41 protein-coding genes and 2 tRNA genes (1 of these 43 only partly in view) are annotated in these 43,203 nt (G+C 62.2%); 17 read left to right on the forward strand and 26 right to left on the reverse strand.

Translation table 11 applies throughout. From position 1 onward, the window contains the following. On the reverse strand, nucleotides 1-53 hold the 5' end (the start) of the coding sequence (locus VGD45_RS23340) for a TonB-dependent receptor domain-containing protein (protein ID WP_331157765.1). It extends 3,052 nt beyond the left edge of the window; 53 of the gene's 3,105 nt are visible here — the first part of the coding sequence; it begins with the start codon at nucleotides 51-53; its stop codon lies off the left edge, out of view. A 274-nt stretch (nucleotides 54-327) separates the two neighbouring features. Between VGD45_RS23340 and VGD45_RS23345 the strand changes: the two genes are divergently transcribed. The 10 genes from VGD45_RS23345 (at nucleotide 328) to VGD45_RS23390 (ending at nucleotide 11,129) form a co-directional block, all read left to right on the forward strand. Beyond that, nucleotides 328-969, forward strand: a complete 642-nt coding sequence (locus VGD45_RS23345) for a TetR/AcrR family transcriptional regulator (protein WP_331157766.1) — start codon at nucleotides 328-330, stop codon at nucleotides 967-969. A 5-nt stretch (nucleotides 970-974) separates the two neighbouring features. Continuing rightward, nucleotides 975-2,216, forward strand: a complete 1,242-nt coding sequence (locus tag VGD45_RS23350; RefSeq protein WP_331157767.1) for a glycosyltransferase — start codon at nucleotides 975-977, stop codon at nucleotides 2,214-2,216. 140 nt (nucleotides 2,217-2,356) lie between these two features. Continuing rightward, nucleotides 2,357-2,677, forward strand: coding sequence for a hypothetical protein (locus VGD45_RS23355; RefSeq protein ID WP_331157768.1), 321 nt, complete (start codon nucleotides 2,357-2,359; stop codon nucleotides 2,675-2,677). 140 nt (nucleotides 2,678-2,817) lie between these two features. Further along, complete coding sequence (locus VGD45_RS23360) at nucleotides 2,818-4,752, forward strand: TonB-dependent receptor domain-containing protein (RefSeq protein WP_331157769.1); 1,935 nt, start codon at nucleotides 2,818-2,820, stop codon at nucleotides 4,750-4,752. After that, complete coding sequence (gene cobN / locus VGD45_RS23365; protein ID WP_331157770.1) at nucleotides 4,752-8,666, forward strand: cobaltochelatase subunit CobN; 3,915 nt, start codon at nucleotides 4,752-4,754, stop codon at nucleotides 8,664-8,666. The genes VGD45_RS23360 and cobN overlap by 1 nt, the downstream gene beginning before the upstream one ends. A 16-nt stretch (nucleotides 8,667-8,682) precedes the next feature. Further along, entirely contained in the window at nucleotides 8,683-9,159 is a 477-nt protein-coding gene (locus VGD45_RS23370) for a MotA/TolQ/ExbB proton channel family protein (protein ID WP_331157771.1), read from the forward strand. Continuing rightward, nucleotides 9,159-9,491 (forward strand): DUF2149 domain-containing protein, encoded by a 333-nt coding sequence (locus tag VGD45_RS23375; RefSeq protein WP_331157772.1) that lies wholly within the window; start codon nucleotides 9,159-9,161, stop codon nucleotides 9,489-9,491. The genes VGD45_RS23370 and VGD45_RS23375 overlap by 1 nt, the downstream gene beginning before the upstream one ends. Nucleotides 9,492-9,503: 12 nt before the next feature. Continuing rightward, the gene (locus VGD45_RS23380) at nucleotides 9,504-10,349 is read left to right on the forward strand and encodes an AraC family transcriptional regulator (RefSeq protein ID WP_331157773.1); all 846 of its coding nucleotides are present in this window, start codon (nucleotides 9,504-9,506) and stop codon (nucleotides 10,347-10,349) included. A gap of 28 nt (nucleotides 10,350-10,377) precedes the next feature. Then, nucleotides 10,378-10,737: a VOC family protein gene (locus tag VGD45_RS23385; RefSeq protein ID WP_331157774.1), complete on the forward strand. Its 360-nt coding sequence runs from the start codon at nucleotides 10,378-10,380 to the stop codon at nucleotides 10,735-10,737. A 2-nt stretch (nucleotides 10,738-10,739) separates the two neighbouring features. Further along, nucleotides 10,740-11,129, forward strand: a complete 390-nt coding sequence (locus VGD45_RS23390; protein ID WP_331157775.1) for an SRPBCC family protein — start codon at nucleotides 10,740-10,742, stop codon at nucleotides 11,127-11,129. Between the two features lie 6 nt (nucleotides 11,130-11,135). Here the strand turns inward: VGD45_RS23390 and VGD45_RS23395 are convergent, their stop codons facing one another. Beyond that, entirely contained in the window at nucleotides 11,136-12,146 is a 1,011-nt protein-coding gene (locus tag VGD45_RS23395; RefSeq protein ID WP_331157776.1) for a GlxA family transcriptional regulator, read from the reverse strand. 102 nt (nucleotides 12,147-12,248) lie between these two features. On the opposite strand from VGD45_RS23395, the gene VGD45_RS23400 reads away from it, so the two are divergent. Further along, nucleotides 12,249-12,962 (forward strand): DJ-1/PfpI family protein, encoded by a 714-nt coding sequence (locus VGD45_RS23400; RefSeq protein ID WP_331157777.1) that lies wholly within the window; start codon nucleotides 12,249-12,251, stop codon nucleotides 12,960-12,962. Between the two features lie 8 nt (nucleotides 12,963-12,970). On the opposite strand, the gene VGD45_RS23405 is transcribed toward VGD45_RS23400, so the two are convergent. Next, nucleotides 12,971-14,647 (reverse strand): dipeptidyl-peptidase 3 family protein, encoded by a 1,677-nt coding sequence (locus tag VGD45_RS23405; RefSeq protein WP_331157778.1) that lies wholly within the window; start codon nucleotides 14,645-14,647, stop codon nucleotides 12,971-12,973. Between the two features lie 47 nt (nucleotides 14,648-14,694). On the opposite strand from VGD45_RS23405, the gene VGD45_RS23410 reads away from it, so the two are divergent. From VGD45_RS23410 to VGD45_RS23420, 3 genes are read left to right on the forward strand one after another with little or no spacing between them, the layout of a single operon-like run. Further along, nucleotides 14,695-15,702, forward strand: coding sequence for an SWIM zinc finger family protein (locus VGD45_RS23410; protein WP_331157779.1), 1,008 nt, complete (start codon nucleotides 14,695-14,697; stop codon nucleotides 15,700-15,702). Further along, nucleotides 15,633-17,768, forward strand: a complete 2,136-nt coding sequence (locus tag VGD45_RS23415; RefSeq protein WP_331157780.1) for a DUF5682 family protein — start codon at nucleotides 15,633-15,635, stop codon at nucleotides 17,766-17,768. Before VGD45_RS23410 ends, VGD45_RS23415 begins: the two co-directional genes overlap by 70 nt. Then, nucleotides 17,765-18,892: a VWA domain-containing protein gene (locus tag VGD45_RS23420; RefSeq protein ID WP_331157781.1), complete on the forward strand. Its 1,128-nt coding sequence runs from the start codon at nucleotides 17,765-17,767 to the stop codon at nucleotides 18,890-18,892. The genes VGD45_RS23415 and VGD45_RS23420 overlap by 4 nt, the downstream gene beginning before the upstream one ends. Nucleotides 18,893-18,907: 15 nt before the next feature. On the opposite strand, the gene VGD45_RS23425 is transcribed toward VGD45_RS23420, so the two are convergent. Beyond that, entirely contained in the window at nucleotides 18,908-19,675 is a 768-nt protein-coding gene (locus tag VGD45_RS23425) for an SDR family NAD(P)-dependent oxidoreductase (RefSeq protein WP_331157782.1), read from the reverse strand. A gap of 38 nt (nucleotides 19,676-19,713) precedes the next feature. Continuing rightward, the gene (locus VGD45_RS23430; protein ID WP_331157783.1) at nucleotides 19,714-20,106 is read right to left on the reverse strand and encodes a hypothetical protein; all 393 of its coding nucleotides are present in this window, start codon (nucleotides 20,104-20,106) and stop codon (nucleotides 19,714-19,716) included. Between the two features lie 160 nt (nucleotides 20,107-20,266). On the opposite strand from VGD45_RS23430, the gene VGD45_RS23435 reads away from it, so the two are divergent. Then, nucleotides 20,267-21,118 (forward strand): prohibitin family protein, encoded by an 852-nt coding sequence (locus VGD45_RS23435; RefSeq protein ID WP_331157784.1) that lies wholly within the window; start codon nucleotides 20,267-20,269, stop codon nucleotides 21,116-21,118. A 119-nt stretch (nucleotides 21,119-21,237) separates the two neighbouring features. Next, entirely contained in the window at nucleotides 21,238-21,816 is a 579-nt protein-coding gene (locus tag VGD45_RS23440; RefSeq protein ID WP_331157785.1) for a 2OG-Fe(II) oxygenase, read from the forward strand. 1 nt (nucleotide 21,817) lies between these two features. Here the strand turns inward: VGD45_RS23440 and VGD45_RS23445 are convergent, their stop codons facing one another. Then, the gene (locus VGD45_RS23445) at nucleotides 21,818-22,189 is read right to left on the reverse strand and encodes a VOC family protein (RefSeq protein ID WP_331157786.1); all 372 of its coding nucleotides are present in this window, start codon (nucleotides 22,187-22,189) and stop codon (nucleotides 21,818-21,820) included. 257 nt (nucleotides 22,190-22,446) lie between these two features. Here VGD45_RS23445 and VGD45_RS23450 point away from each other — a divergent pair. Next, nucleotides 22,447-22,523, forward strand: a tRNA-Met gene (locus VGD45_RS23450). A gap of 212 nt (nucleotides 22,524-22,735) precedes the next feature. Here VGD45_RS23450 and nuoN read toward each other — a convergent pair. The 20 genes from nuoN to ftsH all read right to left on the reverse strand — a co-directional run bounded on the left by nuoN (nucleotide 22,736) and on the right by ftsH (nucleotide 43,202). Beyond that, nucleotides 22,736-24,178, reverse strand: a complete 1,443-nt coding sequence (nuoN, locus tag VGD45_RS23455) for an NADH-quinone oxidoreductase subunit NuoN (RefSeq protein WP_331157787.1) — start codon at nucleotides 24,176-24,178, stop codon at nucleotides 22,736-22,738. Between the two features lie 18 nt (nucleotides 24,179-24,196). Next, nucleotides 24,197-25,732: an NADH-quinone oxidoreductase subunit M gene (locus tag VGD45_RS23460; protein WP_331157788.1), complete on the reverse strand. Its 1,536-nt coding sequence runs from the start codon at nucleotides 25,730-25,732 to the stop codon at nucleotides 24,197-24,199. A gap of 18 nt (nucleotides 25,733-25,750) precedes the next feature. Further along, a complete protein-coding gene (gene nuoL, locus VGD45_RS23465; protein ID WP_331157789.1) occupies nucleotides 25,751-27,811 on the reverse strand; it encodes an NADH-quinone oxidoreductase subunit L in 2,061 nt (686 codons plus the stop codon). Nucleotides 27,812-27,829: 18 nt separating this feature from the next. After that, nucleotides 27,830-28,135 (reverse strand): NADH-quinone oxidoreductase subunit NuoK, encoded by a 306-nt coding sequence (gene nuoK / locus VGD45_RS23470; RefSeq protein WP_331157790.1) that lies wholly within the window; start codon nucleotides 28,133-28,135, stop codon nucleotides 27,830-27,832. Next, nucleotides 28,132-28,770, reverse strand: a complete 639-nt coding sequence (locus tag VGD45_RS23475; protein WP_331157791.1) for an NADH-quinone oxidoreductase subunit J — start codon at nucleotides 28,768-28,770, stop codon at nucleotides 28,132-28,134. Before VGD45_RS23475 ends, nuoK begins: the two co-directional genes overlap by 4 nt. Nucleotides 28,771-28,772: 2 nt before the next feature. Next, nucleotides 28,773-29,264, reverse strand: coding sequence for an NADH-quinone oxidoreductase subunit NuoI (gene nuoI, locus VGD45_RS23480; protein WP_331157792.1), 492 nt, complete (start codon nucleotides 29,262-29,264; stop codon nucleotides 28,773-28,775). A 22-nt stretch (nucleotides 29,265-29,286) separates the two neighbouring features. Next, nucleotides 29,287-30,318, reverse strand: coding sequence for an NADH-quinone oxidoreductase subunit NuoH (gene nuoH, locus VGD45_RS23485; protein ID WP_414717602.1), 1,032 nt, complete (start codon nucleotides 30,316-30,318; stop codon nucleotides 29,287-29,289). Between the two features lie 26 nt (nucleotides 30,319-30,344). Then, on the reverse strand, nucleotides 30,345-32,540 hold the full coding sequence (gene nuoG / locus VGD45_RS23490) for an NADH-quinone oxidoreductase subunit NuoG (RefSeq protein WP_331157794.1): 2,196 nt from the start codon (nucleotides 32,538-32,540) through the stop codon (nucleotides 30,345-30,347). A 16-nt stretch (nucleotides 32,541-32,556) separates the two neighbouring features. Then, on the reverse strand, nucleotides 32,557-33,888 hold the full coding sequence (gene nuoF, locus VGD45_RS23495; protein ID WP_331157795.1) for an NADH-quinone oxidoreductase subunit NuoF: 1,332 nt from the start codon (nucleotides 33,886-33,888) through the stop codon (nucleotides 32,557-32,559). A gap of 36 nt (nucleotides 33,889-33,924) precedes the next feature. Continuing rightward, nucleotides 33,925-34,512 carry an NADH-quinone oxidoreductase subunit NuoE gene (gene nuoE / locus VGD45_RS23500; RefSeq protein ID WP_331157796.1) on the reverse strand — a complete coding sequence of 196 codons (588 nt, stop codon included), beginning with the start codon at nucleotides 34,510-34,512 and terminating at the stop codon, nucleotides 33,925-33,927. Further along, on the reverse strand, nucleotides 34,509-35,762 hold the full coding sequence (locus VGD45_RS23505; protein ID WP_331157797.1) for an NADH-quinone oxidoreductase subunit D: 1,254 nt from the start codon (nucleotides 35,760-35,762) through the stop codon (nucleotides 34,509-34,511). The genes nuoE and VGD45_RS23505 overlap by 4 nt, the downstream gene beginning before the upstream one ends. 11 nt (nucleotides 35,763-35,773) lie before the next feature. Next, entirely contained in the window at nucleotides 35,774-36,505 is a 732-nt protein-coding gene (locus tag VGD45_RS23510) for an NADH-quinone oxidoreductase subunit C (RefSeq protein ID WP_331157798.1), read from the reverse strand. 29 nt (nucleotides 36,506-36,534) lie between these two features. Continuing rightward, nucleotides 36,535-37,038 carry a NuoB/complex I 20 kDa subunit family protein gene (locus tag VGD45_RS23515; protein WP_203167283.1) on the reverse strand — a complete coding sequence of 168 codons (504 nt, stop codon included), beginning with the start codon at nucleotides 37,036-37,038 and terminating at the stop codon, nucleotides 36,535-36,537. Next, nucleotides 37,029-37,385 carry an NADH-quinone oxidoreductase subunit A gene (locus VGD45_RS23520; protein ID WP_298723640.1) on the reverse strand — a complete coding sequence of 119 codons (357 nt, stop codon included), beginning with the start codon at nucleotides 37,383-37,385 and terminating at the stop codon, nucleotides 37,029-37,031. Before VGD45_RS23520 ends, VGD45_RS23515 begins: the two co-directional genes overlap by 10 nt. 137 nt (nucleotides 37,386-37,522) lie before the next feature. Beyond that, nucleotides 37,523-37,607, reverse strand: a tRNA-Leu gene (locus tag VGD45_RS23525). Nucleotides 37,608-37,661: 54 nt separating this feature from the next. Then, a complete protein-coding gene (secG, locus tag VGD45_RS23530) occupies nucleotides 37,662-38,081 on the reverse strand; it encodes a preprotein translocase subunit SecG (RefSeq protein ID WP_331157799.1) in 420 nt (139 codons plus the stop codon). Between the two features lie 43 nt (nucleotides 38,082-38,124). Beyond that, on the reverse strand, nucleotides 38,125-38,883 hold the full coding sequence (tpiA, locus tag VGD45_RS23535) for a triose-phosphate isomerase (protein WP_331157800.1): 759 nt from the start codon (nucleotides 38,881-38,883) through the stop codon (nucleotides 38,125-38,127). A gap of 115 nt (nucleotides 38,884-38,998) precedes the next feature. Beyond that, nucleotides 38,999-40,348, reverse strand: a complete 1,350-nt coding sequence (gene glmM, locus VGD45_RS23540; protein WP_331157801.1) for a phosphoglucosamine mutase — start codon at nucleotides 40,346-40,348, stop codon at nucleotides 38,999-39,001. Nucleotides 40,349-40,366: 18 nt separating this feature from the next. Beyond that, nucleotides 40,367-41,236 carry a dihydropteroate synthase gene (folP, locus tag VGD45_RS23545; RefSeq protein WP_349263319.1) on the reverse strand — a complete coding sequence of 290 codons (870 nt, stop codon included), beginning with the start codon at nucleotides 41,234-41,236 and terminating at the stop codon, nucleotides 40,367-40,369. A 73-nt stretch (nucleotides 41,237-41,309) separates the two neighbouring features. Continuing rightward, nucleotides 41,310-43,202, reverse strand: a complete 1,893-nt coding sequence (gene ftsH, locus VGD45_RS23550) for an ATP-dependent zinc metalloprotease FtsH (RefSeq protein WP_331157803.1) — start codon at nucleotides 43,200-43,202, stop codon at nucleotides 41,310-41,312. Nucleotide 43,203 lies beyond the last annotated feature (1 nt).

The raw sequence follows: 43,203 nt of genomic DNA on the forward strand, positions 1-43,203 counted from the left end.
GCGGCCTTGCGCGAACGCGATCCGTGCGTTCTCGCACCATTCGAATCAACCATAGCTGTCTCCAATGCCACTTTAGATTTTGGTGCAGAGGCTCCACCTCGCACGCGTCGAAAATTCTGACAGCGGGCGCGTGCATGGTTGTTTCGTATTGGATGCGGTTGAAGCGTTTCGGCGAATCGATCATGCGCCGTTGACGGTTCATCAAGAGCGCTTTATGCAGACATTTTTTTGCTTTGACGTGCGTCACATTCCACGCAGTGGACCGATTGCCGGTTCAGGTTGAACGTCGTACAATTCTGTACGTCGTTCAATATTCATGTTTCCGTCATGTCAGAGCCGGTTGTTCAGCAGCCTTCGCGCCGCGTGCGCAAGCGCTTGGAAAAGCTCGATCACATCGCGCGCACCGGCTTTGGCCTGTTCGAAGCGCACGGCTACGACGCCGTGACCATGGAGCAGCTCGCCGCCGAAGCCGACGTCGCCAAGGGCACGCTGTATAGCCACTTCCCTGTCAAGGAAGCGGTTCTCGCTCATTGGATTCATATGCAGCTGGAGCACGATCTCGCACGTCTGCTGCCGATGTCTCAGGCAGACAACAATTTCAAGCGCGGTATGCGACGGTTACTTGACGCTTCGGCGACCTGGCATCAGAAACATCGTGAGTATCTGCTGCCCTACCTTCGCTATCGCTTTCTCAGCGTCGGCCAGCCTGAACCCGAAGAGAACGACGCCCGCGCCGACCTGGTGCGCGCCTTCATGTCGTTGATCGAAGCTGCGCAGCGTTCCGGCGAACTGCGCGATTCGCAGCCCGCCGCGCGGCTCGCGTTGTTCTTTCACTTTCTGTATCTGGCCGCGCTCATGCGCTGGCTGATGACGCCCAAGGCCAAGCTGCGCGAAGAATTCGCCGCGGCGCTGGAAGTGTTTCTCAAAGGTTCATCGCGCGGCGGGACGGCTGCGCGCAAGCACAGTTAGGCATCATGAAATTTCTAGTTCTGACTTACGGCACGGATGGCGATACACGGCCTCTTGCGGCCTTGAGCCGCGCTCTGATGAATGCTGGCCATGAAGCACACCTGCTCGCGGATGGGGCTACGCTCGGCACGGCCGCCGCGCTCGGCGTGCCTGCGACGCCGATTGCTGGAGATATTCGCAAGGCGCTGCAACCGGGCTCCGGTTTGTTCGAAAAGAACAGCGTCAACCACACGGCTCGCGAGCTCGCGCGCATCGCGAATGAAAGCGCGGAGCAGTGGCTACGCGCAGCTGTACAAGTCGGTCAGGGATGCGACGCTCTCATCCTTTCTGGGTTAGCGGGCTTTATGGGTTTATCCGCTGCGGAATATCTCGGCGTGAAAGCCATCGGCACCGGATTGTTTCCTCTCACTCCGACCGCCGACTTTGCTTCGCCTTTCCTGCCGCCGGGAAAGATTCCGCGCATGCTGAATCGGCTCAGCCATCATTTCATCAACGGCGTGCTGTGGCGGTCGTTCCGCAAAGCCACAAATGAAGCACGCGCTCGCGTCTGCAGCCTGCCGCCTCGCAAGTCACTTTGGGTCGGTCATCCCATGCTGTACGGCGTCTCCCCTGCTCTGGTGCCTCAGCCTTCGGATTGGCCGTCTAATGCGCTGATCTGCGGACAGTGGCTCGCTCCAGCTCCGCAGTACACGCCACCCGATGCACTCGCTGCATTTCTTTCCGCGGGCGCGCCGCCGATCTATATCGGCTTCGGCAGCATGGGCGGGTTCGATCCCAAACAGTTGCTCCGATCGCTCGTCGACGGCCTGGCTGGCCGCCGCGCTTTGTTTTATCCGGGATGGAGCGGCGTGAATCCCTCTGCCCTTCCTCCGAACATCTTCGTCGTCGGCGAGACGCCGCACGACTGGCTGCTGCCTCGATGCTCTCTAGCCGTCCACCACGGCGGTTCCGGCACCTCGCATTCCGCCGCCCGCGCCGGCATTCCCTCCGTCGTAGTCCCCTTCGCCGGCGATCAACCTTTCTGGGCCGACCGCCTCCACGCCGCCGGCGTCGCCGCTCGGCTGTCTGGCTGGAAAGCTTTGGATGCGGCGTCGTTGGCCGAGAGCATTCGTTATGCGGAGCGCGATGACGTTCGCTCTCGGGCTCGCGCGATGGGAGAGAAGATGCGCAGGGAAGATGGGCTCGCTACGGCGGTCCGGGCGATTGAGGCGTTGGCTGACGGCACAAACCAAGAAGCACGCCGCTAGTGGCGGACGAGGATTGTTTATTCGCTGGACGAGATCTGTTTCAACGGCGCGCCACATAACCTGGCTGGGCTTCACAAGCCCTTTCGCTGGTAATTTTCGGTGTGATATTGTGCGCCGGATATTCGCTGACGACCACGGATATGGGCCGCCCATCCCCCACCACAACCCTGCACCGACTGCAGCGCCGATTCAGCATCGCGCTGTCGGCGGCGTTGTGTTTGTGGATGCTGGCGCTGGCGACGCATTTCCACACCAGCGACTTCGATGGCGATTCGCACCAGGGCACGCATTCGCTTTGCGCATTCTGCGTATCGGTGCCGGGCACCGGCGCCGCCCCCACGGTGGTGGCGTTCCTTGTCACTCCGCAAGTGCAGGCGTTCTCCGCGCCTGTCGCAATCGTTCCCACGACTGCGGCGCCTCCCGCCGCTGCTTATTACAGTCGTGGCCCGCCTCTGATCTGACCCCCGCCTGATTCATTTCTAAACAACTTTCGCGCGACCTGAATTGCGCGAAAGCCCGCGGTCGCGCGTGTGTTTCACGCTCGCAGATCGCTGCGCACTCCCGTGGTGTGCGCGTCATCCTGGTTTGGGGAGAGTGCTCCGTGAGCAATCGATTTTCGGGTCGCGAGCAGCGACTTCTTGCGACGTTTATTTTGGGCTCGAACGCCCTGACCCATAGCGCCCTGGGCGCAGACGGCCCGGAGGAAATTCCGCAGGTCGTGGTGACGGCCACTTTCATCGAGCAGAAGCTCGAAGATGCGCCCGCCTCCATCACCGTCATCGGTCGGGAGGAACTGAACAACCGCCCGGTGCAGGATCTGGCAGATGCTTTGCAGGGCGCAGCCGGTGTGCACGTCGGCGGTGTCGGCCTCGCGCGCCGTGGCATCAGCATTCGAGGCATGTCTAACGAATACACGCTGACCATGATCGATGGACGGCGAGTGAGCCAGACCGCGGGCGTCATCGGTCATTCCGAATCCGACGTGGGCTGGGTGCCGACCGAGGGCATCGAGCGCATCGAAGTAGTTCGCGGGCCGATGTCGTCGCTGTACGGCTCCGACGCGCTCGGCGGCGTCATCAACATCATCACTCGGCCGGCCACGGATGAATGGCGGGCGAGCATGACGAGCCGCGGCGAGTGGCGAGAGGACGGTCGTGGCGGTGAAGTTCTGCAAACAGGACTGTACCTCGCCGGCCCGCTGGTCCAGGACGTGCTCGGCATCTCAACCTACGGCGAGTTTCGGGATCGCGAGCCGACGGCCAGTGCCGCCGATCCGCGGCTATCGGAAATGGAAGGTCGCGAGGTCACCACCGGCAATGTCACTCTCAACTGGACGCCGGATGGCGCGCAACGAATCAGTCTGAACTATGGCCAAGGCAAGGAGGATCGCGAGCGAAATGCGCTCACGGGCCGAAACTACTATGTCACGACCGACCTGATCGATCGCCGCCAGTACGCCTTCAGTCACACCGGCCAATGGCGCTGGGGTGACACCACGTTGCGGGCGTACGGAACGAAGCTGGAGAAAACCAACCGCCGGTCGAGCGGCGCGCCGGTGCGGCCGCAGTTACTCGAAGATCGCACCTACGACGCCCGGACCTCGCTCAACCTTGGCGATGCGAACAGATTGAGTGTCGGCGGCGAGTGGCGCGAGGAGGAATTGTTCGACACATCGATGAATGCCGAAGGTTACGACAGCACCCGGCATCGAGCGGTCTTCCTTCAAGACGAATGGCAACTGCAGCGCTGGTTGTTCGTGCTGGGAACGCGTTACGACGATCATGACATCTTCGGCGGCCAGAACAGTCCGCGCGCTTACGCCGTCTATCATCCCAGCGACAATGTAACGATCAAGGGCGGCGTCGGCCGTGGCTTCAAGGCGCCGAACCTGAAGCTGCTCTCGCCCGAATACTCCGTGACGACCAGTCAGTTCGTCGTGTACGGCAATCCCGATCTCGATCCAGAGTTCAACACCAGCTACGAGCTAGGCGCCAGCTACGACGCCGACCGCTGGTCGTTGCAGGCAACGCTGTTCCAGAACGACGTCGACGATTTGATTCAGAGTTACTGCGCGGCGGACTGCGACGCGCTACGCGTGCTGAATTACGAGAACGTAGAGGAGGCGCGGATTCGGGGCGTCGAAGTTGCGGCCAGCCTCGCGCCGTTGCCGCAGCTGTCGATGGATCTCAACTACACGTTCCTCAATGCCAAGGATTTGACTGCCGATCAGCCGTTGGCGGAAAAGCCCAAGCACGCGATCAATCTCACGCTAAAGTGGTCGCCGACAACCAAGCTCAATGCACAGCTGCGCGGCAACTACTATGGCAAGCAGACCATGTACAGCAGCGAAGTTCGCTACGGCTTGCCCGATTACACGCTGTGGGGCGCCGACCTGAATTATCAGCTGACCTCCCATTTCAAGCTGCATCTCTCCGGCGACAACCTGAGCGATGAGGATCTGGCAGCGCTCTCCAGCCGCTTCAACTACGTCGAAGTCGGACGCTCCTACTCCGCCGGGTTCACGGGGAGCTTTTGATGCTACGGTTATTCGTACTGCTGCTTCTTATCTGCCTCGCTGTCACACAGGCGCACGCAAGTGAGCCTGTGGTGCGCGTGGTCGCAGATGACTCCGTACTGGCCGGACGGCTTGATCGCTTGCAAGCCATCGCGGCCAAAGCCGATGTGAAATTGGAATGGGCGTATCTCGGCAACCTGCCCTCCTCGCCGGATCAATGGATCGCAGCGGCGGACTTGCTGATCGTCGAAGCGCCGCTGCAAAGCGCCCGTCAACTCGTCGAGGAAAAGATCGGCCACGCGCTCCAGCGCAGTCGTGTGCCGCGCCTGGAAGCCACCTCACGACGTGAGTCTCACAGTGGTCTTCCGGCCCAACAAGGCCGGGCGCTGGTCGAGTACTACCGCAATGGCGGTGAAGCCAACCTTCGCAATTTCTTCGCCTACTTTCGCGCCTGGCATACGAAGGCGGACCTCTCGAAGGTGCCCATCCCATTGATCGTTCCGCCGAGTGGCTACTACCACCCGGATGCGCCGAAGTTGTTCATACGCTTGGAGGACTACGAACGGTGGGGCGAGAAGCGTTGGAAGTCTCGCGCGCCGCGCATTGCTCTCGCCATTCACGCGTCGGCGTTCGGCACTTTGCAGACCCAGGTGATAGACGCTGTCATCCGCCGCAGCGAAGCGCTGGGACAGATGCCTCTTGCCTTTTGGTTCGATAGCGAAGACCCCCAGGCGTTGAAGAAGACTGTGCAGCCCGCGCAAGCGGACGTGCTCATCAATATGCAGCACATGGGCAATGGTCGTGCCCGCATGAGCGAGTTCGAACAGCTCGACATTCCAGTGTTACAGACGCTGAACTATCGCGACGGTGACGTCGAACACTGGCAACAAGCGAACAGCGGCGCCCCCGCCCGACTCGTCGCGCCGTTCATCGCTGTGTACGAGATCTGGGGCATGAGCGATCCGCTCGTGATCTCGGCCGTGAAGGATGGCGAAGCCGTGCCGATGAGTGATCAAGTGGACGCCGTGCTTCGCAAAGCTGCCGCGCTCGCGGCGCTCCGACACACACCGTCCGCTGACAAGCGGCTATCGTTGATGTTCTGGAACTACCCGCAGGGCGAGAAGAACTTCTCCGCCTCGAATCTCAACGTGCCACGCAGTTTGGAATCGTTGACGCGCGCACTGCACGCGGCCGGCTACGACGTTCCAGAGACTACCGAACAACAGGCGATTGAGACCGGGCAGGCGCTGCTCTCGGTGCTCTACCATCATGACCGACTCGATGAGCTGCTACGTCGAGGGCTCGCGGACACCCTGCCCGTCGAGCGCTACCAGCAATGGCTGGCGAGTCTTCCGTCATCGGTTCGCTCGCAACTGCTGCAGCGTTGGGGCGATCCGCTTTCGAACTGGGCCGTGCGCGACGTGCGTGGTGAGAAGCAGTTCGTCATCCCGCGCTGGAAGTTGGGCAAGTTGACCCTGATGCCGCAGATGCCTCGTGGTGGCGAGCCTGGCGCGGGTTATCACGATGCCGCCCTGCCGCCGGATCATCTTTATCTCGCGACATACCTGTATGTCAGAGACAGCGCGCCACATGCGCTGATCCATTTCGGCACGCACGGTACACAAGAGTGGCTGCCCGGCAAGGATCGCGGGCTGTCGGTCGACGACTATCCGTTGCTGGCAATCGGCGACCTGCCAGTGTTCTATCCCTACATCCAGGACAACATCGGCGAGGCGCTACAAGCGAAACGTCGCGGTCGTGCTGTTCTGATCAGCCATCAGACTCCGCCGTTCGCGCCATCGGGGCTGTACAAGGAACTGGCGGACGTTCACACGCTGCTGCACGAGTACATCCAGCTGGATCCGGGTCCGGTGCGAGATCGGACAGCAGAGAACATGCGTCGTCTGATCGTCGAGCACTCGCTTCACAAAGACATGAATTGGAGCGAGCAAGCCATGCGTGAGAACTTCGATGGCTTCCTGGATGCGTTCCACAATCATCTGCATGGCCTTGCGCAGCAAAGCGTGCCGCTGGGCCTGCATACGCTTGGCACACCGCCGAGTCCGGAGCACCGCGTGAGCACGGTGATCCAACAGCTTGGCGATGACTTTGCGAAGCTCGCCTCGGCGACGGAGCAAGCAGCTCACGCGGCCATGGGTCACGCGACAATGATGAGCGATGGCAGCTTTGCGTTGGATAACTCGCAACTCTCCTCCACGCCGCCGTACCGGCTGCTCCAGCGGCATATGCGCGATGGAGTGGCGATCAATGAGATCACCGATGCGGCTTTGAGAAAGTTCGTCGAGCGCGGCGTGCAACTCGACCGACATCTGGCGACAAACAACGAGCTGGCCGCGCTACTGCATGGCCTCGCGGGTCGCTTCGTGCTGCCTGGTCCGGGCGGCGATCCGGTGCGCAATCCCGACGTTCCCAACGGCCGCAACCTGTTCGGCTTCGAGCCCGACAAGCTGCCCACGCGCAGCGCGTTCGAAGCTTCCGAAACGGCGCTGAATGCGCTCATCGAAGATTTCCGTGGCAAACACGACGGAGCCACACCGACGAAGCTCGCTTTCAGTCTGTGGTCCGTCGAAGCCATGCGCCACATGGGTGTCACCGAAGGACAAATATTGCATGCCATGGGCCTGCGCCCACGTTGGGATGAAGGCGGCCGCGTGACTGCACTCGACATCGTTCCGGCTCGCGAACTTCGCCGTCCGCGCATCGATGCGGTCGTTCAGGTCACTGGCGCATATCGAGACCAGTTCGAAGGATTCATGCGCCTGCTTGCAGAGGCCACCGAACGACTGTCGCAGCTCGATGAGCCCGGCAATGCGATCTCTCAGAACACGCGCGCGGCGGCGGCAAGCCTGAAAAAGAAAGGAATCGACGCCGTGAAGGCCCAACAACTGGCAGCGGTGCGCTTGTTCGGCAATCAAGCGGGTGACTATGGCGTCGGCTTGTCCGATGCAGTGCTCGACTCCACCGCTTGGAAAGACGACGCGCCGCTCGCCGAGCAATATCTCGATCGGCTGCAGTACGCGTATGGAACGAAGGATTGGGGTGGCTCCACCGCCGGCGTCAACGTATACGCCGAGCAACTCAAGGGCGTCCAGGCAGCCGTGCTATCGCGCTCGTCCAATCTGTACGGGCTTCTAACCGGCGACGATCCCTATCAGTTTCTCGGCGGGCTATCGCTAGCCGTCCGTCACATCAACGGCAAGAGCCCGGAGCTTTATATCTCCGATCAGCGCCGTGCGCAGGGTCGCATCGCCTCGGCTGCAAGCTTTCTCGCGGAGGAGATGCGAACGCGCTATCTCAATCCGCAGTGGATAAAGCCCATGCAACAGGAAGGTTACGCGGGCACGCTCGAGATCGTCGACACGATCAACAACCTGTGGGGCTGGCAGGCGCTCGATCCAAGCACGGTGCGCGCCGATCAATGGCAGGCCATGCACGACGTGTATGTCATGGACAAGCACCAGCTCGACATGAAGCGCTGGTTCGAACAGCACAATCCCACCGCGCAGGCTCAAATCCTGGAGCGCATGCTCGAAGCGATTCGCAAGGGCTATTGGGATGCTGCCGAACAGACGCGACGTGAGATCGCCGAGCGTTGGCAGGAGCTGGCCGATCGCGGGTTGGCGACGGGCGCCGAGGCAACTCGCGAGTTCGCGCAGGAGATGGCGGCTGGTTTTGGCCTGCAACCGGGCATGGCGACTCAGAGTGCGACGTCGCCCGCCGAAAGCTCCTCTGGAGCCGAAGCGTCCCAAACACAAACTGTGCGCGGCCAGGTCATGCAGCAAACAACGGCGGAATCCGTCGACGAGCCCCTATGGCGCGTCTGGCTGGCGCTGCTCGCGATCCTGCTTTGTTTCGTCGGCGGCGGAGTGCACCAGCTTCGCCAAACGCTGCCCACGCAACCATCGAATTCCTGATCCAGAGAGACTTGGCATGACTGAATTCGAAACCACGCTGTACTCGCTGACCCGTCTGTTCCTGACGCCCGTGTTGTTACTCATCGTCGCGGCCCAGATTTATTCCTTCGTCTCGCTCGGCGCCTTCGTGGTCGAGGCATGGCAGCGCCGCCGGGGCGCGTATCGCTCGCCGCTTGCTGAATATCGGCGACAAGGCGCCTTCGGCAGCGACGATCTGGAGTTGTGGATCATGAAACGGCTGGAGTGGCTGCGCATCACCTCGCGCAGCGCGCCGATGCTGGGTTTGGTGGCCACCATGATTCCGATGGGACCTGCATTGCTCGCGCTCACTCGCAGCGATGCCCAAGGAGTCGGCGACAATCTGGTCGTGGCCTTCTCCGCCGTGATCCTGGCGCTGGTCAGCGCGAGCATCACTTTCTTCGTGCTCACCGTGCGCCGCCGTTGGCTGCTGCAAGAGCTGCGTGACATCGAGCGTGCCGCGGAGGTTGCGTGATGCGTTTCCTGGAACACGACGAAGCCGACGATCCGATTCTGTCGCTGGTCAACCTGATCGACCTGTTCCTGGTCGTGATCAGCATCCTGCTCATCGTCATCGTGCGCAACCCGCTCAATCCCTTCTCCAGCGACAACGTCGTGGTCATCGAGAATCCGGGCGAGGCGGACCAGCGCATGATCGTCAAGCAAGGCGAAGAACTACGGCGCTACGAGGCCGGGAACGAGATCGGCGAAGGCGAAGGCGTCAAGGCCGGCGTCACTTACAAGCTTTCGGATGGCCGGCTGATTTACGTCCCCGAGGCCGCCGGTTCGGGCGCGGTCAATCCATGATAAATTCGCGTCGTGAAACCCGCGACGCGCATTCTGCAATCCGGCTCGGTCTCGGTCGTCGATTATCGATGCACCTGCGGCCCTGCGGATCGGCCTTTCACGGAAGCGCATTGCCACCATTCGATTTCCTATGTGCGCAAGGGCTCGTTTGGATATCGCTGGGGCAAGCGTTCGTTCGAGCTCGTGGCCGGCTCGGTGCTCGTGGGGCATCCCGGCGATGAATACATGTGTACGCATGAGCATCACGGCGGCGGCGATGAATGCCTCTCCTTCCAATACACCTCCGAGCTGATCGAGGAGATTGCGCCTAAGAAGGCGTGGCGCGTCGGCGCGTTACCGCCGATCGCGCAGATGATGGTCGTCGGCGAGTGGGCGCAGTCCGTGGCGGACGCGAACAGCGACGTGGGATTGGACGAGCTCGGCTTGATGCTCGGCGCCCGACTGGCGCAGGTAACGACAGGAAAGACGCCCGCTTCCCAGAAACCGACTTCACGCGATCGACGCCGAGCGGTCGAGGCTGCGCTCTGGATCGATGCGAATGCGCAGGAAGATATCGACCTCACGACGGTGGCCAAGGTCGCCGGCTTGAGCAGTTATCACTTCCTGCGCGTATTCGCAGCGGTCGTCGGCGTGACGCCGCATCAATATCTGGTTCGGGCACGACTACGCAATGCGGCTAGATTGCTGGTCGAAAGCGAACAGCCGATCACAGAAGTGGCCCTGGACGTAGGTTTCAACGACGTCTCCAACTTCGTGCGCACGTTTGGTCGCGCGGCCGGCGCTTCGCCTCGCGCCTTCCGACATGCCGCTCGGGGCGACCGCAATTTTTTCCAAGAATCCGCCCCGCCGCGAACCTAGCATCTGCCCTCTCACTGGAGGGGCAGCTATGTTCGATCATATTGGCTTACCGGTCCGCGATCTCGAAGTCGCGCGCCGTTTCTATCGCGCCGCGCTCGCGCCGCTCGGGCATGTTCAGGACGATTCCGGAACGGGCTTCGGGCCCAAGGGCTCGCCTGCGCTTTGGCTCTACGAGACCAAAGACAAGGGGGCCTCGCGAACGCATCTGGCGTTTCAGGCAACGACGCGCGATGCCGTTGAGCGCTTTTATCGCGCCGGGCTCGAAGCTGGCGCTAAAGACAACGGCAAGCCCGGCCTGCGTGCGGATTACAGTCCTACGTACTTTGCGGCATTCCTGATCGATCCGGATGGGAACAATGTCGAAGCCGTGTGCCTCACGGAGACTTGATCATGGCTTCGATTCGCCGCGAAGTGATATTGCAAGCACCCTTGGATCAGGTGTGGGACGCCCTGCGCGACATCGGCGCGTTACACACGCGTCTGGCGCCCGGCTTCGTCGTCGATACGAAACTGGAAGAAGGTGCGCGCATCGTGACGTTTGGCAACGGCATGGTCGCTAAAGAGCTCATCGTCGATATCGACGAGCAGCAGCACCGGGTCAGCTGGTCCGTGGTAGGCACGCAACTCACCCACCACAACGCGTCGTTCCAGCTCTTCAAGGAAGGCGACGGGCGAACTCGCGGTGTCTGGATCGCGGACCTGCTGCCACATGCAGCAGCACCGATGGTCGCTGGCATGATCGAGCAGGGTCTGGCCGCAATGAAGCGCGTCTTCGGATAACGGACGTCAGGCGCGTGCGCCGGCGAAACGGGAGCGATAGTCCGTCGGTGTAACTCCGAGGACATGACGAAACGCGCGTCGCATGCTCTGCTCGTCGGCGAAACCGCATTCACGGGCGACTTGCTTCGCGCGAGTCGCCCCACTTTCGATCCGGCTTCGAGCCTGCTCGACACGCAGCCGACGCACGTAAGCCGCGGGAGGCATTCCAATCCGTTGAACGAACAGTCTCGCGAAATGGCGAGGGCTCATGTCGGCCCGCCGTGCGAGATTCTCGACGGTCAGTTCGGCATCGAGATGGTCGAGCATCCAAAGCTCGAGGTTGCCGAATACATCATCGCGACGTTGCGCGGTAAGGTGCCGACTGAACTGCGACTGCCCTCCGGGCCGCTTCAGATACATGACCAGTTCTTGGGCAACGGCGAGTGCAATCGCCTTCCCCCAGTCTGCCTCGACCATGCCCAATGCCATGTCCATGCCGGCGGTCACACCGGCCGAGGTGTAGAGGTTGTCACATTGCACGTAGATCGCATCGCGCTCGATGCGGGCGTTTCTTGCGACTTGCGCCAATCGATCGCAGTAGTCCCAGTGCGTCGTCGCGGACTTTCCATCCAGCAGTCCCGCGGCAGCGAGCAGCAGCGCGCCAGTACAAATGGAACCGATACGCTCCACCTTGGTGGCCTGATTCTGGATCCACTGTAAGAGCTTTCGATCCTGCATCATCTCTCGATAGCCGATGCCTCCAGCAATGAGCAGTGTGTCGGCTCGACGCATTTCCGTGTAGCGCCGCTCAGCAAACAACCCGAGTCCTCCGGATGTTTCGAGCCGGCCCGCCGTGGGTGCAATCAGCTCGATTTCGTAAGCGTCTCGTTGCAGATGACGATGATCGCGCAGCCAGCGCGTGGTTCGCGCGAATACTTCGAGCGGTCCGCTGATATCGAGGATCTGCGCCCGCGGATAGCCGAGCATCACGACCCGGTGGGGTCGTTGGCGAGTCTGTTTTCGGGTGGAACGGCGCATGAATCGCTCCCTGTGCGGTATGGCAGAAATTGACGCCTCGTCGTCCGATCGGCCATGGGGCGGCGGATCACAATCCGTCCAGTCCTCCACGGAGATCCTGTCATGCAACGTCGCACTTTTCTATCACATTCCGTCACCGCGGCCTCCCTGGCAATCTTTGCGGGCGCCCTGCAGGCCGGTCAAAACACGTCGGGCGGCTCAACCGCTCTCCCCCGCCGCGACCGCATTCGCGTCGCGTTCATGCTCGGCGAAGGTTCGAATGTCATCGATACTGCAGGACCGTGGGAAGTGTTTCAGGATGTCATGCTGGGCGGATCGGAGGCGGAAGACCACTCTCATCCGTTCGAGTTATTTACGGTGGGTCCCGCTGACAAAAAGATTCTCACAATGACCGGTGGGCTGCGCGTCCAGCCCCACTACACCGTCAAGAATGCCCCGCAGCCGAATGTCATTGTCGTGCCCGCACAGAGCGCAACGGACGAATCGCGCGCTTGGCTGCGCAAAGCTTCGGCGGGAACAGACGTGACAATGTCTGTCTGCACTGGGTCCTTCCAACTCGCCCGCGCCGGCTTGCTCGAAGGGCTCACGGCAACGACGCATCACGACTACTGGGACGCGTTCGCCAAAGAGTTCCCGAAGATCGATCTTCGCCGCGGGCTACGCTTCGTCGACAACGGCCGCATCGCCACGGCCGGTGGCTTGACCTCCGGCATCGACATGGCGCTGCACGTCGTCTCGCGCTACTTCGGCGCGGACGTCGCCGCCGCTACTGCCAAGTACATGGAATATTCGAGCGAGGCGTGGCGGAATAGTTGATGTCCTTCTTAGGGCTGCACGGCGAGCGTGTTCGCCGTGACGAACTGCGGAGCGATGTCGACAGGGACTTGGTCGAGCTTATCCAGAACGCGCTGTACTTCGGGACGGATCACAGCCATGCGCTCGAGCAGACGCTTGACCCCGTCGTAATCGCCGTGCGCCTGGAGCGTCATGATCTGTCGTGTCAGCGCGGTGATCGCTCGCTTTGCTTTCGGCACGTCCAGCGAGAACCGGCCTTCGGAGTCGATGCGAATAGCGCCTGCATCGAGCAGATTGTTTACTTGTAACGCCATGCCCTTGGCGTGCGCGGCGTTCAAGCCAAAGCGCAGCGTGCGGAAGCTCGAGGCCAGGAACGTGATGTACATGTTGCGTTCCTGTTTCTTGGCCACGAAGCCTTTGTCCATCAGGTACTGCAGGGCCCAGAGTCCGGAGACATCGGCCTTGGCCTCCTCCAAGGGTCCGTTGAGCTCCTTGAGCTCTTGTCGCACGGTGGTCTGGCGGCCGTCGATCTGGATGGTTTGCGGGCCAAGGCCGTGCATCAGTTCGTGCATCAAAATCAGGGGGAAGAACGAGTCGAACGAAACCAGCGGCCGGTCCTTCGGCGTGAGCGCGATATCCGCGATCGGTAGCAGCACTTTGTCGAACTTGGCTTGCTGGAAGTTCTTCAGCAATACGCGTTTGGAGCCTTTCTCGGCGACTACGCGCTCGTCGTTCGGCAGGTTGAAGGCCGCGGTCTGCACGCCGTGATTGGCGTCGCCCGCCGCGAACACGACGTTGACGACGCGGATCGGCGAATAGCCGCCGATCTTGGCCTTGCGAAACTTGGGATCGATCGGCAGGTGATCCTCGATGTCCTGCAGCTGCGAGCTGAAGCGTTTGAGCTTCTCGGTTTCGTCCGCGTCGGTCAGCGTGATGAACGATTCGAACGCAGCCTTGAAGTTGAACCACTCGTCTTCGTAGACCTCGTAGGGCCCGATGGTGGGTTCGATCGAGGCGTCCAGCTCCATCCAGGCCACGTCGCTGGCGTAGTAGTCGTTGGAAACGAACGCGTCGGCGCGTTTCTGCAGAAACGTTTTCAACGTCGGCTGCCGAGTGAGCGCGGCGGCCTCGCGCAACAGGCGCGACATTTCCAACAGCTCGCCCTGATATTCGAGGGAATAAGGCACGGCCATGAACTTCCCGTCCGCGCCGCGCCGAATGGTCGTGAAGAAGCCGGTAGCCTCGGATTTCTGCGCTGGCGGCAGGCTCTGCATCCAGGCGTCGAGCTCAGCGCGAGTGGCATCGGCATAGAAGTTGGCGCCCTGCGGTTTCACGCTGACGCCTGGCAGGAAGGCGCGGTCCTCATCCAGCTCCGACCACGGTCCCTTGTTGAGCAAGAAATAATCCAGACGCGCCTGCCCAACGGCGCTTCGATCCGAGAGCAGTTGGAATAGCAGCGCATTGTTTCCAGCGAAGCGCTGGCGCATGAACAAAGCATCGACATAGCGAGACGCTTCCACCAGCTTCGCCAACGCTGCCCTCTCCTGCGCCGGCAGAGTCGACAGATCGACCTTCACTTCGACTGGGGCAAAGCGCTGGGACATCGTGGCCAGCTGCTCGGAGCTGGGCAGATCTTCAGCCACGGACGCTTGAGTCATCAGATTGCAAAGGACGGCGGCAAGGATGGCGGCTATCGGACGACGCATGACGCGGGCCTCCACGGCGAAGAAGGCGGCGATTATACTTCGAGCACATGTCGGACTGGTCCATACAACGCGTAGAACAGCTGGCCACGGACGCCGCGGCCTTCAAGGCGGCGCAGGGCACGGCCAAGCCATCCAAGTGGCAAAACCTGGGCCGGGACGACCGGCTGGTCTGGGGCGAGTGCCAGGGCAGCGGATCGACGCCCTACCAGGTGCGCGTGGATCTGATCGATGTGACATATAAATGCAGTTGCCCGAGCCGCAAACTCCCCTGCAAGCACACTCTCGGACTGCTGCTGATGGTTGCTGGCGGCACGAACATCGCCACCGCCTCGCCGCCTGAATTTGTCGCCGAGTGGTCGGCAAACCGCGCCAAGCGCGCCGAAGCCAAGCAGGCCCGTGAGTCGAAGGAAGCGACGGCAGCGCCGCTCGATCCAGTGGCGCGCGCCAAGCGCACCGAGAAGCGGGAAGCGCGTGTCGCTTCAGGCATCGATCAACTGGAAACATGGTTGACCGACATCGTCGGCCAAGGTCTCGCAGTCACCCGCTCGCAGGGCCCTGCGTTTTGGTCACATATGGCCAGCCGCTTGGTGGATGCACAAGCGCCCGGCCTCGCTCGGCGAGTCAAAGAGCTCGGCGACATCGCGATGGCCAGCGATCAGTGGCAAGACGAGTTGCTGGCCGGCCTGGCTCGCCTGCAACTGCTGATCGACGGTTACCGGGGCATCGACCGTTTGCCGCCTGAGCTCGCCGCCGAAGTGCGCTCGATCGTGGGGTGGACTCAAGAGCAGGATGCTCTGCGGTCTCGTGCGGGAACACGCGATCGCTGGCAGGTGATCGCACGACGTCAGACTGAAGACGACGCCCTCAAGACCCAATTCAGCTGGCTGGAAGGATCTCTATCGGGCCTGCCGCGAGCAGAGTTGAAGTGGCCGAGATTCATCTCTTCGGCATTCGTCATCACGGGCCGGGCTCCGCACGGAGCCTGGTGCATGCTCTCGAACCGGACGTGGTGCTCATCGAAGGTCCGCCGGATGCGAACGATCTCATCGCGCTAGCTTCACATCCGAACCTCACGCCGCCTGTTGCTCTGCTGATCTACGTGCCGAATGAGCCGCGACAGGCCGTGCTCTATCCATTCGCGCACTACTCGCCCGAATGGCAGGCGATTCAGTTTGCGTTGTCGCGCAGCCTGCCGGTGCGGTTCATCGATCTGCCGCAGTCCGCGCGGCTGCGTGATCCTTCGGAAGTGGCCGAAAAAACCGAAGAGCGAGATGAGATCACTCGAGATCCGCTCGCGCCGATCGCGATCGCCGCCGGCTATAGCGATGCCGAGCGCTGGTGGGATCACCTCGTCGAGTCGCGGGCAGGACACGATATCGACGTTTTCAAAGCGATTCACGAAATGATGTCCGAGGTGCGCACTACGCTCGACGCACCTATCCCGCTCGTTGAGCAGCAGCGCGAAGCTCACATGCGCAAGTGCATTCGAGCGGCGAGCGCCGAGGGGTTTGCGAACATCGCGGTCGTGTGCGGCGCCTGGCATACCCCTGCTCTGGCCACTATGCCCAGCGCCAAGTCCGATGACGCATTGTTGAAGGGCTTGCCCAAGGTCAAAACGGCAGCGGCCTGGACGCCGTGGTCGTATGAGCGGCTGTCCTATCGTTCCGGTTACGGCGCGGGCGTCGACTCGCCCGTGTGGTACGAGTTGTTGTGGGAGAAGCACAACGCACTCGGTGCGCGTTGGATGACACGCGCGGCGCGTTTGCTTCGTGATGAAGACATTCCGGTGTCGTCGGCCCATGTCATCGAAGCATGTCGACTCGCTGACGCTGTCGCCTCGGTACGAGGTCGCCCGGTTCCTGGGCTTGCAGAGTACAACGATGCGGCCGTGTCCGTATTGGGCTCCGGCGATGCGTTGGCATTGCAGCTGATCCATCGTCGCTGGCACTTCGGCGATCGTCTCGGCGTCGTTCCTGAAGAATTTCCGGCCGCGCCGGTACAGCAGGATCTCGCAGCCCTGCAAAAGAGCTTGCGGATACCGCCGAAAGCCGAAGTCAAAACGTTGGATCTCGATCTGCGCGAGACGATCGATCGCGAGCGCAGCCATCTGCTGCGGCGTCTGCGCCTTCTCGGCATCGACTGGGGCCATCTGCAGACTCACAGCGGCGGACGCGGAACATTTCATGAGTTGTGGCAGATCGGATGGAAGCCCGAATTTGCGATTGCCCTCATCGAGGCCAGCCGTTACGGTCACACTGTCGAGCAGGCGGCCACAGGTCTGCTGGCTGAGCGCAGCGCCAATACCGGCACGTCTCTGGCAGCGCTCATCGCACTCCTCGATGATGCTCTGTTCGCCAACTTGCCCGGTGCGATCACGACCCTCGTTGGAGCCATCGAGAATCGGGCGGCCGTGGCTGTCGATGTCCTGCAGCTCCTGGATGCCCTACCCCCGCTGGTGAATGTCTGCCGCTACGGTAACGTGCGCGGTACGGATGTATCGCTGGTCGCAGAAATCCTGAGCGGCCTCGTGCCGCGTATCGCCGTAGGCTGTCCGGCGGCGGCAAGTCACATCGACGACGATGCGGCACAGCTGCTGTGGGGCAAGCTCGTCGAAACAAACCGGGCACTGGAGTTACTTGGCAACGCGGACTTCACCGAGAGTTGGCGCGCGATGCTGCAGCGGATTTCACAAAGCGACGCGGTGCATGCGCTGATCGCCGGATATGCGCATCGGCTGCTGTACGACGCGGGCCTGCTGAAGTTCGAAGCGTTGTCTCTGGCGTTCGCGCGCTCGCTCTCGCCCGGCAACGAGCCGGCGGTCGGCGCTCGCTGGGTCGAAGGCTTGCTGTCAGGCAGTGGCGCTGTATTGGTCCACGACGATCGCATGCGAGGTCTCGTCGACGAGTGGGTGCGCGGCACCACCGCCGAGAATTTCATCCAGGTGTTGCCGCTGTTGCGCCGTACGTTTGCTCAGTTCCCGCCGCCGGAGCGTCGTCAGATCGGTGAGCGCCTGCGAAGCGGCCAGCAACTGCAATCGCCGGCAGCGAGCGTCGACTTCGATGAAACGGCAGCGCGCGCGGTGTTGCCCATCTTGAAACGCATTTGGAATCTCGGCGAATGATCTCAGACGACGAAGCGGCGCGACGCTGGCGGCTGATCCTCGGCGGAGAATCCGCGGACGGCATCGGTTGTTCGTTGAATCTATCCGATGGCCGCATGGATCGGGCGTTGCAGGCGCTGTACGACTCCGATCGCAAGGGCGGGCTCGGCAGCTCCGCGCCGAATGTGTCGCGCTGGCTCGGCGATATTCGTGAGTACTTTCCCACGAGTGTCGTGCAGGTTCTGCAGCGAGACGCTATTGACCGCCTCGACATGACTCGCCTGCTCATGGAGCCGGAGGTCCTCGATTCGCTCAAGCCCGATGTGCATCTGGTGGCGGATCTGATCGCACTGTCTGGAATGATCCCCGCCAAAACTCGCGAGACGGCTCGGCAAGTCGTGCGCAAAGTCGTGAACGAGCTGCTCGCGAAGCTCGCCGAGCCGACGCGTCAGTCCGTGCTCGGCGCGCTCAACCGCGCAGCTCGCAATCGCCGCCCGCGTCATAGTGACATCGACTGGCCGAGGACGATTCGCGCGAACCTGAAGAACTATCAGCCCGACTATCAAACCGTGATTCCGGAGGTGCGCTTCGGATACGGACGGCGGCGTCAGTCCATGCGTCACATCGTTCTCTGCATCGATCAGAGCGGATCGATGGCCGCGAGCGTCGTTTACTCCGCCATCTTCGGCGCCGTGCTGGCCACCCTGCCGTCCGTCACCACATCGCTCGTAGTCTTCGACACTGCGGTGGTCGACCTCACAGACGAGCTCGATGATCCGATCGATCTGCTGTTCTCGGTACGACTCGGCGGCGGCACCGACATCAATGGCGCCGTCGGTTACTGTCAGCAGCTCGTGCGCTCACCGCAGGACACCGTGTTCGTCCTCATCAGCGATCTTTACGAGGGCGGCGTCGAAACCGAATTCATGCGACGCGCGACCAACATGGTTGCTTCGGGCATGCAGTTCGTGACCCTGCTGGCGCTGAGCGACGAAGGCGCTCCTTCTTACAACGCGGATCTCGCCGGCAAGCTCGCAACCCTCGGCGTCCCCGCCTTTGCCTGCACGCCCGACAAATTTCCGTCACTCATGGCGGCAGCCATCGAGCGGCGGGATCTCAGGGAGTTCGTGGAGATGCGTAAGTAGTCGCCGCGATCGCTCTCACCAAAGCGAGATGCCCGTGAGCTCGACCAGCTTGTCGATGAGCCGATCCTGAAAATTGTGGTCGAGCGCGTCGGCCGCGGGTTGCCGTCGTTGGCGGTGATGCCAGTAGCCGCCGCTGACCTTTGCAGCCGGATCGTCGCTGACCGCGAGCCATGTTTGCGTGAGGTGCCCTTGTTCCAGATCGTCCGGCGCGCCAGGCCCACCCATCTTGGTAGGCACCCAACCAGGATCGACGGCGTTGCTCAGAGTCTCTGGCCAGTGCCGTGCGAGCGCCATGGTGAGGGCCGTGACATACAACTTGCTTTCCGAGTAAGCGAGACTCGGCTCCCAACGTCGCTCGATCCAATCGATGTCGCTCAGTGAAGCGTCCCCTCCTCTATGCATGCCGCTGCTGAGATAGATCAAACGATCCGGGCGCTCGATGAGCCCCGTCAGCATGTACGGCGCCAGCGTGTTGACCGCGAGCGTTATCGCGTGCCCTTCCGGCGTCGTTCCACGGCCGCGCTCGAGGTAGATGCCCGCGTTGTGGATGACGGCGTCCATGCGCCCGATCTTATTCACCTGTTCGGCAATCGCTCTGGTCGCATCGGCGCTGCTGAGATCGCCAATGACCACGCCCGCGGAACGCTGCTCAAGGTCCGCCAGTGCAGCGGCGCGCTTCGAAGAACGTGCATGCAGAACGACGGCATGGCCTTCGGCCATGAGCGTGCGTGCGGCGGCGAGGCCGAGACCGTCGGTGGAACCGGTGATGAAGATGCGCTTCATAGGACACCTGGGGAGCGTTTGGCATGAGCAGGATTGCTCTACCCAACCACTATAGATGTCTGATCGTTCCGATTGCGGATATACAGCCCGAGCCCGCCCTCGAACCAGAGCCCGAGGACACGACCGCCGCCCCTCAGCGGCCCGAAATTGGCCGCCAGGATTTGCTTACGCGCGATTCTCGGCGCAATGCTCGGCTCCACCAATTTGTAGACGCGAAGCTGTGAGCTTTTCGGCAAGGCCGGCGGCTCTGGCTTCCAGGAGAAAACGCCGGCGTCGAAACAGAATTTGACCCAGGCATCGTCATCCAGCAGCAGCCAGAACACATTCCATTCGGCTTTCAGCACGCCGTTGTAATAGTACTGCTGCACCTGGATCTGCAGGCAAGTCCGCCCCCAGACCCGACGCACAAAGGATTTCTCGGCATCGCTCATGGCACCCGACACGTTCCGCGCGGCCCCGCCGGTCCAATCGAAGGTTGTAGGTTTCGTAAAGCAGGGCCAATGCATGTATGTGTAGCGACGCGGATTTTTATTCCATGGCGCTCACGGCGCCCTTGAATTGTGACCTGCTACGAGCGCATCGAAACCCGGCATGCCCACAATGACGCCCCGGAAATCCGGTCATTTTTCAAGGGAAGGGCCGTTCTACTCGGTGCCGACCGGCAGCCGCGGCGTCGTCACTCAATTCGGCCAGATCATCGGCGTCGAGGACGAAGGGCTGGCCATCCTGCCGCCCTGGCAGAAGCTGGCGAACTTCAGCATCCGCGCCGAGCAGGCGGACATCGAGAACGCCGACGGCAGCACCAGCGACACTCAACCCGTGAAGGTGAGCATGACGGTTCGCTACAGCATCATGCCCGACAAGGTCGCCGAGGTTTACGAGAAGTACAGCCACAGCGGCGACCTCTCCTCCTACGTCCAGACGGCGACCCAGGAGATTTTCAAAGCGGTCACCGCGCGCTACGTCGCCACGGATCTGATCGCCAAGCGCGCCAACGTTTCAGCGGACATCAATGCCGAGCTTCGAAAAAAGCTCGCGGTCTACGGCGCTCAGGTCATCAACATCGACATGCGCAACTTCTCGTTCTCGCCCTCCTACATGGAGGCCATCAACGACAAGGTGACGCAGGAGCAGCTGCGTCTGGCCGCCGAAAACCGGCTGCGCACCGTCGAGGCCGAGCAGAAACAAAAAATCGCCATCGCCGAAGCGGAAGCCGCCGCCGTGCGAGCCCGCGCCGACGGCGAGGCATACGCCAGCCTCAAAGTCGCCACCGCCCAGGCCGAAGCCCTGAAGATCCAGAACGCCGCGTTGGTGCAGAACAAGGACGTGCTGGAGCTTCGTCGCATCGAAGTCGAGCGGGTCAAGGCCGAGCGCTGGAATGGCCAACTGCCGCAGAACGTCTACGCGGGCGCGCCGATTCCGTTCTTGCAGACCGAACGCTGATGCCGACTTGACTCGCGGCGTCATTCCTCCGACGCTCTACTCACCGTCGCATGCTTCGCTCGCAAAGTGTGCGGCGTGATATATCGCGTCATGGATGTCTCTGATCTGAGTTAGCCAACATGGAACGGCGGGACCTGGCGGAAGGCATTTTCACCATCAGCGGCGTCCTGACCGCCGACGAATGCCGGCAGATGATTGCGCTTGCAGATCGGCGAGGCTGGGAGCTCGCCACCATCAACGCATTCGGTATTGCGCGGGTGGATAAAGATACGAGGAACAACGATCGGGCCATCGTCGATGACGTTGACCTCGCGAGTCGGCTGTGGAGTCGAGTTCAGGCGTTCATCCCGCTGATGCAAAACGATCGGCCGGCAGTAGGTCTGAACGAGCGCCTTCGGTTCTATCGCTACACTCCGGGCCAGCGATTCGACTGGCACTTCGACGGCTCTTACGCCAGGGATAACGGCGAAGCGAGCCAGCTCACATTCATGATCTATTTAAACAAAGGATATAAAGGAGGCCAGACGCGGTTCGAATCCGTCTCGGTGGCCGGCAAACTGGGAATGGCCCTGGTATTCGAACACGAGCTTCTTCATGAAGGCGCCGAGGTCACCGCTGGGGTGAAGTATGTGCTGCGCTCCGATGTAATGTATGGACCATGGGCCAAGCGTGCGGCTGAAAAAGCAGGCGCCACGTGATTCAGCCCTTGAACACCGCTTCTATCCGATGCCCATCGGGATCGATGAGAAACGACGCGTAATAGTTCGGGCCGTAATCGGCACGTATCCCCGGCGAGCCATTGTCCTGTCCACCGGCTCTCGTTCCTGCTGCGTAGAAGGCATCTACGGCCGATGTAGACGGCGCCGAGAACGCCAGATGAAAGCCTGCACCAGGAGCAACGGCGTCCGGTCGCAGCTTCAGACAAAACAGATCCTCACCATCGATCAGCCCGTAGCCGATCGCGGTCTCGTCTTCGAATACCCTCTTGAACCCAAGAGCGCCCAACGTCGCGTCGTAGAAGGAGCCTGATGTTCCAAGATCTCGAACTCCAAACGAAATATGATGAAGCATGAACTGACTCAGACTCCTTGGGTTTGCGCGCGAGCACTGATCGGCTTTCGCGCTCGTGTACATGCGATGCGAATCGGCGATTGTAGGAGGGGCCGCCAGGACACGCCGGCGGGGAAGGCTCCCGCGGAGTTCCCCTTGAAAAAACGGCCGTCGGCTCCATTTACACTTCCGGACAGCGACGTTTCTCGCTGATTCCTCGACGAATTATTTAGCTTGTAATGTTCGTCGCGAGGCGCTTACAATGCGCGCCCTCCTGTTGCGGGGTGGAGCAGTCTGGCAGCTCGTCGGGCTCATAACCCGAAGGTCGCAGGTTCAAATCCTGCCCCCGCTACCAACCTCGTTCGTTGGCTGAACGACGAGGTTTGCACGGTCTCCTGCTTCACCGCGCCCCGCATTTCGGCTTGGCCCGAATGCCGTCTCCACAACCATCGACCCGGGACCACGCGTCACGATTGCGTTGGCGTCAGCTTTGTCTTGCACCTGTCTTTCGGCACAGGCGCCACGTATCGAGCTCGATACGTGGCAATCCGTGTTCCGCGCTCGCCCTTACGGCAATACGCGAGCGCAAAGATCCAACAATACCGACGGGAAAATTCCGAGGGCCAGCACGGCGACGCCGTTGGCGCTCAGGACGGCGCGTAGGGTGCCGCCGGCTTCGATGCTGTAGGTGTCGGACGGTTCATCGAAGTACATCAGCTTGATGATGCGCAGGTAGTAGAACGCAGCCACGACGGACAGCAGTACCGACACGGCGGCGAGCCACACCAGGCCCACGTCCACCACTGCGCCGAGCACGGCGATCTTGGCCCAGAAGCCGACGAACGGCGGCACGCCGGCGGTGCTGAACATGAGCATCATCATGATCGCCGCGAACCACGGGCTCTTGCGTTGCAGGCCCTTGAAGTCCTCGATCTGATCGCCCTCGAAGCCTTCGCGAGACAGCAGCAGGATCATGCCGAAAGAGCCGACGGCCATGATCACGTAGGTCAGCGTGTAGAACATCGCCGCGCGATAGCCATCGTTCGTGCCGGCGAGGATGCCGAGCAGGATGAAGCCGACGTGCGAGATGGTCGAATACGCGAGCATGCGCTTGAGATTGGTCTGCGCGATGGCGACGACGTTGCCGACGATCATCGAAGCGACGGAGATCGCGATGAGCATGTTCTGCCAGCTCGCGACCATCGCATCGAGGCCCTCGGCGAGCACGCGAATCGCGATCACGAACGAGGCGATCTTCGGCGCGGAGCCGATGAACAGAGTCACCGGCGTCGGGGCGCCGTGATAAACGTCCGGCACCCACATGTGGAACGGCACGGCGCCGAACTTGAACGCGATACCGACGATCACGAACGCGAGGCCGAAGATCAGGCCGAGGTTGCCCGCCCCTACTTCACGCACGGACACCGCCAGCTCGTCGAGCTGCAGCGTGCCGGTGACGCCGTAAAGAATCGAGAAGCCATACAGCAGCGCGCCGGACGAAATCGCGCCAAGCACGAAGTACTTCATCGCCGATTCGGCCGCGACGCCCGAGTCGCGATCGAACGCCACCATCGCGTACAGCGACAGTGACAGCAACTCGACGCCCAGATACACAGTGAGCAGGCTGCCGGCCGAAACCATGACCATCACACCGAGCAGCGCTACCAGGGCAAGCACGAAGTACTCGCCACGGAACAGGCCGTTGCGCTTCAGATAGTCCTGCGAATACAGCAGCGTGACGGCGACCGTTCCATAAGAGAACAGCTTCAGCACGTCGCCCATCGGGTCGGCGATGAACATGCCGTCGAACGCCGTGACGCGACCGTCGACCGCGTAGTTCACGGTGACGAAGGCGCAGCCGGCGAGCGTCAGCAGCGACAGTCCATAAGTGATCCAGCGCTTGCTGTCGCTCAGGAACACGTCGACCAGCAGAATCACGCAGATCGCCGACGTCAGGAAGATCTCCGCCGCCGCAGCCTGCATACCGAAATTTGTGACTACTTCTTGCATCGTACAGGCTCAATAAAATCAGAGCTTGGTAGCGGTGATGTGCTGCACCAGGTTCTCGACCGTCGGGCGCATCACGTCCAACAGCGGCGCGGGCCACAGGCCCAGGCCCAGCACGGCGATCGCGAGCACGCCGAGCACCAGCAGTTCACGGCCATTGACGTCCGTCAGTTCCGCCACGTGATGATTCGCCACCGGGCCGAACACCACGCGCTTCACCAGCCACAGCGTATAAGCCGCACCGAGGATCAGCGTCAGGCCCGCGAGGAACGCGTACCAGAAGTCGGCGCGGAAGCTGGCGAGGATGACCAGGAACTCGCCGACGAACCCGGAGGTCGCGGGCAAGCCGGAGTTGGCCATCGCGAACAGCACCATGAACGCCGCGAACACCGGCATGGTGTTCACCACGCCGCCGTAAGAACTGATTTCGCGACTATGCACACGGTCGTACAGCACGCCGACGCAGAAGAACATCGCGCCCGAGATCAGGCCGTGCGAAATCATCTGTACCATCGCGCCGTCGATGCCCATCGCAGCGCCGGTCGTGTCACCGGAGTTCACGCGCATCAGCTCGAACGTCAGGAACGAGCCGAGCGTGACGAAGCCCATGTGCGCAATGGATGAATACGCGATCAGCTTCTTCATGTCCTGCTGAACCAGGGCGACGAAGCCGATGTACACCACCGCGATCAGCGACAGCGAAATCACCAGCCAGTCGAGCGCGTCGCTCGCATCCGGCGTGATCGGCAGCGAGAAGCGCAGGAAGCCGTAACCGCCCATCTTCAGCATGATGGCCGCCAGGATCACCGAGCCGCCGGTGGGCGCTTCCACGTGCGCGTCCGGCAACCACGTGTGCACGGGCCACATCGGCACCTTCACCGCGAATGCGGCGAGGAACGCGACGAAGATGAACAGCTGTTCGTTCAGGCCCAGCGGCAGGCGCTGGAAGTCGGCGATGGCATAGCTGCACTGTCCCGCATCGCAGGTCTGCAGGTACATGTAGATCAACGACACGAGCATGAACACCGAGCCGAGGAAGGTGTACAGGAAGAACTTGATGGTCGCGTACACGCGGCGCGGTCCGCCCCAGATGCCGATGATGATGAACATCGGGATCAGCATCGCTTCCCAGAGCACGTAGAACAGCAACGCGTCGAGTGCCGCGAACACGCCGATCATCAAACCTTCGAGGATCAGGAACGACGCGTAGTACTGCGCCGGACGCTTGTCGATCACGGTCCAGGCCGAGATCACGACTAGCGGCGTGATGAACGCCGTCAGCACGATCAGCGGCATGGCGAAGCCGTCCACGCCCAGGGCGTAGAACGAATTGAACATCGGGATCCAGTTGCGCTCCTCGACGAACTGCATCGCGGCTGTCGTGGTATCGAAATTGGTCCACAACAGGGTCGAAATGCCGAACGTCACGGCGGTGGTAACAAGCGCGATCCAGCGACCGGCTGCGATGCCCTTGTCGCCGAGCAACAGCATGGCGGCGCCGCCGGCGATGGGCAGCCAGATCAAAACGCTGAGAATGGGCCAGGTAATCGTCGACATAGCTTTTCTTACAGTGAATTACCGCAGCACATACCACGCCAGCAGCACGGACAATCCGATGATCATCGCGAACGCATAGTGATACAGATAGCCGGACTGCATCCGGCGCATGACGCCCGACAGCCAGCCGACGACGCGCGCCGAGCCGTTGACCGCAGCGCCGTCGATCAGCGCCACATCGCCAACGCGCCATAGCGCCGAGCCGAGACCCACGCTGCCGCGCGCGAACACGGCCTGGTAGATCTCGTCGAAGTAGAACTTCTTGGCGAACAGGTGATACAGCGCCGAGAACTTCTGCGCGATCACGGTCGGCAGGTCCGGCCGCTTGACGTACAGGAACCAGGCCAGCGCCCAGCCCGCGAACGCGAGGTACACCGGCGGCTGCATCAACGCATGCAGGATGAACGCGAGCGGACCGTGCCACTCCTCGCCGATGTGACCGAGTACGTTGTGCGCCTCTTCGACGTACAGCACGCCGTTGAAGAAATCGCCGAACAGCATCGGGCCGATGGTCACCGCGCCGATGAACAGCGACGGAATCGCCAGCAGCACCAGCGGCACCCACACCACCGCCGGGCTCTCGTGCGGCTCGACCGGGCCGTGATGCGCGTGGTCGTCGTGGTTGGAAGGTGTATCGGGCTCGTGACCCGCGTCCGCGTCGGTCTCCACATGCGTGCCGTTGCTCGCACTGTGCGCCTCATGAGCGGCGTGACGGAAGCGCTCCTCGCCATGGAACGTCATGAACACCAGGCGGAAGCTGTAGAACGCAGTGATGAACACGCCGAGGAACACGCACCAGTACGCATAGGTCGCGCCCGGAATGTGCGAGGCGTGCACCGCTTCGATCAGCGCGTCCTTCGAGAAGAAGCCCGAGGTGCCCGGGAAGCCGATCAGCGCGAGCGTGCCGATGGCCGACGTCCAATACGTGATGGGCATGTACTTCTTCAGGCCGCCCATCTTCCGCATGTCCTGCTCGTGGTGCATGCCGATGATCACGGAGCCCGCCGCCAGGAACAGCAGCGCCTTGAAGAACGCGTGCGTCATCAGGTGGAACAACGCGCCGGCGTAAGCGGACACACCGAGCGCCACCGTCATGTAGCCGAGCTGCGAGAGCGTCGAGTACGCGACCACGCGCTTGATGTCGTTATTCACCAGCCCGAGCAGGCCCATGAAGAACGCAGTCGTCGCGCCGATGACCAGCACCGTCGACAACGCGGTTTCGGAGAGCTCGAACAGCGGCGACATGCGCGCCACCATGAAGATGCCCGCGGTCACCATGGTTGCCGCGTGGATCAGCGCCGAGATCGGCGTCGGGCCTTCCATCGAGTCCGGCAGCCACACGTGTAACGGCACCTGCGCCGACTTACCCATCGCGCCGATGAACAGGCAGATGCAAACGACCGTGATCGCCTGCCATTCCACGCCCGGGAAGATTTCCATCGTGTTCGCAACGATGGCGTCACGCGCGCCGAACACCGTCGCGTAGTCCAGCGAGCCGGTGTAGTACGCGATGCCGGCGATGCCGAGCACGAAGCCGAAGTCGCCGACGCGGTTCACCAGGAACGCCTTCATGTTGGCGAAAATCGCCGAGGGGCGCGTGTACCAGAAGCCGATCAGCAGATACGACACCACGCCCACCGCTTCCCAGCCGAAGAACAGCTGCAGGAAGTTGTTCGACATCACCAGCATGAGCATGGAGAACGTGAACAGCGAGATATAGGAGAAGAACCGCTGATAGCCCGGGTCTTCGTGCATGTAACCGATGGTGTAAACGTGCACGCACAGCGACACGAACGTCACCACAGTCATCATCATCGCGCTGAGGTTGTCGACCAGGAAGCCGACTTCCATGCGGATGTTGTCGCTCACCAGCCAGGTGTAGACGGTCTCGTTGACGACGGGTGCGCCGTCGAGCAGCAGCTTCAGCACGTAGGCCGACAAGCCGAACGAGAGCGCCACGCCGGCGATCGTGACGGTATGAGCGCCGACGCGGCCAATGACCTTGCCGCCGATGCCGGCAAGCAGGCACGCCACGAGCGGCGCGAGAACGATGGTCAGGAGTACGGATTGAGAGATCATTTCTTGTTAATCCGAGGCCTAGCCTTTCATCGTGTCGAGCTGTTCGACGTTGATGCTCTTACGTTCGCGGAACAGCACCACCAGGATGGCGAGGCCGATGGCGGACTCGGCGGCCGCGACCGTGAGGATGAAGAACACGAACACCTGCCCGCTCAGATCGCCGAGCTGGCGCGCGAACGCGACGAAGTTGAAGTTCACCGCGAGCAGCATAAGCTCGATGCACATCAGCAGCAGAATCACGTTCTTCCGGTTGAGGAAGATGCCGGCGACGCTGAGCGCGAACAGAATGCCGGCCAGCATCAAGACGAAGTTCAACGGAATCATGGCTGCTTCTCCCCCTTATCGGTCACGGAGGGTTCGACCACAGGGGACATCTTCACGACGCGGATGCGGTCCTTGGCGCGGACAGACACCTGCGCTCCCACGTCCTGCTGCTTCAGACCGGTGCGCTGACGCATGGTCAGCACGATCGCGGCCACGATGGCGAGCAGCAGGATCACGGCCGCAAGCTCGAACGGATACAGATATTTGGAGTACAGCAGCTCACCGAGCGCGCCGGTGTTGCTGTAGCCCTCTGCCACCGCGACGGTCGCGACCGGCGTCACTTCGGTGCCGAGGCTCTTCACCCACACCACACTGCCGATCTCGGCGACCACGATCAACGCGATCAGGATTCCGAGCGGCGCGTAGCGCGTGAAGCCTTCACGCACTTCGGCGATGTTGATGTCGAGCATCATCACGACGAACAGGAACAACACCATCACCGCGCCGACGTACACCAGCACGAGCACGATGGCGAGGAACTCAGCTTCCAGCAGCATCCACAACACGGCGCTGGTGACGAAGGACGACACCAGGAACAACGCGGCGTGCACCGGGTTGCGCGCCGTGATCACGCCGATGGCGGTGACCAGCAGGACGCCGGAGAACGCGTAAAACAGGATTTCGGTGATGCTCATGACTAGCGGTATCTCGCGTCGGCGGCTTTGTCGGCCGCGATCATGGCTTCGTAGCGATCGCCGATGGCCAGCAGCTTGTCCTTGGTCATGATGTTCTCGCCGGGATTTTCCATGTGGTACTCATGGATGCGCGTCTCGACGATGGCGTCCACCGGGCAGGCTTCTTCGCAGAAGCCGCAGTAGATGCACTTGAACAGATCGATGTCGTAGCGCGTGGTGCGGCGGGTGCCGTCGGCGGCGACGTCCGATTCGATGGTGATCGCGAGCGCCGGGCACACCGCTTCGCACAGCTTGCAGGCGATGCAGCGCTCCTGGCCGTTCGCATAACGACGCTGCGCATGCAGGCCGCGGTAGCGAGGCGACTGCGGGGTCTTCTCCTCCGGGTACTGCACGGTGATGTTGGGACGCGCGACAAACTGACGCAGCGTCACGTACAGACCGACTAGGAGCTCGGTCAGGAAGAACGTCTTGAAAAAACTGGCAGGCGTTTTCATGGCTAACTCTTGGCTCTCTGCCCTACTTCGCCCAGGGTCCGATGTCGTAGGCGAAGAACACGCCCAGCACCGCCAGCCACACCAGCGTGACCGGAATGAACACCTTCCAGCCCAGCCGCATGATCTGGTCGTAGCGGTAGCGCGGGAACGTGGCGCGGAACCACAGGTAACAGAACAGGAAGAACGAAATCTTCAGGAACAGCCAGTGGAAGCCTGGCGCGGTGATGAAGCCCGGCAGCGGATAGCCTTCGAACGGCGACAGCCAGCCGCCGAAGAAGAAGATCGAGGTCAGCGCCGAGATCAGGATCATGTTCACGTACTCGGCCACGAAGAACACGGCGAACGCCATGCCCGAGTACTCGACGTGGAAGCCCGCGACGATTTCCGACTCGCCTTCCACCACGTCGAACGGCGCGCGATTGGTCTCGGCCACGCCAGAAATGAAATACACCACGAACAGCGGAATCATCCACCAGAAGAAGTAGGTGAACGGACCGCCCGCCTGCTTCTCGATGATGTCGCCGAGGTTCAGCGAGCCAGCCGCCATCACGACGCCGACCAGCGCGAAGCCCATCGCGATTTCATAAGCGACCATCTGTGCAGCCGCGCGCATCGCGCCTAGGAACGCGTACTTCGAGTTGGTGGCCCAACCGGCGAGGATCACGCCGTACACGCCGGCAGAGCTGAGCGCCAGCAGATACAACAAGCCCGCGTTGATGTCCGCCACCGCGAAGCCCGGCCACAACGGCACGACCGCCCACGCAGCGAGCGCGGGAATCACGGCCAGCAGCGGCGCGATGATGAACAGGAACTTGTTGGAAGCCGTCGGGATGACGATTTCCTTCAGCATCAGCTTCAGCACGTCCGCGAACGGCTGCAACAGACCGCCAGGACCGACCCGGTTCGGACCGATACGCGCCTGGATCGAGCCGATGACGCGACGCTCGGCCAGCGTCAGGAACGCCATCGTCAGAATGACGCTGATGTACAGAATCAGCGCGACCACACCATAGAACACGATGGCGCGGATCCATTCCGGGAGGAATGGCAGCAGCGTGTTTACGAAATCAGGAATCGTGCTCACACGCTCACTCCTCGCTCTTGGCCTCGCTGTGTCTCGCGGCCTTCACGCGTGTTCTGCAATGCCGACGAGCGGCGGACCATCGCATCTACCTGGTAGATCGGAACATCACGGACCACGGCCGCACCGGAAGCGGCTTGCGCCTGCAACGTGCGAGTCGCTGCCTTGGCGTTAAACGCACCGGCCTCATCGACCGCCTTGCGAATTTCCTCGGTGACCTGATCGGCCGCGGTGTACTCGAAGCCAGGCAGATCCAGCAGATTCGCCAGAACGCGCAACACCTTCCAACCCGGTCGCGACTCGCCCACCGGCGAAGCGGCGCCCGGCACGCTCTGCCAGCGGCCTTCGAGATTCACATAGGTGCCGGCTGTTTCGGCGAAGGTGCCGATCGGCAGCACGACATCGGCGAACTGAGCCGCGGTGGAATACGGCGACAGCGCAACCACGAACTCCGCACCGTCGAGGGCGGCGGCCGCGTTTTCAGAGGCGATGTCGAGCTTGGGCTCGATCGCGCCGAACAGGATGTATGCCTTGAGCTTGGCCGCGAACATGTCGCCGACATTCAAGCCCGGCGAAGCCACCGTCCGACCACCGACCGAGCGGCCCGGCAGGAACCCCACGAGATGCGCACCGACGGCGTTGCCGCCTTCCGGCAGATAGCCGAGAGTCGCACCGGTGACTTCGGCCAGCGCGCTTGCGACCAGACGCAGATCCGCAAACGCAGGATCGCGCTGAGCGATGGCGCCGAGCAGGATCAAACGACGCTCGCCTTCGCTCAGCTGCTGAGCAATGGCCTTGTGCGTGTCATTCGGTTGAGCCTGACCGACTCGCGCGGCAATCGAAGCCGGCGCACTCTTGCCGCTGGCGTTGACCGCAGCGGCAGCGACGGCGAGCAGATGATCGAGCGAGCCGATGCCGTTCGAGGCGAGATAGCCTGCGACCGGGAACAGATAGTCGTAACGCTGCGCGTTGATGAACGACACCTTGCCGCCCTTCAACGCAGCCTTACGAATACGGTGCGCGAGCAGCGGCACTTCCTTACGCAGGTTCGAGCCGATGACCAGCACGGAGTTGGCGGTCTCCAGCTCCTTGATCGCAATGCCGAGCGACGGGAACAACGGATCGCTCGCCTCGTCGCGGAAGTCCGAGCGACGCAGACGATGATCGAGGTTCGCGCTGCCCAGGCCGCGAGCGATGCGCGCGAGCAGATGCAGCTCTTCCAGCGTCGAGTTCGGAGAAGCGATAGCGCCGATCTGAGCGCCGCCGTGCTGTTTGGCGATGCGGCCCAGCTTCTCGGCAACCTTCTGCAGCGCCGTTTCCCAATCCGTTTCCTGCAGCACGCCGTTCTCGCGAATCGACGGCTTCAGCAGACGATCTTCGCTGTAGATGCCCTGGTAGCTGAAACGATCGCGGTCGGCGATCCAGGTCTCGTTCACATCCTCATTGGGACGCGGAACGATACGCATCACGCGACCACGCAGCACGTGCGCGTAAATGTTTGTTCCGACCGCGTCATGCGGAGAGATCAGCGGATGCTGAGTCATTTCCCACGCACGGGCGCGATAACGGTACGGCTTGTTGTTCAACGCGCCGACCGGGCACAGATCGATGATGTTGGCCGACAGCTCGTGATCGACGCTCTTCTCGATGAACGTGCCGATCTCGGTCATTTCGCCGCGGCCGACGGTGCCCAGTTCCTGGAAGCCCTGCACGTCCTGCGTGAAACGCACGCAGCGGGTGCAGTGAATGCAGCGGGTCATGTCGGTGGACACGAGCGGGCCGAGATTCTTGTCTTTGACGACGCGCTTACGCTCGCTGTAGCGAGAGATGTCACGGCCGAAGCCCATCGCGAGATCCTGCAACTCACATTCGCCGCCCTGATCGCAGATCGGGCAGTCGAGCGGATGGTTGATCAGCAGGAACTCCATCACGGCGCGCTGCGCGGCGATGGCTTTCGGGGACTTGGTGAACACCTTCATGCCTTCGGCCACGGGCGTGGCGCACGCAGGCATCGGCTTCGGCGCCTTCTCCACTTCCACCAGGCACATGCGGCAGTTGGCGGCGATCGGCAGCTTCTCGTGGTAACAGAAACGCGGAACGTACACGTCGTTCGCGTCCGTCACCTGGATCACCATCTGACCCTTGCGCGCCTTCATCGGCACGCCGTTGACTTCAATATTGACCTCGTCACTCATTCTGGGTCATCTCGGATTAAGCGGCCTGGCGACGATCGCGTTCGACGATGCTGTGGCCGTGCTCGATCATGTATTCGAACTCATGCCGGAAGTGCTTCATGAAGCTCTGCACCGGCCAGGCGGCGGCGTCGCCGAAGGCGCAAATGGTGTGGCCTTCGATCTTGTTGGCGACGTCGACCAGCATGTCCAGGTCGGACTTCTTGCCCTGGCCCGCGAGCATTCGCTTCAGCATGCGGTTCATCCAGCCCGTGCCTTCACGGCACGGCGTGCACTGGCCGCACGACTCGGCGTAATAGAAACGCGAGATGCGCTCGAGCGCCTTCACCATGCAGGTGGTGTCGTCCATGACGATCATCGAGCCCGTACCCAGGCTCGACCCGACTTTGCGGACGCCGTCGTAATCCATCGTGGCGGTCATCATCGCGTCGCCGGGCACGACCGGAACCGACACGCCGCCGGGGATGACCGCTTTCAGTTTGCGGCCGTCGCGCACGCCGCCGCAGATCTCCAGCAGGTCCTTGAAAGGAATACCGAGCGGCAACTCGATGTTTTGCGGCTTGTTCACGTGGCCCGAGATCGAAAAGATCATAGTGCCGCCGGCGTTGGGCACGCCGAGATCGGTGAACCACTTCGGGCCCTTGCGCAGGATGGTCGGCACCGACGCATAGCTCTGCGTGTTGTTGATCGTGGTGGGCTTGCCGTACAAGCCGAAGTTCGCCGGGAACGGCGGCTTGAAGCGCGGCCGGCCCTGCTTGCCTTCCAACGACTCCAGCAACGCGGTTTCTTCGCCGCAGATATACGCACCCGCGCCGACGAACGAATACAGATCGAAGTCCACGCCCGAGCCCAGCAGATTCTTGCCGAGCAGGCCCGCGGCATAGGCTTCCTGCAAAGCTTCTTCGAAACGCGGCACGGGCTCGTCGAGGAACTCGCCGCGGATGTAGTTGTAACCTACGCTCGCGCCCATGGCGTAGCCGCCGATGGCCATGCCTTCGATCAGCGCATGCGGGTTGTAACGCAGGATGTCGCGGTCGTGGCAGGTGCCAGGCTCGCTCTCGTCCGAATTACAAACGACGTACTTCTGCCCCGGCGCATTGCGCGGCATGAAGCTCCATTTCATGCCCGTCGGGAAGCCGGCCCCGCCGCGGCCGCGCAGACCGGAAGCCTTCACCTGCTCGATGATCTCTTCCTTCGGCGTCTTCTCGCGCAGGATGCGTTCCCACACTTCATAGCCGCCGGTCTTGCGATAGGACTCGATCGACGACGGACGCTCCATACCGAGCGTCGCGAAGCAAACGAAGTTGCTCGCGTACTTGCCTAACAGCAGTTTGTTTGATTCGTCAGTCATGTTGGCGATGGCTATCTCTAGGCGCGCTGCGAACGATCACTTGTGACGATCGAGAATCTCGTCGATCTTCTCGGGCGTGAGATTCTCGTAGTACACGTGATCGACCATCATCATCGGCGCGTTGTTACAGGCAGCGAGGCACTCCTCCTCGCGCTTCAGGAAAAAGCGGCCGTCCGGCGTGCTCTCGCCCACCTTGATGCCGAGCCGCTTCTCGACGTGCGACAGCATGTCCTCGCCGCCGCACAACATGCAGGAGATGTTGGTGCACACGGAGATGCTGTGACGGCCGACCGGCTTGGTCTCGAACATCGAGTAGAACGTCGCGACTTCGTACACCTGGATCGGCGGCAGGCCGATGTACTCGGCGACCGCGTCCATCGATTCCTTGGTGAGATAGCCGCCGATGTCGTGCTGAACGGCGCGCAGCGCGGCGATCACCGCCGAGCGCTTGCGATCCGGCGGAAACTTGGTCAGCCAGTGATCGATCTCGTGGCGCGCGTGCTCGGAGAGCACGCCCTTGTAACCATGAGGCGCGTCGTGAGCGACTTCGCCGGTATCGATTTCATCCAGCTCCGGCGCGCTCTTGCCGCCGTCGTTGGAACCTGGATCTTGCCTGCCGCTCATCGGTCGATTTCCCCGAATACGATGTCCTGCGTGCCGATCACGGCCACCACGTCCGCGAGCAAGTGGCCCTTCACCATCTCTTCCAGCGAAGCGAGGTGCGGGAAGCCCGGCGCGCGGCACTTCACGCGATACGGTTTGTTGGCGCCGTCGGACACCAGATAAATACCAAACTCGCCTTTCGGCGCTTCGACCGCGGCGTAGGTCTCACCGGCAGGCACGCAGTAGCCTTCGGTGAACAGCTTGAAGTGATGAATCAGCGATTCCATGTCGCCCTTCATCTCTTCGCGCTTGGGCGCGGAGACCTTGTGGTCGTCGATCATCACCGGGCCGGGATGGGCGCGCAGCCAGTCGACGCACTGCTTGATGATGCGGTTCGACTGACGCATCTCCTCGACGCGCACCAGGTAACGGTCGTAACAATCGCCGTTCACGCCGACCGGAATGTCGAAATCCATGCGGTCGTAAACTTCGTAGGGCTGCTTCTTGCGCAGATCCCATTCGATGCCCGAGCCGCGAATCATCGGGCCCGTGAAACCGAGCTGCAGCGCGCGCTCCGGAGACACCACGCCGATGTTCACCGTGCGCTGTTTCCAGATGCGGTTGTCGGTGAGCAATGTTTCGTACTCGTCGACGTTGGCCGGGAAGCGCGCGCAGAAATCGTCGATGAAGTCGAGCATGCTGCCGCGACGACGCTCGTTGAGACGGTCCACGTCCGCCTGCGAGCGCCACTTCGACGGCTGATACTTCGGCATCGAGTCCGGCAGGTCGCGATACACGCCGCCCGGACGATAGTAAGTCGCGTGCATGCGCGTGCCCGACACCGCTTCGTAGCAGTCCATCAGGTCTTCGCGCTCACGGAACGCATACAAGAAGACGGTCATCGCGCCGATGTCGAGGCCGTGCGCGCCGAGCCACATCAAATGATTCAGGATGCGGGTGATCTCGTCGAACATCACGCGGATGTATTGAGCGCGCTCCGGCACCTTGATGCCGAGCAGCTTCTCGATCGCCATCACGTAGGCGTGCTCGTTGCACATCATCGACACGTAGTCGAGACGATCCATGTAGCCGATCGACTGATTGAACGGCTTGGACTCGGCGAGCTTTTCGGTGCCCCGATGCAACAGACCGATGTGCGGGTCGGCCTTCTGGATGACCTCGCCTTCCATCTCCAGCACCAGGCGCAAGACGCCGTGCGCGGCGGGATGCTGCGGGCCGAAGTTGAGCGTGAAGTTATGAATGTCTGCCATGGCTGATCTACTCAACCGCCGTGGTTGGGCGCGGCGGCGCCGACCGGCACTTCTTTCAGCACCTGGTCGTAACGGTTGTCCTCGCGAATCACGCGAGGGACGAGAGTGCGCGGCTCGATGCTCACCGGCTGGTAGACGACGCGGCCCTTGGTCGTGTCGTACTTCACCTCGACGTTGCCGATCAGCGGGAAGTCCTTGCGGAACGGATGTCCGATGAAGCCGTAGTCGGTGAGGATGCGGCGCAGGTCCGGATGATTGCGGAACATGATGCCGTACAGGTCGAACGCCTCGCGCTCGAACCAGTTGGCGCCGGCCCAGATGTCGACCACGGAATCGATGACCGGCGGCTCGCCTTCGTTGGTGAAGCTGCGCAGACGCAGACGCCAGTTGTTGGAAATGGACAGCAGTTGATAGGTCACCGCGAAGCGCGCTGCACTCTTATTTTTACTTGGCGGCTCGCTCGCTGTTTCTTTGATGCGATTCACGCCGCGACTGAAGCCGGTGGCGGTGGAGCTCAGCGTGTTCCACTCCTCGCGGCCGTAATCGAGATAGTCGACGCCGGCCAGATCGATCAGCTGCTCGAAACCGAGCTCCGCGTTGTCGCGAAGCTCGCGACACACGGCAAGCAGGTTGGCGGCGTCGACTTCGAACGCAACTTCACCAGGCAACGCAGGCAGCGGACGCAGCTCTTGAGCAAAGCGCGCTGTCAGTCGCGAGGCCAATGTCTCGATACGTGAACTCATCCCGTACTCGCTTAAAACCTATGCTCGCGTCAGCGAGCGATCGTGCTGGTGCGACGGATCTTGTTCTGCAATTGCAGGATGCCGTACAGCAGTGCTTCGGCACTCGGCGGGCAGCCCGGCACGTACACATCGACCGGCACGATCCGGTCGCAGCCGCGCACTACCGCGTACGAGTAGTGGTAATAGCCGCCGCCATTGGCGCAGGAACCCATCGAGATCACCCAACGGGGCTCGGGCATCTGGTCGTACACCTTGCGCAGCGCCGGAGCCATTTTGTTGACCAGCGTGCCGGCCACGATCATCACGTCGGACTGACGCGGGCTCGGGCGGAACACCACGCCGAAGCGATCGAGGTCGTAACGGGCCGCGCCCGCGTGCATCATCTCGACGGCACAGCAAGCGAGGCCGAACGTCATCGGCCACATCGAGCCCGTGCGGGCCCAGTTCACCAGCGAATCGACCGTGGTGGTCATGAAGCCGCGTTGAGTCACCGCGGCGTCCGGCGTTTCCGCCGTGGGAGCCGTCAATCCCATTCCAGCGCCCCCTTCTTCCACTCGTACACGAAGCCCACCACCAGGATCAAAAGAAACACACCCATGGCGGCGAGCCCGACCATGCCGACGGCGTCGAGCGCCACGGCCCACGGAAACAGGAAAGCGATTTCCAGGTCGAAGACGATGAACAGGATGGCCACCAGGTAATAGCGCACGTCGAACTTCATGCGCGTGTCCGAATAAGCTTCGAAGCCGCACTCATACGCGGAGAGCTTTTCGGCGTCGGGTTTGCGAGGGCCGAGCAGAAAGCCCAGGCCGATGAGCACGGAGCCGAGCACGCCGGCCACGCCCAGAAAAATCAGGATGGGAACGTAGTTTTGCAACATCGCGTAAGCTGCTGACGCGCCGGGTCCGGCGGCGGCGCGCATTGTATCAGGCCGGTCCAAAAAGGGTTCTATAAGAATTGCACGAAGGCAGCCTTCTTCTGGGGAGAAGGGCAAAAACCCTTAGAAAAGTCGAAAACTGGTGCGGCTGAGAGGACTCGAACCTCCACGGATTGCTCCACTACCACCTCAAAGTAGCGTGTCTACCAGTTCCACCACAGCCGCACTGAAATCGACCTTCTGTTTCGGTTGGGCCAGTGCCTCGGCCTAACCGAAAATTTACTGTTGTTGGGTCGGCTCGCTCTGCGTCGCTTCAGGGGCCGGTTGAGGAGCCGGCTCCGCGGGCAGTTCTACCGCCTGATCGGTGGTTGCCGCCGGCGGCGTCGTCGGCGTCGCGGGCAACGCCGGAGCACTGTCCGGAAGATTCACTCGATCGATCACACTCTTCGGCGCCTCGGTCGGACGGCCGCCGAGATACGCCAACGTCAAACTGGTCGCGATGAACAGCGCCGCCAGCGTCGCCGTCGTGCGCGACAGGAACGACGCCGAGCCGCGTGCACCGAACACGGTGCCCGACGCGCCCGCGCCGAAGCCAGCGCCCGCATCGGCGCCCTTGCCCCGCTGCAGTAACACCAGCGCTACGATGGCCGCGGCGATCAACAGGTGAAAAATCACCACCGCCGAATGTAACCAGTTCATACGATTCAATTCCGATTCAATGCGCCTGTTTCAAACCGCGCTCTTAATGAGCTTGGGCCGCGGCGCAGATCTTCAGAAACTCATCTGCCTTCAGCGACGCGCCGCCGATCAGTCCACCATCGACGTCCGGCATGGCGAAGATCTCCTTCGCATTGCCGGCTTTCACGCTGCCGCCATAGAGCACCCGTAAACCGGCCGCGATATTAGCATCACGAGCCGCAACCTCGGCGCGAATATGTGCGTGAACTTCCTGCGCCTGGGCCGGCGTCGCATTTTTGCCCGTGCCAATCGCCCAGACCGGCTCGTACGCGAGCACCGCTTGCTGGAGCGCGCCCGGGGCAGCTACATCCAACACCGCTTTCAGTTGCCGGGAGACCACTTGCGTGGTCTGACCTTTTTCCCGCTCTTCCAGCGTTTCGCCGACGCAGAGGATCGGGATCAGACCCTGCGACTGCGCCGCGAGAAACTTACGCGCCACCAGCGCGTCGTCCTCGCGGTAAATCGTGCGCCGCTCGGAGTGGCCCACGATCACATAAGTGCAACCGACATCCTTCAGCATGGCCGCCGAGGCCTCGCCGGTGAACGCCCCGATCGACTCCGCGCACACCGACTGTGCGCCCAGCTTCACGATCGAGTCCTTCAGCAGCCGACCCACTTCCCAGAGGTACACGTTGGGCGGACAGACGGCGATATCGACGTGCGTCTGCGCCGGCAAGCCCAGCAGCAGGCCCTCGATCAGCTCCGCGTTTTCCGCGCGCGAGCCGTGCATCTTCCAATTCCCGGCAATGAATGGCCGGCGCATCGCGGTACCTCCACAGTTGGGTTTCGGGCCGCCCTGCGAAGGGCGCGGAAGCTTAGCGGCGACTTCTGTCGAAATCAAACCCGAATGAAATCAAACGAGAACCCTGCCGGCGCCCTCAGCCCACCGCCGCCTTCTGTTCGGCGGCCGCGGCCACGGTGGCGGCCAGATCCCGGCAGAGTTCCTTCACCAGCTTTTCGTCACTGCCTTCGACCATGACCCGGATCACGGGTTCAGTGCCCGAGGGACGCAGGACGATCCGGCCGTTGCCCGCCAGTTTGCCTTCGGCCCGCGCCACCGCCTCAGTAATCTGCGGCGAGCTGAACGGATCGATCTTCTTCGCCACGCGCACGTTCTGCATCACCTGCGGATAGCGCGGCATCGGCGCGGTCAACTCGGCAAGACTGCTGCCGGTCTCTTTCATGATAGCCAGCACCTGCAGAGCGCTGATCAAGGCGTCGCCGGTGGTGGTGTGCTCGAGTGTCAGCAGATGACCCGAGGTCTCGCCGCCCAGCATGCCGCCGGTTTCCTTCAACAGCTCCATCACATAGCGGTCACCTACTTTGGCGCGGCGGAATTCGATGCCCTCTTTCTGCAGAGCATGTTCCAGACCGAGATTGCTCATCACGGTGCCGACGACCGGGCCCTTCAGGAGGCCCTTCTGCTTTTGGGACCGCGCGATGATGTACAGCAGTTGATCGCCATCGACGACGCGGCCGAGGTTGTCCACCATCACCAGGCGATCGCCGTCGCCGTCGAGCGCGACGCCCGCCTGCGCCTGCACGCCCGGCACGGTGAGTTGCAGCAGGCCCGGCGAGGTGGAGCCGCAGTTCAGATTGATATTGCGGCCGTTCGGCGAGGAGCCGATCGGCACGATCTCGGCGCCAAGGTCAGCGAGAATGCGCGGGCCGACTTTGTAACCGGCGCCGTTGGCGCAATCGATCACCAGCTTGAAGCCCGACAAATCCAGGCCCGGCACGGTGCTCATCACGAATTCCTGATAACGCACGCGCGATTTGTCGACGCGCGTCGCGCGGCCCAGTTCGCTGGAGCTGCGTGTGATCGGCGCATCCTCGAGATAGCGCTCGATCTGCGCTTCGATCTCGTCGCTCAGCTTGCCGCCGTTGCGGTCGAAGAACTTGATGCCGTTGTCTTCGTATGGGTTGTGCGAGGCGCTGATCACGACGCCGAAATCGCACTCGAAACGTTTGGTGAGATAGGCGATGCCCGGCGTGGGCAGCGGGCCGATCAACATCACATTCACGCCCGAAGCGACGAAGCCTGCTTCCAGCGCCGACTCGAACATGTAGCCCGAGATGCGCGTGTCCTTGCCAACCAGCACCGTGCCGCCCTTTGGCGCGAGCACGCGGGCCGCCGAGCTCGCCAGCTTCAACGCGAATTCCACTGTCAGCGGATGCTCGCCAACGCGGCCTCGCACGCCATCGGTGCCAAAGTATTTACGGCTCAATCTGAATCCCTCGAGTGCTTAGTTTTCAATCGGCGCGCGTGCGTTGTAACCGGCGGCGCGTAGGGCCTGGGCGACCTTCACAGCATCCACCGTCTCGGCAACATCGTGGACGCGAAGGATAGCAGCCCCGGCCAGCACGGCGGCCGTGGCCACGGCCAATCCGCCCGCCAGGCGCTGCTCCACGGGCCTGCCCAGCAGGGCCTGGAACATGGACTTGCGGGATACGCCGACCAGCAGGGGCAGCCCCTGGTTAGGTCCTGGGCGGCTCAGCTGCGGCAGGTGGGCCAACAGGGCGAGATTATGCTGAAGCCGCTTGCCGAAACCGATACCGGGGTCCAGCACCAGCCGGTCCCGGCCGATGCCGACAGCCAGACAGGCATCCACCCGCTGTTCGAGGAATGCGGTCACTTCCCCTACCACGTCGTCATAACGCGGCTCGTGCTGCATGGTTCGGGGCTGCCCCTGCATGTGCATGAGGCAGACGGCGGCATGGGTGCTCGCGGCGGCTTCGAGTGCGCCGGGTTCCTGCAGCGCCCGGACGTCGTTGATCAGACTCGCGCCGGCCGCTACCGCCGCGGTCATCACAGCGGCTTTGCTGGTGTCGACGGAAATAGGGATGGAGGTGCGGGCGGTGAGCGCTTCGATCACAGGGACGACGCGGCGAATCTCCTCTTCTTCGCTCACGTCAGCAGCGCCGGGCCGGGTGGACTCACCGCCCACGTCGAGCATTCCAGCGCCCTGCTCGATCATGCGCTCCGCGTGCTCGACCGCTCGTGACACGTCGACGAATCGGCCGCCGTCGGAAAACGAATCGGGTGTGACATTGAGGATGCCCATCACCAGTGGCTGGGACAGATCCACCGTAAGAGCACCACAGCGCAGCTGCATAGATTTGTGCCGTTTCAAAACGGAAAAGGCGCGTTACCGCGCCTCTTCCCAACCCGAACGAACGGGATGCTGGTCAGTGCTGGCTGGCCGGCTTGCCGATCGGGGCCTCGCCCTTCTCGCGCTCGCGGCCCTTGCCGCTGCCATTGCCACCGAACGGCGCGCCGCTGTCGTCCCAGCCCGCGGGCGGCTTCGGATCGCGGCCTTCCATGATGTCCTTGATCTGAGTCTCGTCGATGGTCTCGTACTTGATCAACGCCTCGGACATCTTGTGCAGCTTGTCCAGGTTCGACTCCAGGATGTCCTTGGCGCGCTTGTAGTTCGTATCGATGAGATAGCGAACTTCCTCGTCGATGGCGTGCGCGGTGACATCCGAGACCTGCTTGTGCTGCGTGACCTGGCGGCCCAGGAACACCTCGCCCTGGTCTTCGCTGTAGGTCAGCGGACCGAGCTTGTTCGACAGACCCCACTTCGTGACCATGTTGCGGGCGATTTCGGTCGCGCGCTCGATGTCGTTCGAAGCGCCGGTCGTGATCGACTCGGGTCCGAAGATGATTTCCTCGGCGATGCGGCCGCCGAACAGCGTGCTGATGCGGCTCTCGAGCCGACGCTTGCTGGTGCTGTAACGATCGGCTTCCGGCAGGAACATCGTCACACCCAGCGCGCGACCGCGCGGGATGATGGTGACCTTATAAACCGGATCGTGCTCGGGCACGGTCAAGCCGATGATGGCGTGACCCGCCTCGTGATACGCCGTGAGCTTCTTCTCCTGCTCGTCCATGACCATGGAGCGGCGCTCGGCGCCCATCATGATCTTGTCCTTGGCGCGCTCGAACTCGTCCATCGTCACCGTGCGACGGTTCGCGCGAGCGGCGAACAACGCAGCTTCGTTGACCAGGTTGGCGAGATCGGCGCCGGAGAAGCCCGGCGTACCACGCGCAATCACCTGCGGCTTCACGTCTTCAGCCAGCGGCAGCTTGCGCATGTGAACTTTGAGGATCTGCTCGCGCCCGCGGACATCCGGCAGCGGCACCACGACCTGACGGTCGAAGCGGCCCGGACGCAGCAGCGCCGGATCGAGCACGTCGGGACGGTTGGTGGCGGCGATGACGATCACGCCCTCGGTGCCTTCGAAACCATCCATCTCGACCAGCAGCTGGTTCAACGTCTGCTCGCGCTCGTCGTGACCGCCGCCCAGGCCGGCGCCACGTTGGCGGCCGACGGCGTCGATTTCGTCGATGAAGATGATGCACGGGGCATGCTTCTTCGCCTGGTCGAACATGTCACGCACGCGGCTCGCGCCCACGCCGACGAACATTTCGACGAAGTCGGAACCGGAGATGGTGAAGAACGGCACCTTGGCTTCGCCGGCGATGGCGCGGGCGAGCAGCGTCTTACCGGTACCGGGCGAGCCGACCATCAGCACGCCGCGAGGAATCTTGCCGCCCAGGCGCTGGAACTTGCCCGGGTCCTTCAAGAACTCGACGATCTCGACCACTTCTTCCTTGGCTTCGTCCACGCCCGCGACATCGGCGAACGTGACTTGGACCTGGTCCTCACCGAGCAGGCGTGCGCGACTCTTGCCGAAGGACATGGCCCCCCTGCCGCCGGCGCCGCCCTGCATCTGGCGCATGAAGTACACCCACACCGCGATCAACAGCAGGATGGGGAAGGAAGAGATGAACAGCTGCATCAGGAACGACTGACGTTCGGGCGCCGCGCCCGAGAACTTCACGTTGTTCTCGATCAGGGTGCCGATCAGCTCGTTGTTCTCCGTCTCGGGATTGTTGACGGTGAACTGCTCGCCATTGGTGCGTACGCCCCGGATGACGTCGGTGGTCTTGTTCAAGGTGACTTCGGCGACGCCGCCGTCCTTCACCTGCTGCAGGAAGGTGGAGTACGGCATCTCCTGTACTCCGCCGGATCGCGCGCTGAAATTGCTGACCACCGTGGCCACCACCACGGCGATG

Origin of the sequence: Steroidobacter sp. (assembly GCF_036402275.1) — a bacterium.
In the GTDB taxonomy this organism is placed as follows: Bacteria; Pseudomonadota; Gammaproteobacteria; order Steroidobacterales; family Steroidobacteraceae; genus Steroidobacter.

Coding starts and splice junctions, on each gene's coding strand:
- VGD45_RS23345 (WP_331157766.1), top strand. CDS start 328: ATGTCAGAGCCGGTTGTTCAGCAGCCTTCGCGCCGCGTGCGCAAGCGC.
- VGD45_RS23350 (WP_331157767.1), top strand. CDS start 975: ATGAAATTTCTAGTTCTGACTTACGGCACGGATGGCGATACACGGCCT.
- VGD45_RS23355 (WP_331157768.1), top strand. CDS start 2,357: ATGGGCCGCCCATCCCCCACCACAACCCTGCACCGACTGCAGCGCCGA.
- cobN (WP_331157770.1), top strand. CDS start 4,752: ATGCTACGGTTATTCGTACTGCTGCTTCTTATCTGCCTCGCTGTCACA.
- VGD45_RS23370 (WP_331157771.1), top strand. CDS start 8,683: ATGACTGAATTCGAAACCACGCTGTACTCGCTGACCCGTCTGTTCCTG.
- VGD45_RS23375 (WP_331157772.1), top strand. CDS start 9,159: ATGCGTTTCCTGGAACACGACGAAGCCGACGATCCGATTCTGTCGCTG.
- VGD45_RS23385 (WP_331157774.1), top strand. CDS start 10,378: ATGTTCGATCATATTGGCTTACCGGTCCGCGATCTCGAAGTCGCGCGC.
- VGD45_RS23390 (WP_331157775.1), top strand. CDS start 10,740: ATGGCTTCGATTCGCCGCGAAGTGATATTGCAAGCACCCTTGGATCAG.
- VGD45_RS23395 (WP_331157776.1), bottom strand. CDS start 12,146: ATGCGCCGTTCCACCCGAAAACAGACTCGCCAACGACCCCACCGGGTC.
- VGD45_RS23400 (WP_331157777.1), top strand. CDS start 12,249: ATGCAACGTCGCACTTTTCTATCACATTCCGTCACCGCGGCCTCCCTG.
- VGD45_RS23405 (WP_331157778.1), bottom strand. CDS start 14,647: ATGCGTCGTCCGATAGCCGCCATCCTTGCCGCCGTCCTTTGCAATCTG.
- VGD45_RS23410 (WP_331157779.1), top strand. CDS start 14,695: ATGTCGGACTGGTCCATACAACGCGTAGAACAGCTGGCCACGGACGCC.
- VGD45_RS23420 (WP_331157781.1), top strand. CDS start 17,765: ATGATCTCAGACGACGAAGCGGCGCGACGCTGGCGGCTGATCCTCGGC.
- VGD45_RS23425 (WP_331157782.1), bottom strand. CDS start 19,675: ATGAAGCGCATCTTCATCACCGGTTCCACCGACGGTCTCGGCCTCGCC.
- VGD45_RS23430 (WP_331157783.1), bottom strand. CDS start 20,106: ATGAGCGATGCCGAGAAATCCTTTGTGCGTCGGGTCTGGGGGCGGACT.
- VGD45_RS23435 (WP_331157784.1), top strand. CDS start 20,267: ATGCCCACAATGACGCCCCGGAAATCCGGTCATTTTTCAAGGGAAGGG.
- VGD45_RS23440 (WP_331157785.1), top strand. CDS start 21,238: ATGGAACGGCGGGACCTGGCGGAAGGCATTTTCACCATCAGCGGCGTC.
- VGD45_RS23445 (WP_331157786.1), bottom strand. CDS start 22,189: ATGCTTCATCATATTTCGTTTGGAGTTCGAGATCTTGGAACATCAGGC.
- nuoN (WP_331157787.1), bottom strand. CDS start 24,178: ATGCAAGAAGTAGTCACAAATTTCGGTATGCAGGCTGCGGCGGCGGAG.
- VGD45_RS23460 (WP_331157788.1), bottom strand. CDS start 25,732: ATGTCGACGATTACCTGGCCCATTCTCAGCGTTTTGATCTGGCTGCCC.
- nuoL (WP_331157789.1), bottom strand. CDS start 27,811: ATGATCTCTCAATCCGTACTCCTGACCATCGTTCTCGCGCCGCTCGTG.
- nuoK (WP_331157790.1), bottom strand. CDS start 28,135: ATGATTCCGTTGAACTTCGTCTTGATGCTGGCCGGCATTCTGTTCGCG.
- VGD45_RS23475 (WP_331157791.1), bottom strand. CDS start 28,770: ATGAGCATCACCGAAATCCTGTTTTACGCGTTCTCCGGCGTCCTGCTG.
- nuoI (WP_331157792.1), bottom strand. CDS start 29,264: ATGAAAACGCCTGCCAGTTTTTTCAAGACGTTCTTCCTGACCGAGCTC.
- nuoG (WP_331157794.1), bottom strand. CDS start 32,540: ATGAGTGACGAGGTCAATATTGAAGTCAACGGCGTGCCGATGAAGGCG.
- nuoF (WP_331157795.1), bottom strand. CDS start 33,888: ATGACTGACGAATCAAACAAACTGCTGTTAGGCAAGTACGCGAGCAAC.
- nuoE (WP_331157796.1), bottom strand. CDS start 34,512: ATGAGCGGCAGGCAAGATCCAGGTTCCAACGACGGCGGCAAGAGCGCG.
- VGD45_RS23505 (WP_331157797.1), bottom strand. CDS start 35,762: ATGGCAGACATTCATAACTTCACGCTCAACTTCGGCCCGCAGCATCCC.
- VGD45_RS23510 (WP_331157798.1), bottom strand. CDS start 36,505: ATGAGTTCACGTATCGAGACATTGGCCTCGCGACTGACAGCGCGCTTT.
- VGD45_RS23515 (WP_203167283.1), bottom strand. CDS start 37,038: ATGGGATTGACGGCTCCCACGGCGGAAACGCCGGACGCCGCGGTGACT.
- VGD45_RS23520 (WP_298723640.1), bottom strand. CDS start 37,385: ATGTTGCAAAACTACGTTCCCATCCTGATTTTTCTGGGCGTGGCCGGC.
- secG (WP_331157799.1), bottom strand. CDS start 38,081: ATGAACTGGTTACATTCGGCGGTGGTGATTTTTCACCTGTTGATCGCC.
- tpiA (WP_331157800.1), bottom strand. CDS start 38,883: ATGCGCCGGCCATTCATTGCCGGGAATTGGAAGATGCACGGCTCGCGC.
- folP (WP_349263319.1), bottom strand. CDS start 41,236: ATGCAGCTGCGCTGTGGTGCTCTTACGGTGGATCTGTCCCAGCCACTG.